Genomic DNA, 57,671 nt, shown 5'->3' with positions numbered 1-57,671 from the left:
TGTGATTGGTAACAAAAAAGCATTAGCCTTACCCACATCATGCTTTTCAGAAGAAGCAGATAAAAAATTTTTATATTTAGTAACTAGAAAAAAGGCGACTGAATATGAATTAAAAAAGATTGCAGTTAAAACTGGAATTGAAAATGACGGTTTCACAGAAGTTTTGACCAATTCTTTTATAAATCAAAATTCTGAAATACTTTCAAAAGGTCTTTTTTAAATTAATTAATGATTATGCTTTAAAATCTCTTAAATTTATATTAATATAATTAAAAGCAGTTTGTTATGAGTAAAGAAGAGGAATTAGAAAATTATTTAGAGAATCATTATATTCATAAAAGTAATTGGTTACGTGCAGCTGTGTTAGGAGCGAATGACGGAATTTTATCTACTTCCAGTATTGCTATTGGAGTAGCTGCAGCAAGCGAATTTAGAGAACCTGTAATTTTAGCAACTCTTGCAGGTTTAGTAGCCGGAGCTTTATCAATGGCTGCTGGAGAATATGTTTCCGTTAGTTCACAAACCGATGTAGAAAAAGCAGATATAGAAAGAGAAAAACAAGAATTAATCGAAATGCCAGAACTTGAATTGCAACGACTGGCAGAAATTTATGAAGCCAGAGGACTAAAGAAGGAGACAGCGCTTTTAGTAGCACAAGAATTAACCGTTCATGATGCTTTAGGGGCTCATGTTCGAGATGAACTTGGAATAAATGAAATTAGCCAAGCAAAACCTTTGCAAGCTGCTTTAGCTTCTGGGGCTTCTTTTACTGTGGGTGGAGCATTACCTTTTTTAGTAACTCTTTTTTTACCTGTCAAAAATATGGAATATTGGCTGTATGGTCTAGCGATACTTTTCTTGGCTTTTTTAGGTGCTTTAGCAGCAAAAACAGGAGGTTCGAGTATTATAAAAGCTATTTTAAGAGTTACTTTTTGGGGAACAATTGCTATGGTTTTAACGGCTTTAGTAGGGCATCTTTTTGGCGTAAATTTGGCGTAAATAAAAATTAAAAAAATATTTTTTTGTAAAATAGTTGTTTTTTAAAAAAGTTTGTTTTTATATTTGTACCGTTAAAAAAATAACACAAAAATATGTTTTTAAATCAATTACATCATCATCATCATTTTTTCCACGCTCGAGCGAGGCAATGATGATTTTGTAGTAATCCAAAATAATTATAAACCCGTTTGAGTAAATCAAACGGGTTTTTTCTTTTTTAAAAGCGCAATGATTTACTCAAACATTTTAAACAAACCAATGAGTATTTTAAAAATTGCCATTCAAAAATCGGGTCGTCTTTACGACGACAGTATTCAATTGTTGAAGGATTCAGGGATTTCCGTTTATAATGGAAATGACCAATTAAAAGTAACCGCTTCCAATTTTCCTTTAGAAGTTTATTTTTTGAGAAATTCTGACATTCCACAATATTTAATTGATGGAGTAGTGGACGTAGCCATTGTGGGAGATAACCTTTTGGTAGAAAAAGGAAGAAATATATCTGTTGCGGAAAAATTGGGTTTCTCAAAGTGTAAAGTTTCTGTAGCTGTTCCTAAAGCTTTTAATTATAATTCCATTTCCGATTTAAATGGTTTAAGAGTTGCCACTTCTTATCCCAACACAGTAATTGATTATTTTTCTTCAAAAGGCATGGAAGTAGACATTCATCAAATTTCAGGTTCGGTAGAAATTGCTCCAAATATAGGTCTTTCCGATGCTATAGTAGATATAGTTTCAAGTGGAAGTACTTTGTTTAAAAACGGTTTAAAAGAGGTGGAAGTCATTTTGAAAAGTGAAGCGGTTTTAGCTGTTTCTCCTCAAATTGCCCAAGAAGCCAAACAAATTCTAGACAAACTGCAATTCCGAATTCAAGCGGTATTACGTTCGAGAAAATCAAAGTATATTTTAATGAATGTGCCTAACGAAAAAATTCCATTAATAACTAAAATCCTTCCCGTTTTAAAAAGTCCCACAGTAATGCCACTAAGTGAAGCTGGTTGGAGTAGTTTACACTCTGTAATCGAAGAAGATACCTTTTGGGAGGTAATTGATCAACTCAAAGAGGCAGGAGCTGAAGGTATTTTGGTTTGCCCAATTGAAAAAATGGTTTTATAATTAAAATTAAGTAAATATGAATACAATATACAATCCAAATCCTAATGAATGGGCTACTATTTTAAAAAGACCTACTTCCTCTTTCGACGATGTTGAAGAAACCGTTAAAGGAATTTTTAAGGAAGTACAACAAAAAGGAGATCAAGCCTTATTTAAATATACATCTTTATTTGATGGAGTGAATCTAACATCATTAGAGGTTCCTTCTGAAGAAATTGAACAAGCTTCCAATCAAGTTTCTGAAGAATTGAAACAAGCCATTTATAGTGCCAAAAATAATATTGAAAAATTTCATAGTGCTCAAAAAACATCTAAAATTGAACTTGAAACCTCTAAAGGTGTTTTGTGTTGGCAAGAGAAAAGACCTATCCAAAAAGTGGGTCTATACATTCCTGGAGGATCAGCACCTCTTTTTTCAACAGTACTTATGTTAGCAGTTCCAGCTAAAATTGCTGGTTGTAAAGAAATTGTTTTATGCACACCACCAGATAAAAACGGTACGATTAATCCTGCTATTTTATTTACTGCGCAATTATGTGGTGTAAGTAAAATCTATAAAATAGGAGGTATTCAAGCAATTGCAGCTATGACATTAGGAACCGAATCTATTTCTAAAGTGTATAAAATTTTTGGACCTGGAAATCAATTTGTTACTATTGCAAAACAATATGCATCACAATTAGGCGTTGCTATAGACATGCCAGCTGGACCGAGTGAATTATTAATCTATGCAGATGAAACGGCTATTCCTAGTTTTGTTGCTTCAGATTTGTTAAGCCAAGCAGAACACGGTAAAGACAGTCAAGTTATTTTGGTTACAACTTCTAGAGAAATGCTTTTAGAGGTCGAAAAAGAAGTTGAAAGCCAATTAGAAATGTTGCCTAGAAAAGAAATAGCTGCTATAGCTATTCAGAATTCTAAGTTACTATTGGTAGAAACAGAGGAAGTAGCATTGGCACTTATTAACGAATATGGACCTGAGCATTTTATTATATGTGCTAAAAATGAAGCTTATTTTATAAATAATATAGAGAATGCAGGCTCAATTTTTATTGGTAATTATACACCAGAAAGTGCTGGTGATTATGCCTCTGGAACCAATCATACCTTACCAACAAATGGCTATTCTAAAAGTTACAGTGGTGTCAATTTAGATAGTTTTTTAAAAGCAATGACGTTTCAAAAAATTTCTGAAAAAGGAATCCAAAATATCGGTAAGGTTATTGAACAAATGGCTGAAGCTGAAGGTTTACAAGCGCATAAAAATGCAGTAACGCTTCGATTAAATCAACTGAAATAATAAATCCACATAAGTAAACATAGTATGGCAATTAAATTGAAAAATGTAAATCTAGAATCGTTGGTTAGAGAAAATGTGAAATCAATGAGACCCTATTCTTCTGCAAGAGATGAATTCAATGATGCTACTAGTGACGATATGATTTTCCTTGATGCCAATGAAAATCCATTTGAAAATGGAATAAATCGTTATCCTGATCCACACCAAACGGCTTTAAAAGAGGTATTGGCAAGTATTAAAAATGTCTCTCCCAAAAATATATTAGTGGGTAATGGTAGTGACGAAGTACTCGATTTATTGTTCAGAGCTTTTTGCGAACCCAATGTGGACAATGTAATTACTTTACCACCTACTTATGGAATGTATGGTGTTTTGGCCAATTTAAATGCCATAGAAAATAAAAAAATCATTCTAAATGAGGATTTCCAACCCAATGTGAATTCAATTTTAAATAGAGCTAATGAGAATACAAAATTATTGTTTCTATGTTCGCCTAATAATCCTACGGGAAATAGTTTTTCTGAAGAAAGTGTTTTACGAATTTTAAATGAATTCAATGGGTTAGTAGTTATAGATGAGGCATATATTGAATTTTCTGATCGTCCTACGTGGTTAAAACGCATTGCTGAATTTGATAATCTAATTATTGTACAAACCTTATCCAAAGCTTATGGAATGGCCGGTTTACGCTTAGGATTGTTATTTGCATCTCCTGAAATTATAGCAGTTTTAGAAAAAATTAAACCACCTTATAATGTAAACAGTGTTTCTCAAAGTTTAGCAATAGAAAAATTGGCCAGCCTAAAGTATATCTATGAAATAGAAGAGATAAAACAAGAAAGAGAAAAAGTAATGAAAGCATTAGTTTGCTGTAAAATTGTTACTGAAATTTTTCCATCTGAAACCAATTTTATCTTGTTTCGAGTAGATAACGCTACTTTTCAATACAATCAATTTTTAGAAAATGGCATTGTGGTTCGAAATCGCTCCAATGACTCTTTATGCAGAAGCTGTTTGCGCATTTCAATTGGTACACCTCAAGAAAATGAAAAAGTAATAGAACTACTTAAAAAATTAAAAAATGTCTAAAAAAGTATTATTCATCGATAGAGATGGAACTATAATTAAAGAAACAATAGATGAACAAATTGATTCATTTGAAAAAATGATTTTTTACCCCAAATGCATTCCTTTTCTTAGTAAAATTGCTCAAGAATTAGATTTTGAATTGGTTATGATAACCAATCAAGACGGACTTGGAACGGCTTCTTTTCCAGAAGAAACGTTTTGGCCAGTGCATAATTTTATCATAAACACTTATGCGAATGAAGGGGTTGTTTTTGATCAAGTATTTCTCGATAGAACTTTTCCTTATGAAAATGCACCTACTCGTAAACCAGGAACTGGTTTATTAACGCAATATTTTTCAGAGGAATATGATTTAGCAAATTCCTATGTTATTGGAGATCGATTAACTGATGTTGAATTGGCTAAAAATTTAGGTGCAAAAGCCATTTTTATTAATGATTTTACACATTTAGGTACCAATGAAATTTCGGTTAAAAAAGAAGAATTGAATAGTTGTATTAGTTTGGAAACTAACGATTGGCAACGAATTTATGAATTCTTAAAATTGGAAGAAAGGACCGCTTCTGTTTCTAGAAAAACCAATGAAACGGATATTCAAATTGAATTAAATTTAGATGGTACTGGAAAAAGCAATATTCAAACCGGTTTGGCTTTTTTTGATCATATGTTAGATCAAATTGCACGTCATGGACAAATGGACTTAACCATTCAAGTTAAAGGAGATTTAGAAGTAGATGAACACCACACCATTGAAGATACTGCTATCGCTTTAGGGGAAGTATTTGCCAAAGCTTTAGGAAATAAATTAGGAATTGAACGCTATGGTTTTTGTTTACCAATGGATGATTGTTTGGCGCAAGTGGCTATCGATTTTGGAGGCAGGAATTGGTTGGTATGGAATGCCGAATTCAAACGTGAAAAAATTGGTGAGATGCCTACAGAAATGTTTTATCATTTTTTTAAATCATTTACAGATGGCGCAAGAGCAAATTTAAATATAAAAGCGGAAGGAATTAATGAGCATCATAAAATTGAGGCTATTTTTAAAGCTTTTGCTAAAGCGATTAAAGTTGCTGTAAAAAGAGATGCGGATAAAATGATTTTACCGAGTACAAAAGGAATGCTTTAAAATAATAAGACTATACAAATGAAGATAGCCATTATAGATTATGGAGCGGGTAATATTCAAAGCATTCTATTTGCTTTGGAAAGAATTGGAATTCAAGCCCAAGTTACGGCCAATTGGAATGAGATTAAAAATGCTGATAAAATAATTTTCCCAGGTGTAGGTGAAGCCAGCAGTGCCATGGAAAAACTAAAAGAAAGTGGTTTGCATATCTTGATACCCACATTAAAACAACCTGTTTTAGGTATTTGTTTGGGTATGCAATTATTATGTAAAAGCTCAGAAGAAGGAGCTACTACTGGTTTAGGTGTTTTTGACATTGATATAATCAAATTTTCAAATGCGGTAAAAGTCCCACAAATGGGTTGGAATTCAATTTATCAACTCAAATCAGCTTTATTTGATGGGATATCTGAAAACGAATATATGTATTTGGTTCACAGTTATTACGCTCCAAAAAATTCATATGCAATTGCTTACACTAATTATGAAACAGAATACGCAACTGCATTGCGCAAAGATAATTTTTATGGCGTACAATTTCATCCTGAAAAAAGTGGAGTGTATGGAGAAAAAATTCTTAAAAACTTCATAGCGATAACCAATTAAAATTACTGTAAATATGAGAATTATACCAGCCATTGATATTATTGAAGGAAAATGTGTACGATTATCCAAAGGAGATTATTCAACAAAGAAAATATATAATGAAAATCCGCTTGAAGTAGCTAAGTCTTTTGAAAATCATGGTATTACACACCTACATTTGGTAGATTTAGATGGGGCTAAATCTAATCGTATTATTAATTATAAGGTATTGGAACAAATTGCATCTAATACGAGTTTAAAAATTGATTTTGGAGGAGGCTTAAAATCTAATGAAGATGTAAAAATAGCTTTTAATAGTGGAGCCCAACAAATTACAGGGGGAAGTATTGCAGTAAAAAATCCATCCTTATTTAAAAAGTGGATTAAGGAATTTGGTTCCAATCGTATCATTCTTGGAGCAGATGTTAATAATAAAAAAATTGCTGTTTCAGGTTGGTTAGAAGAAAGCAATGAAGCTGTCATCCCATTTATTCAAAAATATGAAAATGAAGGAATTTCATATGTGATTTGTACGGATATTGCTAAAGACGGAATGCTTCAAGGACCTAGTTTTGAATTGTATAAAGAAATTTTACAAACTGTTCCTTCAATCAAATTAATTGCATCTGGAGGCATTTCTACTTTTGAAGAATTACCAAAATTGGCAGCGTTAGGGTGTGAAGGAACTATTATTGGTAAAGCAATTTATGAAGGAAGAATTACATTAAAGCAATTAGAATCTTATATTATTAATTAAAAATGCTTACAAAAAGAATTATTCCTTGTTTGGATATTAAAAATGGACGTACCGTTAAAGGAGTCAATTTTTTAGACTTAAAAGACGCTGGTGATCCCGTAGAATTAGCTGAAAAATATTCTAAAACAGGAGCAGATGAGCTTGTTTTTTTAGACATTTCAGCTACTGAAGAACGCAGAAAAACCTTAGCTAACCTGGTAAGAGATGTTGCAAAAAAGATCAATATACCGTTCACGGTTGGTGGTGGTATTTCATCCATTCAAGATGTAGCTGTTTTATTACAAAATGGAGCAGATAAAGTTTCAATTAATTCTTCCGCAGTTAAAAGACCCGAATTAATAAATGAATTGGCTACAAAATTTGGAAGTCAATGTGTCGTAGTTGCTATAGATGCTAAAAAAGTTAATGATAAATGGGTGGTACATCTTGTGGGAGGCAAAGAACCTACTACTTTAGATTTGTTTGAATGGTCAAAAGAAGTGGAAGAAAGAGGAGCAGGTGAAATTTTATTTACTTCTATGGATCATGATGGAACTAAAAACGGATTTGCAAATGATGCTTTGTCGCAACTTTCGGAATGGGTTAACATTCCTATTATTGCTTCAGGAGGAGCAGGTAATAGTCAACATTTTGCAGATGTTTTTATTCAAGGAAAAGCGGATGCGGCTTTAGCGGCAAGTGTTTTTCACTTTCAAGAAATTGAAATTCCGAATTTGAAATATTTCTTAAATGATAAAGGTATCGCAATTCGAATTTAGAAAAAATAAAAAATATTTGATAAAAAAAGGGTCAATAAACTTTGAATATGAAAATAGATTTTACAAAAAATAATGACGGACTTATTCCTGCAATTATTCAAGATAATGTTACAAAAAATGTTCTAATGTTGGGTTACATGAACCAAGAAGCTTATGCTAAAACATTAGAAACAAAAAAAGTCACTTTTTACAGTCGCTCTAAAAAAAGATTATGGACAAAAGGAGAGGAGAGTGGGAACTATTTAGAGTTAATTTCCATAAAAAATGATTGTGATAATGATAGTTTGCTTGTTCAGGTCATGCCCAAAGGACCAACTTGTCATACAGGAACAGATACCTGTTGGCAAGAAAAAAATACTCAAGAATATGGTTTTTTAAGTGAGTTAGAGAGAACCATAACAAATAGGAAAGAGAAAGCAACAGTTGAAAAAAGCTACGTAGCTAGTTTATTTTCTAAAGGGATAAATAAAATTGCACAAAAAGTAGGTGAAGAAGCTGTTGAAGTTGTAATTGAAGCAAAAGATACAAATGATACGCTCTTTTTATCAGAAAGTGCAGATTTATTATTCCATTTTTTGATTTTATTACAAGCTAAAGATTTTCAGTTAGAAGATGTGGTTCAAGTTTTAAAGGAACGAGTGAAGTAAATTTGAATTTAAAAAAATAAAAAACGCTCTAAATTTCTGTTTTAGAGCGTTTTTTTTAATTCTGAGGTTATTTAATGAATTTAAAAACGGTAACTCGAATAGTTTTATTGAATTCATTTATAACAACAACATCACTTTTAATTTTTTATAAACGAATGTCTCATTTTATCTAAAGCCAAAATATATTTTCCTTTAGATAGGTTAGAAATGTTAATGCTATTATTGTTCATTACTTTATTTTCAATCAATTTTCCTTGTATATCATAAATCTGATAGGTATCAAAAGCATATAAACTTTCAATTTTTAAGATATCAGAACTTGGATTGGGATAAATGATAATTTTTGATTTTTGATTTGCAAAAGGAGTAGCATTTAATGTACTATTAATGGTCATTTTAGAAATTTTTCCAGCAATCGTTTGAACGAAAAAAAGTTCATTATTTATTATAATAGATCCATTAGGCCAAGAATTTGCAGGTAATTGAACCATACTTTCAAATTGAAAATCAGGATTAGTGTACCAAGAAATAGAACTAGCCGAACTTTCACAAATATAAAGTGATGCATCATTCATAACTATTCCAGAAGCATAATTTAAATTATTTAAAACAGTATCTAAATTTCCAGTTGATGCATCATATTTATACAAAGCATTGGTGTAATTAGAAGTAAAAAATAATTTATTATCATATGAAGTAAAAAAGTTAGGTTTATAACCCAATAAAACATCGGACTGTTGTAAAGTAACTAGATTAACTTTAATTATTTTTGATGCGGCATACTGACCAATGTATAGATCATCATTAATTTGTACCATAGGACCAGCAACATCAGCTAAAGGAGTAGTGAAAAAATTGTCACTAGATAGATTTATTTTGTATGTTCGGTATGGGTTTTCTACACCCACAAACAAAATGTCATTTTTGACAAATACAAAATTTGGATTTTCAGAGAATTGATGCACTAACTCAACGGTTGGATTGGGTTCTGTGTAATCAAATCGATAAATTTTCTTTTCTACATACGAATTAAAATAAATAAAATTATCTTTATACGTAAGATTAGATAACCCAGCGGAGTTGTAATTGGTTAATACATCCGTTACTTGACTGTAAACGAAGTTAGTTAGTAGCAGTAATAATAGTAACTTTGTTTTCATAATAGTAAGTATTAAATTAGACATTGGGGTATTTAAAGTTAAGAATTAAAATTTTAAACACAATCCTAAAAAATAATTCATTAACATTTTTTTAACAATTAAAATTTTTAAAAATTCAAAAAATGAGTCAAATTAATCAAGAATCCTTATCATTTTTATTAGATTTAAAAGAAAACAATAATCGTGAATGGTTTGCAGAAAATAAGAAGCGTTATGATAAACAAAGTAAATTCATGAAGCAATTTTTTACTGAAGTGGGAGAGGATTTAGGAAAAATAGATCATATAGAACATATGCAAATCTTTAGAATTTACAGAGATGTTCGATTTTCAAAGAACAAATTACCTTACAAAGTTAATTTTAGTGCTGCCTATAGAAGAACAAAACCCTTATTGAGAGGAGGATATTATTTGCATATTGAAAATGATAAAAGTTTTGTAGGAGGTGGTTTTTGGGAACCCAATGTAGAAGATTTGTTACGCATTCGAAAAGAATTGGAATTGGATGCGTCCGAATTTAGAGCAATTACTTCTGAAGCTACATTTAAAACCTATTTTGGTTCGTTAGAAGGTGAAGAATTGAAAACAGCTCCAAGAGACTTTGATAAAAATCATCCCAATATAGATTTAATTCGAAAAAAACAATTTTTAGTTACACGATCATTTACCAATGAAGAAGTATTGGCCTCTAATTTCAAGGAAGAAGTAATTGCTACTTTTCAAGCCATGCGCCCCTTCTTTAATTATATGAGTGATGTTTTAACTACAAATTTAAATGGAGAAAGTTTGTATTCATAAAAAATACTTATTCAAATAATTGAATTTGACTTTTTAATCTTTCAATGAGTAAATTCATCATTCTTTTATTAATATTAGAAGAATTTTGAATATACTCTTTGTATTCTGAAATGGTGAACATACCAATGACCATTCCCTTTAAGGCATTTCTAAATTTAATGTCCCTTTGAATTACATGTTCAATATAATTCATTTTTTTTTCAGGATTAAGTGTAAAAAAGACGCTTTTTTGTTTGACTGCATAATTACGAAAAACTTCTAAAAACAAATCATTTTGAAATTTTAAAATAGGTCTTAAAGTTAGATTCTGAAATTTTTCTTCGGCTGAAGAAGTTTCTGTAATAACACCTATGGATTCCCCTCTAATTTCTAATATAGCCTCATCTTTAGTTCTCATAACAGTGTGTTTTTATAGTATAACTAAAGTTAAAAAAAAAGAACCTTCAATTTTGAAGGCTCTTTTTAAGTTATTAAGATAGTATTGTTAATTACTTCAATTTGAAAGTTACTCTTCTTACCAATTTTCTTGCATAAGGAGAATTTACATCAACTGACGCGTCTTCCCCTTTAGCTACATCAACTAATCGAGAAGCATCTACACCAGCTTTAGTAATCACATCTTTAACAAAAGAAGCTCTTGCTGCAGATAATTTATCATTGTATTCAGAAGAACCAATTTCATCAGCATAACCGATTACTTCAACGCTTGTTCCTGGATTTGATTTTAAATATTGAACAACAAAGTTGATGGCAGCGTAAGAATCTGCTCTTGGTTTACTTGAAGCAGTATCAAAATAAACATTTACATAACCTCCGTTAATGATATCTTCAATAGATTGTCCTTCTTTAGCAGTTTCTTGATTTCCTTTCACTTTTTCGATATACGATTCAATTTCATCAGGAACACCATTGTTGTTCATGTCAACTGCACGTCCTTTTGTGTCTACCGCTACACCTGTAATAGAATTAGGCTCAACATCTAGATAATCTGGCACACCATCACGGTCTGTATCATTCATCATTGTTTCTAATTCAGCTACACGAGCTTCCAGTTCATCCAACTGTTTGTTTCTAGGAATAAACCAATCAGCATGCTTTTCATTTTTACCTAAGTAAAAAGAAAACCCTATACTTGCATTATATAATGTACTATTAAAACCTCTATCGGCAGCAACAGAAGGATCTTCATATCCATCAAATGTATACTTTTGATTTACATTATTAATCATGGTAAAATCTGCATTTAATGCAATTCTATTAGACAATCTGAATTGTGCAGTAAGACCTAAAATGAAGTTAGTCATGTCATCATTACCTTCAAATTTATCATTTGTCATAAAAGCAAAACCTAAACCTGTATGAGCTTGAAGATTAATAGTGTTTGTCCATTCTTCAAAGTTCAGTACTCTACCTAAGTTAAGTACACCTTGTAGGTTTGTTCTATAGTATTGTCCTTCAAATTCAAAACTTTCAGATTTGTTTTTGAATGAATCGTACCCCACATCTAATTTTAAACCGAATTTATTATTAAACATGTATCTTAAGCCTAAATCACCATGGATAAAATTAGTATTACTCGCATAGTAATTAGTTGAAAAAGGTGTAGTAGGTTTACTTAGACCAGCATTTAAATCAACAGACCATCTGTTAAAATCAATCTCTTCTTGTTTTTTAGCTTCTTCTTGGGCACAAATCAAAGACGTAAACATCATTGAAAGGGATAAAAAAACAATAACTTTCTTCATAATTTTTATATTGTTAAAAAATAATTGCGAAAGTAGGCATTTTTAAGTTTATAAAAAATAAAATTTGCGTTATTATATCAATAAATTTAGGGTTTATTCTATTTTTGTTACTTAATAAGTATAATTGAAAATAAAATAATGATGCGATTTAATACTAGAAAGTGGGTTAAACCTGAAGATTTAAACCCTAACGAAACTTTATTCGGTGGAAGATTATTAGCTTGGATAGATGAAGAAGCTGCATTATATACCATTATTCAATTGGAAAATACACGAGTAGTTACCAAGCATATGACAGAAATTAATTTTATGAGTTCTGCAAAGCAAGGGGATATAATAGAGTTAGGGATTGAAGTTATTAAATTTGGTAAAACTTCTTTAACTTTAAAATGCAAAGCTCGAAATAAGATGACTCAAGAAACCATATTAACTGTGGACTCAATTACTATGGTCAATTTAGATGAACATGGGAAACCAAAACCACATGGCAAAACAAAAGTTGAATTTGTAGATGAAAGATTAAAAAATAATTTTAAGGAGTAGTTACTAAGTTGTCTATCTCATATATTTCTAAATTAAAATAAGAGACAGAAGCTATAATATGGTCAAAAATATCGGCCATTATATGTTCGTAATTCTCCCAAGTCTTATCTTTTGAAAAGCAATAGATTTCTATAGGTATTCCTTTTTCAGTAGGTTGTAAATGTCTTACCATAAGCATCATACCCTTGTTTATTCCCGAATGATTTTTGAGATAAGTTTCTATATATTTTCTAAACAAGCCTAGATTAGTAAGATTTCTTCCATTAACAATTAAAGATTTATCTATATTGTTATTGCTATTGTATTTTTCAATATCGGCTTGACGATGTGTAATGTAGGAGGTTATATTTTGAATTTTATTGTAATATTCCAGTTGTTCTTTTTCTATAAAATGAACCGATTTTGCTTTAATTAAAAGGTAACGTTTAATTCTTCTACCATCAGAATTTTGCATGCCTCTCCAGTTTTTAAAACTATCTGAAATTAAACTATACGTAGGTATTGTAGTTGTAGTATTGTCAAAGTTTCTAACTTTTACTGTAGCCAAATTAATTTCTATAACATCACCATCGGCTCCAAATTTATCCATAGTTATCCAGTCGCCAATTCGAACCATATCATTTACAGAAACCGATATACTGGCCACAAAACCAAGAATTGTATCTCTAAAAATTAAGATTACTATCGCTGAAACCGAACCTAATGTAGTTACAAAGACAGTTTTGTTAACACTAAACAGTACTGAGATAAAAGAAATTATTCCAAATATCCAGAGCATAATCATTATTACCTGGATATAACTATCGATAGGTTTATCACTATATCTTGGCTTATGTTTGAGATAATCTTTTAAAGCGTTAAAAACACTTCGGATAATCCAAAGTGAAAGAATAATGATGTAGATTTTGACACTTTTTTCGAAAAAACCTTCCCAATAGCTAAAATCTTTTAATATAATAGGAACCGTTTTGTAAATAAAAATTAATGGAATTAAATGGGCAATGTATTTGGCGGTCTTATTAGCTACTAAAAAATCATCAAAAGTAGATTTAGTTCGAGCCGCAACAATAGCTAAAATAATAATTAAGATCTTTTTAAAAATATAATCTAATAAATAGGCTATTAGAATTAAAATAAAAATATTGATTAAAAGATTGGTATAAATCGCAATATTTTCACTAAAATCTAAGTCTTTGAGTAGTTTATAAGCCCAATTAAAAAGAATCATCTATTAAAATTTACAAGTATTTTTTTTCAATATAAAAAGTTCCAAAAGGAATTACTGAAGCCAAGCAAATAATAGCAAATTTTTTTGCTTCCCATTTTTGTTCAAATTTTAACAAAACGGCTAAAGCAATATATAATAAAAATAATATACCGTGTGCCATTCCTATATATTTTACATATATGGGCTGGTCAAATGTATATTTCATTGGCATAGCAAAAAATAAAAGCGCAAGCAAAGAAACCCCTTCTAAAGAAGCAATAATTTTAAAAAATTTAATCATGATAAAGCGGCATAAATAACATATCCATAAATTACAAAGCGAAATATTCTAAGGGAAGCAAAAATAAAAAAATGTTTTTGTGGAAATTTAATCATTCCTGCTGCCAAACAAGCAATAGCAAAAGGTAAAGGTAATAAGGCTCCTACAGCAATTAAAAAACCACCCCATTTTTGCATATTTCTAATATGCTTTGTCATTTTTCCTTCCAAATAATCATTTATTTTTGGAATAAGCAATAAAGTTCTTCCTTTATAATAGGATATAACACCACCTAAATAGGATAGCACCGCTAAAATAGATAAATAGAGTAGTGGAGAGGAAGTGTTTTTGGTCCAAGCAATAAAAATATCTGGAGGTAATAAACCTAAAATACTTTCAGATACAAGAAATAAAGAAAATATGGATACATCACTAAAATTTTGAGTAACATAAACTAACATTTCGTCAATACTCATTACATAATAATTAATGTACAGAAGAATACCAATTATAACAGCAAGCGGAACTAAAGCTTTTTTTGAGTTTTCCCAAATAAAGGAATAAAAGCCGGTATACTTGTAATATTGATGTAGAAGACGGACTCTAGATTTTTTTTGCTTGTACATAAAAATAGATTTAGGAATGCAAATTTACTAAGATTTTTAAGGTTTTTCTGTTAAAATATAGATAAAAAAAAAGAGCTCATCATGAACTCTTTTAGTAATTTTTTGAGTTTTATTAAAAGGCAATAAACGCTTTATTATATTCTCTTAAATCTAATAAATTATTCTTTTTAGATAAATCATGTAAAAGAGATAAGAAATATTCAAAACTTTCAATATCATTTTCTTCAGATACATTTTGTTCCGTTTGATTTTCTTCATGTATTGGTTCATCATCTGGAATTCCAATTAAAAATGCATTATTTGCTTCTAAATGTTCATAAGCTAAACGTAAAGCTTTAGTAACCACAGGGTTTTGTTCTTCTAGAGAATATTCCCTAATCTTTTTTAAATCGGTAATAATTGAGTCCAAATCAAATTTGTTTTGTAAAACTTCTTTTTGAATTTTCTCAATCAATTTTTGTGCATATTTATTTTCCATAGACGTAATAGTTAAAGGGACGCAAATCTAAGATTTTATTCAATGGTATACAATTTTTTATTTTGTAATTTTAAATGCATAGGTATTTTTTATCAGGTAAAAACACCTGTTTATGGGGGTTTTTTCTATAAAAGTATTGTTTTTTGAAACTTTTTTATAAATTTGTTAATAATTTTAATTATAAATTTATGAAGCAGCATTACTTTTTATTAATTTCACTGCTATTTTCCCATATTATTTATTCTCAAAACACCTATATACCAGATGATGGTTTTGAACAATTATTGATAGATTTATCTGTAGATTTTGGCCCATTGGATAATTATGTGCCTACAGATAATATTTCTGGATTAGAAGATTTGAATATTTTAAGTAATTATAATATTTCAGATTTAACAGGTTTACAAGATTTTACTTCAATAGAAGCACTTTACATAGATAATAATCCGATTACAACTATAGATTTAAGCGGAAATCCAATACTATATGATGTTAGTCTAACCAATATGAATCTAACAAGTATTACTTTTTCCGATGCATCAATTATTGCTTTTTTAGATGTATCTAATAATGCTTTAACGAGTTTAGATGTAAGTAGTTTACCAAATTTACAGTATTTAAATATTCTAGGAAATCAAATAACAGATTTAAATTTAAATTCAAATACACAATTAACCAGTTTAAATGTGGCTTATAATGCGTTGAACTCATTATTTGTTAAAAATGGTACAAACACTATTTTGAATACTTTTAATGCAACAAATAATCCATTATTAACTTGTATTGAAGTTGATAATGGTACAAATGCTACTGCTGGTGTTGGAAATTATGCAAGTTGGTTAAAAGATGCTACTGCAAATTATTCAGGAAATTGTAATTCGTTAGACATTGCAACTGTTGAATTAAATTTTAACGTACAAGTATACCCAAATCCAATCCGAGAAAATCAAATTTTAAACATCCATATAAATTCTAATACATTCGTATTTTCAGTATATGATTTTTCTGGTAAATTAATCGACAAAAAAAATATGTCCTCTAAAATATATACTACCAATCATCTTTCTAAAGGGATTTATTTCTTCCAAATACAAACTGAAACAGCCGTTTATTCTGATAAATTAATCATTCAATAGTTTTTTAGCAAATTGTATACTGTTTTAGGTATATATATAAATTGAATTATAATATACATTATGTAAAATAGAAAATAATTGAATGAGAAAGTTTCTCACTCTTTTACTTATTTTTCTTCAATAAACTTTAATGCAGCTGAATTGATGCAATATCTTAAACCTGTTGGTTCTGGCCCATCATTAAATACATGACCTAAATGTAAACCAGTAGCTTTTTCTACAACTTCATCACGTGTCATACCATAACTATTATCTTTTACCCAAACAACTGCATCTTTGTTTATAGGTTTTGTAAAGGATGGCCAACCGGTACCTGAATCGAATTTATCCTCAGAACTAAATAATGGTTTTCCAGTTGCAGCACTTACATAAATTCCTTTTTTATGATTGTTATAATATGCATTGTCAAATGCAGGTTCTGTTCCTTGTTCAACCATTATATAATAAGTGTTCGGACTTAATTTAGTTTTCCATTCGTTTTTACTTAAAGCTTCTGGGTATTTCTGTGCAGTTGTTTTTGCATTTGTTTTCTTCTCTTGGCACGATAATGATGAAATGGTCAAAACACTAACCAGTAAGATGTTAAAAAACTGATATTTAATAGTTTTCATAATATTTTTATTTTAAATAGTTTGGAAATTTATTTTTAAATTTTTTGATTCTAGGGATGGATACATTTTGTATATACGAATTATCTGGATGTAAAGATTCATAATTTTGATGATACGCTTCCGCAGGATAAAATTTGGTAAACTTTTTTACTTCTGTCGTAATGGGTTTATCAAAACGTTTTTCCTTTTTCAATAGATTGATGTAGTTCTGAATGATTTCTTTTTCAGCATCATTTTTATAAAATGCTATTGATCGATATTGAGTACCTGTATCTGGACCTTGTTGATTTAAAGTGGTTGGATCATGGGAACCAAAAAAGATGATTACTAAATCATTGAAGGAAATTACTTTTGGGTCATAATATATTTTTACCGCTTCCGCATAATCGGTGGTACCACTACTCACCTTTTCATAATTTGGATTGGGTTGATTACCACCACTATAACCAGAAACTACTTCTTGAACTCCTTTTACACTTTCAAAAATAGCTTCCACACACCAAAAACAACCCGATGCAAAATAAGCCGTTTCATATTGATCTAGATTTGGGTCTTCTTTTGTTATTTGAACTTTTGAGACATTTTGTAGTTCTTGAATGTCTTCTGTATTATTTTTTGAATTTTTAGATTCACAATTTAAGGTGATTAAACCGATGAGAATTAGACTTAAAATTTTTATATGTTTCATTTTCATTACTAATTTTATTGTTATTACAAAATTACTAATGATATAAAGGAACAAATGTTAACTATCTTACATTTGCTGTTAAAAATCTATTAATTTTTGAAAAAATTTGACTTAATTGTAGAGTTCAACTTTATAATCCTAGTTTTTTTGAAAAAGCAAACCCGATATTTTACTATCGGGCTTTTAGTTACTTATTCTTTGATAAATGGTTTGGTATAAGAACCAGTAGTACTATTAATTTTGAGAATATAGATTCCAGATTTTAAATGACTAATATCTACTCTATTTTGGTTGTTTTCAATAGATCCTTTGAGTATTTCTTTTCCCGTCAAATCTATTACTGTAATAGTTCCATTTGAATATTTATTTGGAAGTTTTATTTGTAAATCATCTTGTGCTGGATTTGGATAAATTACAATATCTGCTTCATTTATAATTTCTTTTTCTACTTCATTAGTCATTCGATTGGAGTTATAAGTTGTACTCATATAATATAAATTAGCTACATTATCTTTTGTTATAGTATGTGAACCACTTGCTATACTTATAGTTGCAATTCCTGAGCTAGCCGCATAAGAAACATTATCAACTTTTATATTTCCTGTAAAATTACTATCAAATACTAATGTTAAAGTAGCAGAAACCGTTGTACTAAAAACAATTGAAGTACTCGATTCAATTTTTAATCTTCGCGTTAAGTTGAGTCCGTTATAATTTACGAAACCATCAGTTGCATTCATATTTCCAGAAATGGTATAAAAAGAACTATTTTTTTCTGATACGGTAAAATTATGAATTTGATTACTTGTAGAACCGCCTCCATTAGAACCGGTTGGAGTTGCAGAAGCCACATTTGAATTGATACTTGCATTGGCTTTTATCCAATAATAATAGGTAGTTCCATTACTTACATTGCTATCGGTGTAATTTCTTGTTGTTGTTGCCACTTGCGCAATACGTACTCTTCCACTTGGATTGGAATCAGTGTCTCTATAGATCTCTAAACCTGTTATGGTAAGATTTGAAATGCTCCAATTTAAATTAATGGAACCATTACCTCCAGCTGCTGTTAATAAAATTTCGGCTGTTCCTCCTCCTCCACTTGTCGTTCCAGATTCGATAGCACCTAAATCGGGTTTAGAACCTGTATACGTAATTCCTGTTGAAGTTACACCTGCATCAATTAAATCGCTACTTACATTTAAATTAAGAAAACCATTTCCTGTAGGATTCGCATTGGAACCCATTGTTAAAGTCACAAAATCTGAACTAGTTACCACAAAGCCACCCGTTGCACCAATAAAAGAATTCGGTGCTGTACTATTTCCTCTAATTCGATCATTAGTGGCATTATCAAAAGATAGATTATTTTTAAAAACATGGCTTGCACCGTCTCTAGTATGCCAATTATAACCTTCATTATTGTAAGATGTATTATTGGTAAATTCTATGGCACCAATGTTACCATTGTCTGTAAAACCATGTTTTCCATTATTAAAAGCAATACATCTTCTTACAATATGATTGATTTGATGTGCCGATGATCCTAATTTATAGCCATTTTTATCACCACCTCCTGAAGTACCTCCAGTAGTAAGGGTACCGTTATGATGCGCAATACATCCTTCTAATACAATTACACCAATTGGTCCAGTATCACTTTTGGTATATAAATCCCAACCATCGTCAATATTATGATGAGCCACACAGTTTCTAAAGATATTTCCCGTTCCACAAGTTAGTTTCGCTGCAAATCCATCGGCATTTTCATTTCCACTGTCTTTATTATCATACGATTCACAGCCGAAAATTAAATTGTTTGTAGGCCATTGACTGATACTATTTGCACTAGTACTATATCTACTTAATTGTAGACCAGTATCTTTATTGTTTCTAAAAATACAATTTTCGATAGTATTATTATTACCCGATAAAAGCATACCATTATCACCAGCACCTTGAATAGTAATGCCTTTCCAATGCCAATAATCACCATCTAATACAATACCTCTATTGGAAGCACCTTCACTCATACTGAAATTTAATATGGGTATTTCATTATTGTATGCAAAAACATTAATTTTTGCACTTGACGAACCATTTTTAGTAATCACTATAGTGCTGCTGTAATTGTGATTGCCTCCTCTAACATAAATGGTATCGCCTCCTGTCGCTTGATTGATGGCTTTGGATAAAGTCTGGAATGGACTATTGGTTGAAGTACCTGAATTAGAATCGTTACCATTAGTTGCAACATAATAATTTGTTGCCCAGGAATTTGCCATACTTATATTGAATAATACAAGTATGAATAAGATGTTTTTTTTCATGATTTGTGTTTGTTTGAATTGTTAATTACTGTTTTTACCTTAAAATTGAAATAACTTAAAGGTATACTACTTCTTGCTTTGCAATTTTGAATTTGGTTCATAACCTTTCATTTAAAGTTTAAATTTATAAGGTTTAATAGGCAGTAATTTATTTTCGTAATCGATTACTTTTTTATTTAAAAAATATATAATCTTAAAAATCATAGGTATATAACTAATTTATGTTTGTAGTAAACCAATGGAAATTACTGCTTGTATTTCCAACTACAAAACCAAGAGTATTCTTCTGTATACAAAGAAAAAGTACTATTTTACAACCAATTCTCATTGGTTAAGTTTATTATATTTTTTTAATTCGGGTATTTTTCTTGAAATCTCTTTTACCGCTAAATTGGCTACTTCATTAGCTCCTAATTTTGACAAATGCGTATTATCTTCGATGCCATCAGGGAAATATTCATTTTCACCTTTTTTAAAATGTAGATGTAATTTTTTTGATGCTTCAACCCCATACGTTTCTTCTAATTGCTCTGTTGCATATTGTAAATCGATAAAAGGAACCTTCATTTCTTGAGCAACTAAACGCGTAATTAAGGTGTAATTACCATGAGAATCTAATAATACGCCTTCAGCATTAAATTTTCTTCGTGCAATAGATGAAAATAGAACAGGAATTGCTCCTTTTGCTCTTGCTTCTTCTACATAACGCATTAAATTATAACGATAGGAAGTTTGTGGATTGGTATATCGTTTTGGATCTGTATCTTTTGAATCGTTATGACCAAATTGTATGAATACATAATCTCCCTTCTGCAAGGAATCTAGAACTGGTTTCCAATTTTTTAAATCTCTAAAACTTTTAGAACTTCTTCCATTAACAGCATGATTTTTTATAATCACATTTTCAGTAAAAAAATTAGGTAAAACTTGTCCCCAACCGTGTTCTGGATTATTATTAGGATTTTTTTTATTGGCCATTGTAGAATCACCAATCAAGTAAATAGTTATGGATTGCGTATCATTCGTTTTTAAACTTGAACAACTCTCAAGAAATAGGATAATAATTATTATAAAATTACTTCGTTTCATACCAATTGGGTTGACTTTCATTACTTCCTAAAATATTTTGTAAACTATACTTTTTCATTTCTTTTTTTGTTAATTGATGCGACCATGAAACTCTTTTAGAAGAGAGTGCACCAGCTCCTTTATTTTCAAATTCGGCATAAAAAGTAGTTTTTTCGGCTTCTGGTTTAGACCAATTGTGCCATCCTTCCGGAAGAATGTGTTGCTCTAAAGTACATTGAATAAAAACTGTTTTAGCATAAATTCTCCAAGGCCTGCCTAAATATACTTTTGAAGTTGTGGTAGAGGCTGTGAGATGACAATTTTTAAAAACATAACCAAAATTAGCATCCTTGGGTGTGGAAGCAGCTGTTATAAAGGAATCTTTTTTTGAATGAATGGTACAATTTTCAAAATAAGCGGTTGCACTTCCAAAAATAAAATCAGTGGTACCTTCAATGTAACAATTTTTATAGTATTGTTTACCAATGCCAGAAGCATACAGCGTATCTTGATTTCCTAAAATAATGCAATTTTCAACCACTACTCTATTAGAAAAAACCGATAAGGCAACGGCTTGACCTACGTCTCCTGCCGTATTTTCGATAGTAAGATTTTTCAGAACAATGTCATTCGCTTCAACTAAAAGTGTATACGTATAAAAAGTGCTATTTCTTCCTAGGCTTACTTTGTTAAAGGCGTCATCGTACCGAATTATGGTTTTTTCTTTACTTTCACCAATTAAAAGGATATTCGTATTCCATTCGTGAATTTTTATTTTTTCGTTGTAAATCCCCTTTTTAATAAAAATGGTAATTTTTTCATAAGGAAAAGCTTTTGCATTATTTATGGCTTCTTGAATTTTTGTATAATCACCACTACCATCTTGGGAAACAACCATATAGTACTTATCTTCAGTTGGTGTTTTTATAGCAGTAATACCGTGCTTTTCTTTCCATTTAGGATATTTTTTCAGAACTTTTTCAGGTGTGGAAATATACCAAGCATATCCATTTCTTCTTTCGGGACCAATTTCTGCTAAACTGTATTTTTTAATCCCATCTCGATCACAAAAGAAAGGTTTGTTATCGTCTAACTCCATAAATCTAGCCCAAAGAGGTTTTGCTTTTTCATCATGAATCAGCTTTTTATCAATTACCTTACCTTCATCATTATAAATTCGTTCTTCTCTTAGGTTGTTTATTTGTACTTTTTCAAACCAAGCTACCGCAGCATGTATTGCTTGTATAATTTCTGGAGAAGGATTTTCTATAGCCATTAGTAATAATACAATATTAGCAGATTCATGACCACTTAGTGATGGTAATTCATATGCTCTAGCTTTAGCTGGTAAAAACGTATTTTCATCATGTTGGGCACACCAACTCGTTAAAACTCCGTTTTGTATATATTGCGTTTTTAAAATACAGTCGATTCCTTTATCAAAAGCAATTTGAGCCTTAGAAACGATTTCTTCATTTGGTTTTATAGAATAATAATTGGTTTTATCTTTAATTTCTTTTAAAAGAGAAAGTATGTTAACCATAGAATCATCATTAAAAGTAATATGCGTATAATATCCTTTTTTAAGTGGATAAAACTGAGGCCAACCCCCATTTTCATATTGTGCCTCTAAAAGATAATTTATGCCTTTAAGAAAGGCTTCTTTGTACCGATTATCGGGTACACTTTCATACATTTTAGACAAAAACTCCATTTCTTGAATGGTTGCTCCATTATCTGTAGTCACTTCTTTAGTACTAGATTTCAGGACTCGTAATGCTTCCTTTTCATCATTAGATAATTTCTGTTGCATTTGGATGTTTTTGGGCCAACCCCCAATATCTCTTTGGTACAAAAGCACATTTTCAGCTATTTCTTTTGCTTCAGTAGTACTAAACCATGCCGTTTCACTTTTGTGAATAATATCTTTCCAAGATTTATTTAAAACCTGACCTCTTGTTATAGAAACAAAAAGTAATACTATGAATGTTGCAAAATACGTTGGTTTATAATTCATTTTATCTGTTTAATTCAATTGCGGCTAAAATGAAAGGTCCCGTTGCTTTTGGGTCGTTATCTTTCTTTTTTTCATTAATATAATATTCGTAAGAACCATCTCGATAAGGATTTCCGCCTAAACCCGCTACAGCACAAGCTTGCGTAATACTAATTTCCCCTTTTTCAGAAACTTTTACTAATTTTTCAGTTAAACCATCAAAAGCTTTATTAGCCTTAGTTTTATATTCGATAGGTAAATAGCCTTTATTTGCTCCTTTAGCAAAAGCATACGCAAACATGGCCGAACCTGAGGCTTCTAAATAATTCCCTTCTTTATCTCCTAGATTAGTTACTTGATACCATAAACCAGAAGGATGTTGTTGTTTCGCTAAAGCTGTCGCTAATTGATTTAAGTAGGCGATTAATTCTTTTCGTTTCGGATTATTTTCAGGAAAATAATCCAAAGCATCGACTAATGCCATAGCATACCAACCTAGAGATCGCGACCAAAAATTGGGTGAAGTACCTGTTTCTTTATTTGCCCAGTCCATTTTTTTACTTTCATCCCAGCCGTGGTACAATAAGCCTGTTTTGGAGTCATATGCATGTTTTTGAATGAGTTCGAATTGTTTCGCAACATCCTCTAAATTTGCACCATTTTCAAACTTTGTAGTATAATGTGCATAAAAAGGTTCTGCCATATATAAACCATCTAACCACATTTGAGAAGGATATCTTTTTTTATGCCAAAAACCTCCTTCAGTTGTTCTAGGATGTTCCAATAATTGTTTTCTAAGTAGTTGCAGGGCTTTCAAATACTTTTCTTCTTGGGTCGTATCATATAAATTGAATAAAATATTTCCCGCTTCAATCATGTCGATATTGAAGTTTTCATATTTGTAAGATGCGATTACACCTGAACTATCGATTGTTGCATCCGCATAACCTTTAATGTAATCATAATACTTTTTATCTTTTGTTTTTTCATATAATTTTTCAAAAGAGCTTAATACTAAACCATGTACATAGTCCCATTTTGGTTCCTCTTTGTCGTCAATTTGATAGGCTTTAGGATGTTGCTCCATAAGGGTTAAAGCCATTCGTTCCGACCATTTTAACGTGTCTGAAATAGTATATGTTTTATTTTCAGAATGAGTTAAAACGGTTTCTTTATTTTCCGTTTTACATTGAATTAAAAGGCATCCAATTGAAAATAAACCTATGATTTTACTTATATAGTTGAAATTATCCTTCATTCTTATTTTAATTTATCTGTAGCATTTAATTCAGCTAATTTTTGATCAAGATAAGATAAAAATTCCTCTTGTGATTGAATCCCATTTATCTCTTGCTCCCAAGCGCCTAAAAAATAAAAAGTTATAGCTGTGGTTGTAGGTTTGAAAACAAGTACATGATCGTAATTGCCTTCTGTTATTTCGTTTATGCTTTCTTTTTTATAGAAAATAGCCATTCCTAAATTATCTGGGACTAATGATTGTTTTCCATAAGTGGCTACATATCCCCATTTTTCATTCTCACTTTCGTTTTGAAGTAAAGGTAAATCGCTTAATTTTACGATACCTGTACAAATGCCTTGTAGTGCTTCTGAACTTTGGATAGTATGTTTTGTGTATCTTTCGTTTGGTGAAATGCTTAAGTTAGAAGTTAAATTTGTTTTTTGATTATTGGTTTTCCAACCAAAATAATTTACAGTAACTACAGATTGATTTTCAAAATTTTCAGTTTTAGCAAATGTTGAATCTACTTCGTTGAAATGTACTACTTCCTTATTCACATAACGACCAATAGCACCGATGCCCAAGCCTTTACCCGCTTTTAAAATATCGGAACCCCAGTTTTGCATTTCGTGATAGGAATCGAAGCCATCTAATCCTACTTTTGAAAGTACCATAGTATCTGTTTTTTTACCAAAAATATCAATAGCATTTCTCCAATCTAAATAGAGTCGGTAACCAATTTTATTGCTTTCCCAACCAGGCCCTTCATAGCGAATATACCATGAATGATCGGTATGTTCAGTAGGAACTTTTACACTGTCCACATTTTTAAATGTACCTTCTAAGTATTTTCTTCCTTCCCAATGACCACCTTCTTTTATAGAAATTTCGGCATAGGTTTTTGCTACAGTTTCTTCTTTTTTGGGTTGCTCTTCAATTGTAGCTTTTGGTTCGATATTCTTTTTACAAGCGGATAAATTCAGTAGCAATAGCATACTTGTTAGGACAGTTATGTTTTTCATTTTATGGAGTTGATTTTAAAATTTTATCTAAAAATTGTGTGATACAAATGGTAGTTTCATTAAACCATGGATGAAACAACCAGAAGGTATGTGGACTATTTTCAATTGGCTTCAATTCGCTATAAATATGATATTGATTTAAAATTTGTATCATATCATCTCTTCCAGCATGAAAGCGTTCAAATTGACTGTTAACAAATAAAATGGGCGGTGTATTTTCATTAACATGAGAAAGTGCAGATGCTTCTTGCCAAATCTCAGGTTTTTCTTCATACGTTCCTCCTAACCACTCGGAGGCTAATTTCCCTTCTTTTGATTCGGGATGATGAAAAGCTAAAATACCGTCTAAATTGACAATGGCTTTAATATTTTTAGGATATTTTGTTCCAATTAGGCTTGCCATTTGACCTCCAGAAGAACAGCCTAAAATTCCTATTTTTAAAGTATCGATATTGAATTTTTCAGCTTCCATTTTTACGAATGTTATAGCCTCTAAAATATCACTAATAGATTGAGGATATTTTGCTTCATTAGAAAGGCTATATTCTATGGAGAAACATTGATATCCCTTTTTAGAAATAGACTGCGCTAAAGGTTGTAACATAGATTTATTACCAGATTTCCAGCCTCCTCCATGAATTAAAAATACAGCGGGTAATTTATCTTTACTTTTTAAGTAATACGCATCTAAATGTAAAGGTTTGTTATTCTTTTTATTGTAAATGATATTATGAGTTACAGAAATGGTATTCTTTGTTGTATCAGGTTTAACAATAGTTATTTGAGGATATTTTATTTTCTGTTTTATATATTCAGAATTAATGGTATACGAAGTATCTTTTTGAAACATTTGCTGTGCAAATAAAAACATCGCATTACTGTTTATCAAGATGAAAAAAAACAGGATAATGCTACTTTTTTGTATTTGCACAACAAATAATTTCATAGGTTCTTTTTAAATAATTAGTTTAAAAGACTTTTTATTTCCTTCAGAAGATACGACATTTACTATATAAAATCCTTTTAATAAAGTCATAGTTGTATCTTCAGTTGTAGTTAAAGATTTTACTAGCTGACCACTTAAATTATAAACCCAAATTGTATTCTCCGTTTCAATATTTGTTATATACAATTGATTTTCATTTGTGTAAACTTTTGTCGTAATTTCATTTATAAAAGAATCATTGCTTAAAGTTGCACTAACATTTGCTCCTGTAACTTCCATTTTATATAAATTGCAAGCTGAACTTCCATACACATACAACCTGCCTCCTGTAGGAGAAGTGTAATTAGCTGTAAAAATCACTAAATCAGCATTTGTCCCATCATTTGAAGACCCTTCTCCTATTAAGTTACTACCGTCGGTAACATAAACTGTTCTTTGTGTACCATTACTACCTGTTTTAAACCAAACTTTAACAGTACAAGGCCCATCCACATCAAAAAATAAATAACGTTGCGTAGGCATGTAAGTAGGAGGTGTTACACCACCACCGCCATTTAATTGAAATCTTCTTGGAGCAGTGAATCCATCATCAAATGTTGCATTACTACTAGTAACCGCTCCAAAATTTGAATTTGTCGGTATTGGATATAATCCTAGGTTATCTACAACCATTGGTGAAGTACCAATACCACCATTCAAAGGCCATGTCGTATCATCATTTCCAAAATCCCAAGTTTTTGTTTGACCAAAAACAATCAGGGTTTGCATTAGCATAATCATGCTACAGATAAGTAATTTTGTTTTCATAATTGAGTTTTTAATTTTTGTAATCGATTAAGTGAGTTTTTAAAAAAATAGTTATTTCATTTTCAAATTTTTAGTAGTAAATGAGAGAATTAGATATTTAGTTTTTGATAAATTTCCAAGATTCCATTTGATTATCAAACCTTACATTGCAGCAATAAATTCCTTTAGCTAAATTTTCAATATTAATTTTTATAACTTCGTTTGATACAAGGTTTTTGTATTTATATTTATTTGTTTCTTGTCCATTTAAAGAATAAATAGCAATTTCCAATTCATTTGCAATAGCTGATGGAAAATGAATTTCAATATTTTTATCAGCCATAGAAGTAAAAAAACGAATTGTTTGCTCATTTACTTTTGGGTTTGAAAGTGTAGCACAACTACTAGGAGTAATAACTCCCGATGCAGAAACTTGTAAAGTAGCACCAGCACCACAAGTTGGGTCTGTTAATAATGCTTCAACTTCATTTACTGGAATAGGTGTTGTACTGTAAGATGGTGCTGATACAGTACCAATGTTTGACGCTCCATTAATACAATTGTTAAAAGCTACTGCTACTGTTCCTCCATCTCCGCTGTAATACGTATACACATTCGCTACAGTAGCAAAATTAGTATTTTCTACATAACAAGTAGAATTATTGGTACCTCCACCTAATCCAATAGCTTTTGCACTTGGAACTGAAGTATTGTAGTAACAACTTATTAAATGCAATTCGGCATTTCTTGCTCTTGGCATTCTTTCTTTACAACCATTTGCCCAATAACAATTTTGAAAAGTAATGCTATAGTGACCGTCAGCTGTTGCATCGCTAGCGGAAGAGCCCACTAAGTTGGTAAAACGATGGTCGTTTGAACCTCCTGAACCACCAGCAATTGGCGCTTTTAAATACGTAAATTTGCACCATGAAATAGTAATGTTATCTGCTGCACCTTTATTATCAAAATTACCATCCATCCCGTCTTGAAATTCACAATGGTCTACCCAAATATTGGTTCCTTCGTTAGTCAGATTATCTCTTCCATCAACATCATATGCTCCAGGACCTTCAAAAATAAGATTTCTAATAATCACATTATTAGAATTTGGTTTGATATTTAATATACCCGAATTAGCTGCCGAAGTTGTGGAATTACCCACGGTAATTTGTAGGTTTCTTAATTTGGCACCTGGTAAACCAATGATTGATTTATTGTTTAATTGTACACTTGTATACTCGCAATCGATGGTTCCTGATACTAGAATTACTGCATTTGCTGGTGACGTTGATAATAAAGCATTTTTAAAAGCAGTATAAGTAGTCACAGTAACTGGTGTTGCATTACCTCCACCTGTTGCATTTGCTCCAAAACCTTGAGGTGTTGCCATATAATAATTCTGACCAAATAAACAGATGGAATACATAAGTGAACAGAAAATTAAAAGGTAAGTTTTCATATTATATTTTTAAAACGTTATAACTTTAAATGATTCTTGGTTTATTGAGTCCTTTACAACAACAATCCAAATCCCTGGACTCATTTCAATTTGTTGGTTTGAATTGATTTCAAAGGATTGAGTCAAGGCACCGTTAAGTGCATAAATTGTAACCGTTGTAAGTGACCTTACATTATTTATATAGATTTGGTTTTTAAATGAAAATGCATTTACCGTACGATTTTGTTCAAAAGGAGTGATTTCTAATAAGTCATCTGCAATTAATTGCGGAAAAGGATCCCAATTATCATTTCCTTTCGTAAAATTGAAAGTTGTAACTTCTGTACCATCATTAAGATAGGGTGTGTTTAAAGAGGTTGACCAATAAGCTCTGCTAGGTGTATTATTTTCATTGGATTGTTCAACAGTTCCATATTCATACATTCCGCTTGAATTTCCTCCAAGTGTATTTTGCCAACCTAAAGGCATAATCAATGAGTTTCCTACAAAACCTGGATAATTTGAAGTTTCAATAGTAGTATTGTAAAATACAACCTCACTGGTATTGGCTTGCCAAGGTCGCCCAAAATAACCTGGCTTTGCTCTGTATATAGAAGCTGTTTCTGAACCTGGTTGTGCGGTAGTAATGGTACATTCATACATTAAAAAGCCACGTCCAGTACTTTGTTGGGCTGCAGTAATATAGGCTGAATCATTTGAAGCATCACTTACATTCATGCTTAATTTAGATTGATAGAAGACAACATCCATGGCTCCAAAAATATAATCCACGGCTCCCATTATTTCTCCTTTATAAACCGCTACCCTAGCACCTGTTCCACCATAAAAAGAATCTTGTCTTCCAACAACTCTACATTTATTTAAAATTACTTTTTGCACATTGTTTTTAATAGCAATTGCAGCTGCTCTTTCAACATAACTTCTATTTTGTACCGTTGTGTTACCTGCATTTGTAGGTCTATTTCCCGGACTTCCATTTGTCCATGCTACAACAATATCTTGCGATTCTTTATTTGAAATATATTGATTAAATGAATTTTCAAAAATGATATTTTCCGCTTCAAAACCATCTGCGGCAATAACTACTGTTGCATTCCAATAGGAACCATTAGTTGTTCCTGCTCCTGTATTTTGATAGGAAGGATAACCATTTTGTGTGTTTACATCCAATACATTTTGATGCCATTTCTGATCGGATGACATACTATAATACGTATAGCCATGGCCATAATAAGAAGTTACTCGGACTGCGCTTGGATCTATGTCTACTCCTGAATTTAAAAGGCCAATAGTAGGACTTATAGCCGCATTTTTCAACGTTACCAAGGGCTGATCAATAACTAACATTTCTTCATAATTTCCTGGATCTATTAGAATTGTAACTCTTTCGGAAGGAGTTCGTACCATTTGTGAAACTGCCAATAAGGCTTCATTTATTGTAGTAAAATCTTTATTTGTTCCAACGGTAATTGTTGGGCTGTAAGGTATTGTTCCTCCTATTTTTATATTGGTGAAATACGTGGTTGCATTACTATTTATGGTAATATAACCCGAATTTGAACCTGTGTAAGTATATTCTACACTATCTGTTGTTGAAGTTGTTCCCGTTGAATTTATTGTACTAATTGCAGCTCCATTTTCAATTGAAAAATTAGCAGAGTAATAATAATCTATAGTTATTTTATCACCCACATTAACAGGAATTTGTATGGAAGAGCCTGCTTGTGCAATTAAATGTCCTTGACCTATAGAGTTTGAAATGTTTCCTGTGAAAAGTAAGCCTTTGTAAGCAGAATTTGAAGTTGTTATCACTTGGTCGTTAAATGGCCAATTGCTAACGGGTTCAAAATCAATATTTTTGGAATTAGCAGTTCCATTTATTATAAGATTAGACGTTAATGCCATTTGCACTGGATAGATATCTAAACCACTTGTAGTAATAGTATAAACACCATCTCTTAATCTAATTCCATTGATTGATGAAAAGAAATAAGTATAACTTGGTTCATTTAAATTTGTAAAAGTAAGTTGCAAATTACTTTCTTCAGTAGTTGTTAATCCTGTTGTCGTAATTGAAACAGGATACGTTGGTTTTGGAGAAAAAGTAATATTAGAATTTGTATTAGAATTTGCTATTGTGATTGTATTGGAGTCTAATTCATAATCATTTACTCCATTTGCTGTAATTGTATAAGCAATATTAGCTTCAAGTTGCACCGAATAAGTACTCGTATTAAAATTGATTACAGGCGTTGGTACAAATACAGTATTACTCGATGAATCAGCTGTATATAATAGTTGCAAATCATTTATATTCGTATTTAAACCAATGATTGAGCCTGTTACCTCATACAAAGAAACTTCTAAAATTCTGATATCATGAGTAAATGTTGGAGTAATTACTGTTGATAAATCTAAAGACTGACCATTCGTTATAATAAAACCATTCGCATCAATTAAACTTGCTGTATAACTATATCCTTGTGGTAAATTAATTTGATACGTATTATTTGCATTCATTTGTGCTGTCCAAGATTTTCCAGCTAGATTGGTAAAAACTACAGCATATGAATTAGGAATTGAACTAGCTTGAGTCACATCAATTGATCCAGAAACGGTTGTATATACAGCTGCTTTTCGGTAAATTCTATAAAAACTAGCTTTACCATTGGCTACATAAAGTTTAAAAGTGCCTGTGTTTTTTGCTACAAATTTAGCTTCTGTGGTGGCACCACTCGTTGAAGTTAAGCTAATTATATCAGTTTGCAAAGATGGATTAGTCTCATCCATGAATGTTAAATCTCCACCAGCATCAGTTCGAGAGAATATGCTTACTTCATCATCTTCATTTAAGGATAATTGCATAAATCTATTGGTAGGAATACCATTTGAAAGGTTTGGAGTTCCATTACAATAGATTCTTCCAGAAAAAGTTGTTACACTAGCGATATTGGCATCATATCGTGTTAAATTCGTATTTGTAGTTCGTAGTCTATCGCCACTATTACCAGTCCATGATATAGCTCCTGCAGTGAAACTTGTTGGCAAATTAATAGCAGAACTACCTGGAGTTATACTACCATCATACCAAGAATTGATGATAGTTTCATCTAAATGATTGGTATATAGGTTGGTATCTAATTGTGTTGCACCAAAATCCCAAACATCAATATTTTGTGATTGACTAAAAGAAATGGATAACACAAAGCAAAGCAACAAAAAGAGTCTTTTTTTTGTCATGATTTTGTATTTTTTTTGATTTTTAATCGTTTATAAAAAATAAGGTTTTGGATTTTGTTATTAATTTGCTTTACCGAATACCATAAGAAATTCTAAATCTTTGAAATGCAATTCTCAAGCATTCGGTAAAAACAAATTCTACAATTCTACTAACTCAAATTAAACGGGTCCAATTAATATCCGTAATCGTTAACCAATGTTCCGTTACTAGAATCTAAAAAGACCTGCCAGATAGGCCAAAATTGTCGATTATTTGGACTCGTTTCACTACTATATAAGGCATTTATTTTAGAATCTGTAAGATTATCCCATTGAAAAGCAGTATAGTCTGGACCTGGAACTGTATTTTCATTTCTATTCAATCCGTAGATGATTAACGTTTCGTTATCTGTTGCATATTTATAATACAATGTAGAAGGTACATCAAAATAATCTCCTGCTCTTTGTTGCAAATCAAACATTTTTGCTTTAGCTTCTACTAGTTTAGTTTCTAATAAGTTCCAACGAATTAAAGCTTGCTTACGTTCCATTTCACCTGTAAATTCATATTTATGTTCTTCTACGATAGCATCAAACATTTGTTGTTTACTACCCAAAGCATTCACATAAGCATCAACTTTTGTTGGATGTAAAGAAGGATCAAAAGCTCTCATACGCAATTCTTTTAAGTAAGGAGCAGCTGCACTAGGTCCTTGTAATTCATTAGCTGTTTCCGCAGCCATTAACAAGATTTCTGCGTAACGCATGTAAATTTTATTTACACCGTCATCATTTGTAGATGTTACAATTCGATTCATCCATTCATAACGGTATTTACCAAAATACCATTTATTCAATGCGCCTAGTTGTTGTTTTGCAAATCCGTTTGTAGCTGGTCCCCATAAATAAGGAACACAGGTTACATCTCTTCTTGCATCCGCTTCATCATAATCATAAAAGATAAAAGGCAGAGGACCAGCTTGTCCTCCTCTATTATTTCCATTAGAATGATATTGATCGTTATTCGTATGTCTTACAGCAAATGTAAATAGCATTCTACCTCTACCTGCAGAAAAAGGGATTTCCCATAACGATTCACCTCCCGCTTGTGTGTTTTCTTGATTGTATTTTTTCCATAGTCCTTCGAAAGTTGGTTCTAAATGAGCCGTTCCACTGTCGATAATAGCTTTACATTCGTTAAAAGCCAAAGTATACATATTTTGAACCGATAGTTCAGGATCATTACTTTTTCTAACTCCATCTGGATATTGTTGAAATCCTGAAGCAGCAAGGGCTAATCTTGCTCTTAATCCTTTTACGAAAGCTTTATTGACACGTTCTACACTTCCTGTAGCTGCATTTCCGTTTGGCCAAGGCACTAAATCAGCAGCTTCACCTAAATCTTGGATTAATTGCTTATAGATGATATCTCTATTTGATTTTGGCAAATACAATGTTTCCGAACTTATAGGTTCAAATCGTGCAGGTACATCACCCCATGCTTTTAATAAATCGGCATAATAAACCGCTCTTAAAGTTAAGGCTTCACCTAACAAATACCCTAATTCTGAACCAGCTGTTGGATTTCCGTAGGTACGTAAACCACGAATACAAATATTGGCTCTCTCAATACCTTGGTACATTTTATCCCAAGCATTGTTAGAAGTATTCATTTGAGTATTATTAGGTAAAGCATTATAGTTGCATAAAGTAGCATTATCATTGGAAGTTGATTCCGATGCATTGTACCATTCAATATCGGTATTCATTCCATACCATGGTAAGAATCGTCCTCTGTAGGAATTGGTTTCACCAAAAGGAACTTTAATACCATCTACAGCCCCTTGTGCTAGTCCTGGAGTTGAAAAAATTACAGATTCATCTAAGGTAGATAATGTTTTAGAATCGAGATAATCTTCTTCACAAGAACTTAAAATAGCGCTTATAATGATTGCAAAAACTAATATTCTATTTTTCATTTTATAATAGTTTTAGTTATTAAAAATTTAAATTTAATCCTAACAGTATTTGTCTGCTTTTTGGATACGGTGAATAGTCAACTCCTGGAGTGTATGGTGTTTGTCTTCTAGTTGAAACTTCTGGATCAAAACCAGAATATTTAGTCCATACAAATACATTGCTTACCGTACTATATAATCGTAATCTTGAAATTCCAATTTTTTGTATGAAGTCATTTGGTAAACTATATCCAAGTGTTAGGGTATTTAATCGTAAGAAAGATCCATCTTCAACAGCCCAATCAGAGAAAACATATCGATCCATAAAAGGAGACCACATCGATGTATTACTATTTAATGCAGTTAATTGGTTCGGATCGGTAACCAAACTTCCTGTCGTTGGATCTACATTGTTCCATCTAACTCCTTCAGCCATTGTTGTTAATAAATTTCTAAATTGGCCTGCATTAGAGGTTGCAGTCGAATGTTCAATTTTAGTAGCATTGTAAATGTCATTTCCATAGCTCCAGTTAAAACCAGCAGAAAAATCAAAGTTGGAATAATTGGCATTGATAATAAAACCACCTGTATGTTTTGGGTTCGCATTTCCAATAATAGTTCTATCCTCTAAATTAACTACACCGTCTCCATTGGTATCTTTTAATTTCATTGATCCTGGATTTACAGTACCTATAATAGATGAATTACTTGGTACATTTGGTTTCAAAGTATAGACACCACCCACATAATCAAAATCGGATACTTCATAGCGACCATCACTTTGGTAACCATACATTAGACCTAGAGGTTGTCCTACATTAACTAAGAAGTCAGTATCTATAGCTGTAGATGCCCATCTTGACGCTGCTCCAAAATCACTTAATTCACCTAATGAGTTAATGTTATTTTTATTTAAACTAATATTGAAAGCAAAACTTAAGTTGAATTTTTCTTTTTTAATGGCATCAACATTTAAAGAAGCTTCAATTCCTTTATTTTGAATTTCACCCATATTTCTATATTGGGTATTATAACCTGTGCCTGGAATTGGGAAATTGATTAATAAATCACTAGTTAAATTTTTATAGGTATCAAATGTTCCACTAATTCTTCCATTAAAAATTTCATAATCAATACCTAAGTTTTGTGTAGTAGTGGTTTCCCATTTTAAATCAGGGTTGGCCAGTACATTAGAAGCAGCCCAATAACTGTTTACATTATTAATCCATGAAGTTACTGAAGATTGAAATGGCTGAATAGTTTGACCTACAGGAATATTATTATTACCTGCCTTTCCATAACTAACTCTTACTTTTAACAGATTCAACCAATCGTATTTCTCTAAAAAGCTTTCTTCTGAAATTTTCCAAGCAGCTGCAACTGATGGAAAATAACCCCATTTGTTTTTTCCTAAAAATTTACTTGAGCCATCTGCACGATAGGTTGCCGTAAGTAAGTATTTGTTTTTAAAATCGTAATTAATTCTACCAAAAAAGGAGAGTAATTTGTCTTCTGGTAAATTATAATTTTCTGTAGAGAAAGGTGTTCCTTGTGTCGTTAAGTTAATGGCGTTATCAAAAGTAAAAAAACTTGGATAGGCATGTATAGTATTCGTTAAGGTATTGGATTTAAAATTAATAGTTTCCCCTCCTAATAAAACTTTTAAATGATGGTCATTTCCAAGTAATTTTTTAAAATCATAATTTAAGGTAGTTGCGTTTCTAAATCTTTTATCGTCTCTAGTACTAAAAATAAGAGCAGGCATCCCTTGATTTTCAACTGCTGGAGTATTATTTACATAATAAGTACTTTTTCCATAAAAACGATAATCTGAAAATTTATAATAATCCAAACCAAAATCAGTAGACAATTGTAGCGCATCAGTAATATTCCATGAAATACCTCCTAACATATTAAAATTTCTTCTAAATTGACGTCTGTTGTTATCAGCTACAGTTACATAAGGATTAGTTAAGTTACTTGCTAAATCTTCATCTGTACTGCTACTGGTAACGCCATCAATCTCGAATGGAGCAAAACCTATGAAATGTTTCATACGAGAATCAGCCGTTGATTTTTCATTTTGTTCATTGGCTCCTCCTCCATTAATTTCAGTATCAGAATATCTTACTGTGTAATTTAAACTGATATTATCATTCGGTTTACTTTTTAATCGTAAAGATAAATTGTCTCTTTTATAATCGGAACCAATCATAATTCCTTTCAAATCATAATGGGTATAATTAAAGTTATAATTGATTTTATCAGAACCTCCTCTTACACTTAAATCATGATTTTGTACGATTCCTGTTTGCCCGAAAATATTGTCTTGCCAATTAGTCGTAGGTGTAGAATCATATTGATTGATATTATCCCAAGTTCCTAAATAATCTTCGAATGAAGTTACATCATTTGTTAATAAAGCATATTCGTATTGCCAATTTACGTAGTCTTTAGAACCATTTATATCTAATGTTTTACGAATTTTATTGAACCCTGTAAAAGTGTTATAAGAAACTTCTATTTTATTTCCTTTGGTTCCCGATTTTGTAGTAATTAAAATAACACCATATGCACCTCTTGAACCATAAATTGCAGTAGAAGAAGCATCTTTTAATACCGTAATATTTTCAATATTGGATGGAGAAATATCACTAATGCTGGTTACAGGAAATCCATCTACAATATACAATGGTGAAGCATCTTGAGATAATGAGCCACCACCACGAACTCTTATGTTAATTTCTGCATCAGGTGAACCTTCTGTAGTGGTAATGTTTATTCCAGCAATTTGCCCCGTCAAAGCTTCTGCGACATTCGTAACGGGTCTTTTTAGAATTTCTTCACTTGATATGGCTGCAACTGATCCTGTCAAATCAGCTTTTTTTGAGGTTCCATATCCAATGACAATTACTTCATCTAATTTTTTTGTATCTTGAATAAGGTTTACAGTTAATTTAGTTTGACCATTTACTTGAACTTCATTTGTTATATAACCGATGTAACTAAATACTAGTGTGGCATTTGGATTGTTGGTTTCAATTTCAAAAAAACCATCAAAATTTGTAGATTGTCCATTTTTAGTACCTTTTTCATACACATTTACTCCTGGTATGGGTAATTTATCACTAGAATCTATTACCGTTCCAGAAATTTTAATTTTTCCATTTTGAGTAAATCCATTTTGAGATAAGAATAAAGATAGAAACAACGCAATTAAATAGAGTTGCCTATGGGTTAATAAAATTTTCATCTTCATAATAAAATTTAGTTTAATTAGGGTTGTTGGTTAGTTTTCTTTTATTTATGTAGGTATTAATAAATTGTACTTTACTGACATGTTTTAATGAAAAATCATTTTGAACTGTATCGACTGATACATTTTTAAATTGAATGTTTTCAATTATTGAGTTTTCTAAACCGTCTGCTAGAATTACATATTTTCCAGAATTTTTGACTGTTACATCCTGTAAAAAAATATTTTTTACTTTAGGAATAAAGTTTCCTTGCTGATTTTCATAAATACTATATTTTAAATTTATTTTTAGGAGTGCTTCTTTCACTTCTCCAACTTTTAAATTTTTAACATATACTCCATCAACGGTTCCTCCCCTTCTCGTATTGGTTTTAATGCGAATGGCTCTTTCTAAGTTTGGACTATCCATAATGCAGTTTTCAACAAAAACGTTTTGTACTCCAGCAGACATTTCACTACCAATTACAACACCTCCATGTCCATCAATCATTTTACAATTTTGAACTACAATATTTTCACTTTTAATACCTACTTTTCTCCCTTCAGCATCTCTTCCTGCTTTAATCGCGATACAATCATCACCTGTATTAAATGTGCAATTTTTGATGATTACATTCTTTGAGTATTCAGGATCACAACCGTCGTTATTGGGTCCGTGACTTGTTATTGAAACATTATCCACAATTACCGAGTTACATTTTATGGGATGGATGATCCAAAATGGAGCATTTATGATAGTAACATCTTTTATTAAAACATTAGTACACTCAAAAGGCTCAATAAAGTTTGGGCGTAAATAATGCCCTTTACCAAAAACTCTTTCATTTAGAGCTACTTCATTTTGTCCCATGTGCATTAATGTGGGTAAGTTTAAGCTGTCTTTTTGGGAGGGTTGCCCTTCAATAAAACCATATGAATGTCCTTCCGAAGTACTTCCTTTCCATGGCCACCAATTGGTTTCATTGGCTTGACCATTTAAAATACCTTTACCAGTGATTGCGATATTATTTTTTTGATAGGCATAAATTAATGGTGAATAATTAAGAAGTTCAATGCCTTCAAATGAAGTGTGCACTAAAGGATAATAATCATTAGGATTAGTAGAAAATAAGACTTCTGCTCCTTCCTCTAAATGTAAATTAACATTACTTTCTAAATGAATAGGACCCGTTAAGTATTTTCCAATAGGTATTATAACCACACCACCACCATTTTTTGCACATTTTTGTATTGCATTTTCAATAGCTTTTGTGTTTACCGTTTTTCCATCTCCAATAGCACCAAAATCGATTATATTAAATACATCACTTTTAAACTGAGGTTCTTTTACGTTAGTAATAATTTCCTCCAAAATTTCTGTTGCTGTTCTTTCTTTTTTAGCAGCTGTATTTTCTTTTTTATGTTTACATGAATCTATAGATGTTATTACAAGAATAACAATCAGTAGTTTTAGTATTTCAAAAGGAAACTTCATTTTAGATTTATTAATTAATAAATTATTTACCGTAATCGATTACGAAAATAAATAAAAGTGTCTTACTAAACAAGTAAATTTTAATAAAAAATAAAAAAAAAGTGAAATAATTACTCAATGCATAATAATTACTTAAAATAATTATGATATTCATAGATTAAAAAAATATTGATAAATCTAATATTATAGTTATTTTTGTATTTCTTAATCCATTACTTTCAAAGCCATTTTATTACTAATACGTCTTAAGTTGATCCTTATAAATGAAGAAGAAAACCACTATTTACGACATAGCTAAAAAATTGAATATTACTGCTGCAACAGTATCTAGAGCACTTAACAATCAAAGTGATGTTAGCGAAGCCACTAAGGAACTTGTTCTGAAAACGGCTCAAAAAATGAATTATGAACAAAATAAATTAGCTCTTGCTCTTAAAAGCGGAAAAAGTAATAACGTTGGTGTTATTGTGCCTCGAGTAGATACTAATTTTTTTGGTTCTGTAATTAGAGGAATTGAACAAGAATTAAATCCGCATGGTTATCATATTATCATCTGTCAAACCGATGGGAATGAAATAAAAGAAGGCGATAATATTGAAGCACTATTAAACGCACAAGTAGATGGTATTCTTATTTCTACTTCTAGTAGTAAAAATTCTATTTTTGAACGCATTTTGAAGAAAGATGTGCCTTTAATCTTTTTTGATAGAAAAAAATCATTGAATAATGTGAGTTCGGTTACTATTAACGACTTTAATGGTGGTTATAAAGCAACGCAACACTTAATTGATACGGGAAGAACAAAAATTGCACATTTTTCAGGGGATACCAATATTGAAATTTTTAAGGATCGTTTTCTAGGCTATAAACAAGCTTTATTAGATAACAATATCGATTACGAACCTGATTATGTCGTACGAACTGAGAGTAATTTGGATGATGGAAAAAAAGCGATTAAAAAGTTACTTTCTATGAAAAATCCCCCAGATGCTTTGTTTTCAGCGAGTGATTTTGCTGCCTTAGGAGCCATTCAACAATTAAAGGAAAAAGGTATTAAAATTCCAGAAGATTTTTCAGTAATTGGTTTTAGTAATGAACCTTTTACAAAATTTATGGAACTTTCGATTAGTACTATAGATCAGTTTCCTAGAGAAATGGGTAAAATGACAGCAAAAGTCTTTTTGGAACAAATCAATAATACTGAGAAAGTAAAAATTGAGAAAAAAGTTATCTTAGAACCGGAATTAATTATTAGAAAATCAACAAGCAATCCCTTATAAAAGAAAAGCCGTTTAAAAATAAACGGCTTTTCTTTTATAAGGAAACTCCTCTTTTCCAAGGAATAAAATCATTTTGATTTAAAAGTTTGGATTTTGTAATAGTTCTACCACTAGCTACATCAATAATAAAATGAAGCATCTCCTCTCCCATTTCTTCAATTGTCTTTTCTCCTCTAATGATTGCACCAGTATCAATATCAATAATATCTGGCATTTTTTGTGCTAATTCTGAGTTGGAAGACACTTTAATTATAGGTGCAATAGGATTACCTGTTGGTGTGCCCAAACCAGTAGTAAACAAAACTAAAGTAGCTCCAGAACCCACCATAGCTGTTGTACTTTCTACGTCATTTCCTGGTGTATTTAGCAAATTTAAACCTGTAGTGGATACATATTCTCCATAATCTAAAACATCACAAACAGGTGAAGTTCCTCCTTTTTTTGCTGCTCCAGCCGATTTCATAGCATCTGTAATTAAACCGTCTTTTATATTTCCAGGCGAAGGATTCATATCAAAACCAGAACCGGCATCTACAACCGATTTTTCAAAGGCTTTCATTAAAGCTAAAAATTTTTCTCCTTTTTCTTCGTTTACACAACGGTTTACTAATTCTTGTTCTACCCCACATAACTCGGGAAATTCAGATAAAATGGCAGTACCACCTAATGCTGTTAATAAATCGGAAACATGACCTAAAGTAGGATTGGCAGAAATACCTGAAAAGCCATCAGAACCACCACATTCTAAACCAACTCTCAGTTTAGATAAAGGAGCGGGTTTTCGTTCTATTTTATTGGCTTCCTTAATAGCTTCGAAGGAATCTTTAATTATAGCTGATAACATTTCATCAACGGTACCCATTTTTTGTTGTTCATAAATAATAATAGGTTTCTTAGAGTTAGGATTAATGGTTTGTAACGCTTGTTTAAAAATTTCAATTTGCAAATTTTGACAACCTAAGCTCAATACCGTTGCACCTGCAACATTTGGATTATTAACATATCCAGCCAATAATTTGGCTAATAATTCAGAGTCTTGTCTTATACCTCCACAACCCCCTTGATGTGTAATAAATTTAACATCAATATTTTCAAAAACATTCTCAGAAACCGTTTCTTCATCAGCAGATATATCACTATTTACTAAAGAACGCAATAACATTTGATGTTTATTAACCTTTTGTTTTAAAAGTTCTTTTTCGAATATTTCTTTTAGAACTTCAATGTTTCTATTTTCGCAAAAAACCAAAGGAAAAAACAGCCAAACATTTTCTGTTCCTACTTGTCCGTCTTCTCTATGATATCCTAGAAAGGTTTTGTCTTTCCATTTTTCAATATTGGGTGCCACCCAAGAAATGGTGTCCGTTTTCCCAAATACTTTTTCACTTTGATGCGTCACATTAATAGTCGTAACAACTTCTCCTTTTTGAATTGATGTACTTGCCTTTCCTACTAAAACGCCATACATGATAATTCGATCCCCTTTTTCAAAATCTTGAGCCGCAATTTTATGCTTTGCTTTGACCGATTTTGTAATTGTAATTATAGTATCTTCAAAAGTCACTTTTTCACCTTCATTTAAGTCAACAAGTGCTACAATAACATTGTCTGAGGGATGTACTTTTATTAATTGCTTTTGCATGATTACCTTCTTAAGAATTGAATTTCATTTTAAAATTTTCAAAGCCAATTTCAATTCCATTGGTTTCAATTTCAGTTAGAGCTGTTACAACAGCTTCAGCTAATCCTTTTACTTCTAGTAAATTACATTCCCAAAAATCTGTATTTTCTAAAGTTGAATTTACAATTTTTGGTAAGTCTTTGGTTTTCCAAAGTGTATTAAAAAATGATATTATTTCAGCGTTATCTTTAATAGGTAATGCTTTTCCGTTCCAATCTCCTTTGTAAAATTGAATTAAACAAGCTAATGAAAAACCAAGATGGACAGGTAGTTTTTGAGTATTGGTAACATATTTTAATAAACTAGGCAATACCCTTACTTTAAATTTTGAAACTGTATTTAAAGCAATGTCCGATAATTTATGAATGATAAATGGATTTCTAAACCGATCCATTACCTCTTCTGCGTAATTGGCAATTTCAACAGGATTCATGTCTAGCGTACTATTAATTTCGGAAATTACTTCTTTAACAAAGTTTCCTGTAAATGTACCGTCTACTGTTTCTCTTACTGTTTCATTTCCATATAAAATAGAAAAAGGTACCATGGCAGTATGGGCTCCATTTAAAATACGAACTTTTAAGGTTCTAAAATCTTGCATGTCATCCACAATTTTCACATTCAAATCGGTTTTATGAAAAGGTAACTTTTGCTTTAAAGCTTCATCTCCTTCAATAACCCAAAGAAAAAAAGGTTCGGCTGTAACAATTAAATTATCGGAATAATCAAGTTTATTATTGTATTCTTCAATTTCATTTTTTGGATAACCAGGAACAATTCTATCAACTAAAGTATTGTGATATGTACAAGCCTCTACTAACCATGTTTTAAATGTGTTATCTAACTTCCATAAATCACAATATTGTAATAATATATTCTTTAAAGTGGTTGCATTATAATTAATTAATTCACAAGGAATAATGGTTACTCCTTTGGTAAAATCGCCTTTAAAATGTTGAAATCTTTCGTGTAAAAGAATAGCTAATTTCGCAGGAAACGAAGCTGGTGGTTGCATGGTTGGCAGATCGGTTTCTACAAATTCGATACCTGCTTCTGTCGTATTTGAAATTATAAATTGTAACGCTTCTTCTTTTGCTAAATTTAAGAAGTTTTTAAATTCAGTATAGGGATTAACGCCTTTAACTACATTTTTAATTAAGGCTATATCTTGAATTTTTTCCCCTTTCTTTACACCATTCATGAATAAAGTATATAATCCATCTTGATCATTTAGCATATGCACTAAACCACCTGCAAGGGGCTGTACCACTGCAATACCAGCATTAAATTCGAGTTCCGTATTCAATCTTTGAAAAGCATAGTCTACAAAGGCTCTTAAGAAATTACCTTCACCAAATTGTACCACTTTGATAGGAAAAGAAACTGGTTCTTGTATGCTTGCTCTATTTAATTTTTGTTTTATTATATTTTCCATTTCTTTAAAATTTACTTTTTATTTATAAAGTAATTACGGGTTCATTTATAAATCAGTAATCGGACTGTATTTCGGTACCAAAGTTTTCATTACCATCCAACCAATTAGATAACATACGGCACATATTGAAAAAATAATGAAATATCCAGCTTCGATTCCTTTAAATCCAAGGAATACCATATTTGTATTTTCGCTAAAATCAAATAATACTCCTGATCCTTTATTGATTAATGTTGAACCTAAACCACCTGCTAGACCTCCAATTCCAGTTACCGTTGCGATAGCTTTTTTAGGGAACATATCGCCTACAGTTGTAAAAATATTGGCGGACCATGCTTGATGTGCTGCTCCAGCAATACCAATTATAATTACTGGAATCCAATACGTATAATGACCTAAAGGTTGTGCTACTAAGGCTAATAGTGGAAAAAAAGCAAAAATTAGCATGGCTTTCATTCTTCCTTCATAAGGATTCATTCCTTTCTTGTCTACAAAATATGTTGGTAACCAACCCCCTACAATTGAAACTAACGTAATCGTGTATAAAATAAATAGTGGAAATGCAGCTTCAGTGGAATCCATTTGATATACTGAACTTAAATAAGCTGGGGTCCAAAATAAGAAAAACCACCAAACACCATCGGTCATGAATTTGCCAAAAGCAAATGCCCAAGTTTGCTTGTATTTAAAACATTCGAGTAAAGATGGCTTTTTAGAAGATTCTGGAACATATCCTTCAATTGTACTATCCAAAATAGTATCTTGTTGTATGTATGCTAATTCAGCTGCACTAACTCTCGGATGTTTCTCAGGTTTCTCGTATATAAATATCCAAAATCCCATCCAAACAAACCCTAAAGCCCCAATAATTATAAAAGCCATTTCCCAGCCGTAAGCTTTTGCAATAAACGGAATAGTCGCTGGAGCTAATAAAGCGCCAACAGTTGCTCCAGCATTAAAAATACTTGTAGAGAAAGCTCTATCTTTCTTTGGAAAATATTCAGCCGTTGTTTTGATGGCAGCAGGAAAATTACCTGCTTCTCCTAGAGCAAGAACAAAACGTGCGAAAATGAATAAAGTGACACTTACTGAAATTATTAACCCAGTATCATTAATGGTTGCAATACTATCTTTTGCTTCTTGGAACCCTACAAACCAACTACCTGTTAGATAACCAGAAGTAGCAATACCAGCAAAAGCATGTAAACAAGCACCTACAGACCAAACGCCTATTGCCCATAAAAAACCTTTTTTGGTATCCATAAGGTCCACAAAACGACCAGCAAATAATAGTGAAACTGCATAAAATATAGAAAACAATGCAGTTATGTTTCCGTAATCGTTATTTGTCCAATGGAATTCTGGAGCGATATAATCTTTCCAAGTTAAGGAAAGTACTTGTCGATCCAAGTAATTTATCGTAGTTGCTAAAAATAGAAGTCCACAAATGGTCCATCTAAAATGACTGGTCTTTTTTGGAGTTATTTCACTCATAATATTTTGTATTTAGCTCTATTTTTTTAAAATTGATAGTATTATTTTCTTATTTTTTGAATGATTGCCAAAGTATTTTTTACTTGATTGGTAAGTACAATATACTCTTGATTCTTAATGATTTCGTGGGAAATTAATTGTGACCCCATTCCAACACATGTTACTCCTGCTTGAAACCAGCTGGTTAAACTTTCTTCATTTGGAGAGACTCCACCCGTTGGCATAATAGAAGTCCATGGTTGGGGTGCTAAGGCACTTTTTACAAAATTAGGACCGTATATATCACCCGGAAATAATTTTACAATTTCGCAGCCTAATTCTTCAGCTTTAGCGATTTCAGTTAATGAACCACAACCTGGTGACCATAACACTTTTCTTCGGTTACAAACGATTGCAATATCTTCTCTTAAGACAGGAGTTACTATAAAATTTGCTCCCAATAACATATATAAAGATGCTGCAGCTGCATCTGTTACTGAGCCTACACCCAAAATCATTTCTGGCAATTCTTTTGTAGTATATTGTATTAATTCTGTAAAAACGAGATGTGCAAAATCTCCTCTTGAAGTAAATTCAAATAAGCGCGCACCACCATCATAGCAAGCTTTTATAACTTTTTTACAAATTTCAATATCAGCGTTATAGTACAATGGTACTAAGCCCGTTTCTTTCATTTTTTGAAATACTTCAATACGAGTAAATTGAGCCATAACTATTTTATATTTTTTAATAAATTTTCGAAAATGGATAAACAATAGGTTTTAGACACGCTATTACTTTCTTCTTTTTGAATTTGAATACACGCTACTGGAATATTTTTATTGGGGGCATGTTTGTAACGGATAATTTTTTCGTCAAATGCTGAAAAAACGATTGCCGCATCCACACTCCCATCATTTACATCATACAAATATTCGGTCACTTTATTAATTTCTTCGAAAGATTGAAATAACATAATACGATATCCGAATTTTGTAGCACTTAATTCTAATTCACAAAGAATATCACTATAAATTGAGTCGTTTATTTTAGGTACAATAACCGCTACAATATAGGATTTACAACCTCGAAGTGCTAGAGCGTTTTTATTAGGTTTATAATTGATTTTACATGCATAATCTTGAATTATTTTTTTGGTATCATGATTAATATCATCTTTGTCATTCAAGGCTTTAGAAACCGTTGAAATAGAAAAACCTGTTAAATGCGATATTTTCTTTAATGTAATCATCTTTTTAAATTTGAAGCTATTTAACGAGACACTTTTGCAGAACCATCTCCTTCAATAATATGCTCTATTTCTTCTAAAGTAGCTAAATTATAATCCCCCACAATAGTATGTTTTAAACAGCAAGCAGCTACTGCAAATTCTAATGTTTTTTGATTTTCAAAAGATGGATTTAATAACCCATAAATTAACCCTCCCATAAAAGCATCACCTGTACCTACTCTATCGACAACTGGTGTAACTTCTTTAACTGCTGCTTTATAAATTTTTTTCCCATCATATAAAATACCTCCAATTTTTTGGTGTGATGCATTAATGGAATAGCGTAAGGTGGTAGCCGCTATTTTTAAATTCTTACAATGATCAAAAAGTTTTTCATATAAACTAGGCAATGCATTTTCATCTGCATAGTTTGGAGCTACTTTTTCTTTTCCTAACATAAAATAAGCTGTGTCTATATCTCCTAAAATAACATGACAATATTGAAGTAATTCAGGCATAATGTCTGCAGGAGTTCTACCATATTTCCATAGTTTAGAGCGATAATTTAAGTCACATGAAATGGTTAGACCTAATTTATGAGCCGTTTTAATAGCTAACAAACATTCGTCAGCAGCATTTTGTGAAATTGCGGGAGTAATGCCACTCCAATGAAACCATGTTTTTCCCTTTAGAATTTTTTCCCAATCAAAAGTACCTGGTTGAATCGTTGCAATTGCACTATTGGCTCTATCATAAACGACATTACTGCCTCTATTTCCTGCACCTGTTTCTAAAAAATAAATACCTAATCGATCGCCACCAAAAAGAACATTTTCGGAAATAACATTCATTTTACGCATTTCTTTTAAAGCACAATGACCGATTTCATTATCTGGTATGCGCGTTACAAATTCTGCCTCAATGCCATAATTTGCTAACGAAACAGCGACATTGAATTCGCCTCCACCATAAGATGCAGCAAAACTTTTTGATTGGCCGAATCGCAAATGTCTTTCAGTTGACAAACGCAACATGATTTCTCCAAAACTAACTACTGTATTCATTTCTATGTTTCATTAGTAATAAAATCGTTTCTCATTGGGTGAAAAACATCAATTAAAATTCCTGCTTTTTTACAAATCACGCCATGCCTAACATTGGAAGGAATAAAAAAAGAATCACCCCCTTGTAAGGTTTTGGTTTCATTATCGATAATTACTTCAAAAACACCTTCTGTAATGTAGGTTGTTTGTGTATGCTTATGAGAATGAATCGTGCCAATACCACCTGTTTCAAAATGAACTTTTACCATCATCATAGTTTCATCAAAACCCATTATTTTTCTTTGTATTTTATCGGTTACAAATTCCCAACTGATACTATCATCATTAAAAAATAGTGTTGTACTTGACATAATTTTAAAAATTAAAATATTCTTTAGCGTTATGATAACTAATATCGGCTACCATTTTACCAATCCATTCCATTTCATTTGGTAATTCCCCTCTTTGAATTTCATCTCCTAAAAGATTGCATAATATTCTTCTAAAATATTCGTGTCTAGGAAAAGATAAAAAACTTCTAGAATCGGTTAACATACCTATAAAACAGCTAATTAATCCCATATTGGATAAGGCATTTAATTGTTTGGTCATACCGTCTTTTTGATCTAAAAACCACCATCCAGAACCCAATTGCACTTTCCCTTTTATACTTCCATCATTAAAATTACCAATCATAGTTGCCATCACTTCATTATCAGATGGATTTAAATTATAAATTATCGTTTTAGTCAATTTATCATTGCTGTCTAAAGCATTTAAAAAAGCGGCTAGTTTTTGAGCCTGTGGATAATCTCCAATGGAATCCCAACCCGTATCTGGTCCTAAAATACGATGCATGCGTGCATTATTATTTCGTAAAGCACCTAAGTGAAATTGCTGTACCCAACCTAATTCATGATAAGATTCTGAGAGAAACAATAAAATGGCACTTTGAAATTTTAAAATTTCTTCCTGATTTAAAACTCCATTTTGACGCTTTCTTTTAAATATCGTATCAATTTCAGCAGCCGTAAAATTTTCATAATAAATATGCTCTAAACCATGATCTGAAAGTTTACATCCATTTTCATTAAAATAATGCATTCTTTTTAAAAGCGCTTCACATAAATTGGTATACGAATTAATTTCTATTCCTGAAACGGAAGCCAAAGTATCTAAGTAGTCATTATAACCCTCATTGGCTATTAAAATAGCTTTATCAGGCCTAAAAGCAGTACTGACTTTTATTTCAAAATTACTATTTGCTACTTGCTTATGATACTTTAAGTTATCAATTGGATCTTCAGTAGTACAAACTAACTCTGCATTTACTTTGCGCAATAAATTTTGAGTGCTAAAAGCATTTGTTTTTATTTTTTCAGTTGCAGCATCATAAATAGTATTAGCCGATTTTTCATTTAATAATTCGTGGATGTCAAAATAGCGTGCTAATTCTAAATGTGTCCAATGATACAAAGGATTTCTCATGGTATAAGGAACGGTTTTTCCCCATTGTTGAAATTTCTCTCTGTCAGAAGCATTTCCTGTTATAAATTGTTCGTTAACACCCAAAGTACGCATCGCTCTCCATTTATAATGATCGCCATTAATCCACACTTTAGTTATATTTTCAAAAACATGATCCTCTGCAATTAATTGAGGAGATAAATGATTGTGATAATCTATAATAGGTTGGTTTTTAGAATAGTTATGATATAACTCTTCCGCATATTTATTTTCAAGAAGAAAATTATCGTTTATAAAGTATTTGCTCATTTTAATAAAATTAGTCTTCGTTAGAAGGTTTACCAATAGTAGCCAATATGCCACCATCAACATATATAATTTGACCATTTACAAAGTCACTTGCTTTAGAGGCTAAAAAAATGACAGTTCCAGCTAAATCATCAGGGTTTCCCCATCGAGCTGCCGGCGTTCTATTAATTATAAAATCATTAAAAGGATGACCATCTACACGAATGGGTTCTGTTTGTGAGGTAGCAAAATATCCAGGTCCAATTCCATTAACTTGAATATTATATTTTGCCCATTCCGTGGCTAAATTCTTTGTTAGCATTTTCAAACCCCCTTTTGCCGCTGCATAAGCTGAAACCGTATTACGACCCAATTCACTCATCATAGAACAGATATTGATAATTTTTCCTTCTCTTCTTTCTATCATTTGTTTCGCTACTAATTGTGACATTATGAAAGGACCAACTAAATCCACATCAATTACTTTTCTAAAATCGGATACAGGCATACTAACCGCTAATTCTCTCTTGATTATTCCTGCATTATTAACTAATATATGTATGTCTCCTAATTCTTTCGTAATGATTGAAAAATATTTGGCAGCATCTAATTCATTGGTAACATCAAATAAATAACCGGAAGCGCCATATCCTTTACCTTTATAATAATTTAAAGCTTCTTCCATTTTTGCAGGTGTAGTACCTGTAATTACTAATTCAGCACCAGCAGTTGCTAATCCTTCTGCCATGGCCATACCTAGGCCATGTGTTCCACCTGTTATTAAAGCTCTTTTCCCTTTTAAATCAAATAAATTCATCTTATTTTAATTCATTTGGTGTCACAATATCCATATCTCCATAATCTAAATTTTCACCCGCCATTCCCCAAATAAAGGAATAATTTGATGTACCAGAACCAGAATGAATAGACCACTCTGGAGATAAAACCGCTTGGTTATTTTGTAAAAATAGATGCCTTGTATGTTCGGGTTCGCCCATAAAATGAGCTATTGTTTGTCCGTCTTCCAAATCAAAATAGAAATAGGCTTCCATTCTTCTATTATGAGTATGTGCTGGCATGGTGTTCCAAACATTTCCAGGCAAAAGTTCTGTTAATCCCATTTGTAACTGACAGGTTTCAACTACACTATTTACTAAAAGCTTATTAATGATTCTTTTATTAGAATACTTTTCTTCTCCTAAATGCACAATTTCAGCATTTTCTTTCGTTACTTTCTTAGTTGGAAAATGTTTATGAGCAGGAGCAGAATTAATATAAAATAAAGCTGGATTTTGTTCACTGCTTGAAAACAAAACAGATACTGCTCCAGACCCTATATATAAAGCTTCTTTTTTATGCAATTCAAATACTTCACCATCAACCGTAACTTTACCTTTTCCACCCACATTAATAATTCCTAATTCTCTTCTATCCAAAAAGTTTTCAGATTTTAAATAAGCAATACTTTGCAATTGTAAATTTTCAGTTACAGGCATAATTCCTCCTACAATATATCTATCATACATGGAGTACGTTAACTGTATTTTATCGGGTTGAAATAGATTTTCAATAAGGAATTGTTTTCTTATTTCATCAGTATCATATTTTCTTGCATCATTTGGATGAGACGCATATCTAAATTCTGTTGTAATCATTCTTTTAAAAAATTTTTCGTAATCGATTACGTAAAAATACTATTTTTTTTTAATAAAAATAATATTTTGAAAAAATAATCACTTTTTTTAACAAATGTCATAAAATAAAAGATGTTTTTTTGCTATATAATTCAATAGATTAAGGATACAACAAGATTTTTTTTATAAAAGAAAAATATCAGTTTTAAATCCCAATATATATAAAAATCTAGTATATTTAAATGTTCAATTGAGAGTCTTAAGTATATGAAAAATGCAATTGCAGAAAGAATTCATGATTTTTTAAAAAAGTTTCACCCTTTTAAAAGTATAGATGATGATAATTTATTTACAATAGCACAAAGTGTAAGTGTTTTATATCTTGAAAAAAATGATTATTTATTCAAAGTAAATGATGAAACACATGATGCCTTTTATGTAGTAGCCTCTGGAGCTATTGGATTAAGTATAACATCAGATTCAGATGATGTTTTAATTGATAAATGTGATGAAGGTGATATATTAGGATTACGCCCTTTTTTTGCAAAAGATAATTATTTAATGAATGCAAAAGCTCGTGAAGAATCTATCATATATGCTATACCTATTGCAATTTTTAAACCTATAGTTATAAAAAATGCAAGTGTTTTAGAGTTTTTATTACAAAGCTTTGCTTCAAATACCAGAAACCCTTTAGATAAAAAAAATAAAGGAAAATTGCTTTCTGAAAATGTAATTTATGATGATACTTCTAACGAGATTCAATATTACCAACCCATTCATTATACCAAAAATCCGGTTACAGCTTCTACTTTAGATATAGTAAGACATGTGGCACAAACAATGACAAACAAAAAGATTGGTAGTATTATTATCCATGAAAATAAGTTACCTGTAGGGATTTTAACCGATAAAGATTTGCGTTCTAAAATTGCCACAGGTTTACATCCTATAGATATTACAATTGATAAAATAATGTCTTCACCAGTAATTACAGTAGCGGAAAATATTTCTGTGGTTGAAGCCCAAATGATGATGTTAAAACATAATGTAGCGCATTTGTGTGTAACTAAAGATGGCACCAATCTTTCCGAAATAAAAGGTATTATTTCAGAACATGATATTGTAGTAGCTCAAGCTAATAATCCTGGTGTTTTATTACGTCAAACGAGAAGAGCGCAAAATACCAATGATTTAAAAAGTATTCGTGAGAAAGTAACCGATTTGATTCAAAATTCAATTGACAAAGACATACCTATTTATCATATCTGTTCGATTGTAGGAGAAATTAATATTGCGATTACCAAAAGAGCCATTGAACAAGCGATTGAAAAATTAGGTACACCTCCTCCTACTCGTTTTGCTTGGTTGAATGTGGGAAGTCAAGGAAGGAAAGAGCAATTATTACTAACCGATCAAGATAATGCATTGGTTTTTGAAGATGTAAGTGAAGCCCAATACGATGAAGTAAAAAATTATTTTATTGCCTTAGCGGATATTGTAACTAAAAAATTAAATACAATTGGTTACGAATTTTGTCCTGCTAACATGATGGCAAGTAACCCCATGTGGTGTAAATCAGTAAGTGAATGGCAAAATCAATTTTATAGTTGGATACATCATCCTGGTGAAAAAGGAATATTAATGTGTACCATCTTTTTTGATTATGATTTCGTGTATGGTGATGAAAATTTAATGCATGAAATTACCAATACCATTTTAAAAGAAACACATGACAACCAATTATTTTATGCCTATTTAGGTGCCAATGCATTAGAAAATCCAGCACCTTTAGGCTTTTTTAGACAATTTTTAGTTGAAAATGATGGAGAACACAAAGATACCTTCGATATTAAATCAAGAGCATTACTTCCATTAGTAGATGCAGCACGTATTTTAATTTTAAGTGTAGGTATTCGAAATATAAATAATACGGCCTTGCGTTTTGCTAAATTAGCAGAAATTGAACCTCAAAATGCGGTAATTTATAAATCATGTGAAGAAGCATTTTTGGAATTATTAAAATTTAGAACTGAAGAAGGTTTAGAACACAATTCTGACGGTAGGTATTTAAATTTGAACGAGTTAACAAAATTAGATAAAGTAAAACTTAAAAATGATTTTCAACCAATTAACGATATTCAGGAAGTAATCAAAAATCGCTTTAAGTTGACTTATTTTACGTAATATGAAATGGCCTTTTAAAAATATAATTAAAGAGTATCCTCCTTTTTGGAAAACGTATCTCTCCTATTTTGAGGAAAAAAATAACGAGAGGAGATATGTCGTTTTCGACAGTGAAACCACCGGATTAGATACCCTTAATGATCGTATTTTATCGATTGGAGCTGTTGCTATTATTGGAAATCAAATTGTGGTGAACGATTATTTCCAAGTTCTCATTTCACAAGAAATCTTTAATGCAGCAACAGTGCCCATTCATGGTATTTTAAAAGAAGGAAATCTGCCTAAAATTAGCGAACAAGAAGCTGTCATTCATTTTTTAAATTTTATAAAAAATGCAACGCTTGTAGGACATCATATTGCCTTTGATATTGAAATGATTAATGAAGCCTTGGATCGAATGGATGCAGGCAGATTAAAAAATCAATATATGGATACGGATATTATGTACCAAAAATGGAAACATTTTCCAGAAGAACAACATACTTCTCTAGACGAACTTTGCTCTGTTTTTAATATACGAAAAACCGATAGACATACCGCAACTGGTGATGCCTATATCACAGCACTCCTATTTTTAAAACTAAAAAGAAAATTAGGAATTTAAGATTTACATTATCAATCGGACACCACCTAATTCCTCAATTTTATAGGGAAACTTATCACTTGGTGAGGCTATAAACATAAAATTTACTGGGATTTTCCATTTTTTAGACAATTCATTGATTAATTTAGGACCAAATTCTCCTTCAATTTCAATAAAGTCAATTTTTATTTCAGGATATTCTCTATCTAAAAAAGCAATATCATTTCGTAAGCGTTCAGAAGCCGTTTCATTTGGTTTTACTACAGTAACAATTTTTATCTTTTTAGTTTGTTCGTTTTCTTTAATGTATAACATCACAATATTCAAATGTTCTAAGTCATCATTTTTAGTAAAGAAAACAAATTCTTGAATAATGATACTATTAATTAAATTGATAATCTTTGTATTGAAATATTTAAAAATACTTAAAATGGCTTTTAAAACAACTATACGTTTCAACATCATCACAATAAAACCAATTGTAATGATAAAATAAGGTAAAAACACCTGAACATTGCTTGGTAAATTATCTTTAGGTTCCATCAAAATATTTCCAGTTAAAGCAATTAAAACAGCAGTTATTGCAATAATTACAGCAATCCAACTTGCTTTTTCAGGCCGTGGTAATTTGGCTCTTTTTAATTTTAATAAGATGTTACCAAAACCAAACAAAGCCATTACCGATAAAAAGGATATGGTATAAACTCCAGCTAATAGTTTTACATTTCCTTTCGTAATTAATAGAACCGAAACACTTAAAATAAAAAATAAGGCAATAATTCGGTAAGAACTTCCCCTTTTGTTTTTCTTTAAAAGCATATTGGGTAAAATGCGATCCAATGTCATTCGTTCTAATAATCCTGAAACACCAACATAGCTGGTTAAAACGGCTCCACTTAATACCAAAACTGCATCGATAGCAATTAGCATAGCTACCCATTTTCCACCAACAAAAAGGCCCATTTCAATTAATAAAGTATTTTGAAAAGCGTCACTTTGCAACATGTCCATATTAAATATACTTAGGGCAAAAAATGCCATTAATGGATTAATGATACTTACCACAATCCACATGTTTCGCAAGGTTTTAGGAAAAACACCTTTTTTTTGCTCTTCTACAAAATTGGCCGAACTTTCAAATCCTGAAACACCTAACATGGAGGCTGAAAAACCAAAGAAAATAGCCATAGTTATACTACCATGAGTGGGTAAATGCCAATTTTCAATAAATTGGTCAAAACCATTATAAAAGAAGTAGTATACAATAAATAAAGTGAGTATAAACAAGGAAGTTAAATGAAAAAGGAAAATACCTATTGCAACTTTAGCTGATTCTGAAATTCCCCCTATAACTAATGCTGCAAATAGAGCTAATAATACTATGGTAGCTAATAATATAGGCATTTGAGGTACTAAATGATGTAAATAGTGCATGGCTTCATTAGCAGAAATTACTGCTGTGGCCATATAAGACAATAAAGTTAATGTGGCAGCAACAGAAGCTAATTGTTTGCTGGTTGTATTTAATAAGGCATTATAAGCACCTCCATTTAGAGGTAAAGCACCTACAACTTCTCCATATATTTTACGAAATAAAAATAAAACAAATGCAACAATTAAAAGTGTTATCCAAGCATACTGACCCGCATAAAAAATGGACAATGCAGAAACATAGAGTACGGAAGAGCTAATATCATTTCCACATATGGCCGTTGAAGCTAATTCTCCTAATTTTTTAATTTTTGATTGTGACATCTTATTTATTTTATGATTTGAATTGTATTATTTTTTGATAAGCACCATGATGACTAATCGAAATGCTTTGATTAGTTAAGGCACAGTAAGGTAAGAAATTTTTGTCTTTCTTAATACATTGAGGAGTAACTTCAATGATTTGATTTAAATGAGAAAATTTTGTTGTTACGATTGAATGAATCCAGTCAGTTGTAATTATTGTTTTACCAAAAAAATCCATTCCAAATAATTCGAGCGTAGAAAGAGCTATAGAATCTTTAATTTCTAAACTTTTAATCTTAATTTTTTCGGGATAAAAACCTCTATTAATTTGTATTCTTTGATAAGCTTTATACGTACTTTCTTTCAAAGACCAAAGTATCCAAACCATTATATCTTGATTTTTAGCAGTACGTATATAGTTTTGTTCCAAATCAGTAAAAAGCTTATTCAAATAGCCTTTTCTTTTCCAGTTACTTTCTCTTTTCGCCAATGCTAAATCAACAATATCATTGCCCATTATTGTGCTGCTAATTTTTTTTGAATTATCGCTACTGTATTTTCCACAGTAAGCATCTTTTCCATGGATTCATTATCAATTTCAATATGGAATGCTTCTTCAATATCTAGAACAATATCTACTAAATTTGCAGAATTGATATTTAAATCGGTTATAAAATCGGTAGTATCATTAAGATTTTTAAATGCCTCTTCATTTTTTACAAAGGGTTGCACGATAGGCTTTAATTTTTCTATAATTGCTTCTTTTGTCATGTTTTTTTTAGATTTTTAATATTTTTTAAAGATAAGACAACCATTTACATCTCCAAAACCAAAACTGGCTTTTGCAACCACATTTAAGGATTTCTTAATCATTTGTTGCGGAATGGAATTTTCTCCAATTAATTCTAATATATTAGGATGTATATCATCACAATTTATATTTGGGAAAATAAATCCTTCATAAATTTGAAGTACTGTAGCTACTGATTCCATACTTCCAGAAGCAGATAAACCATGACCTATCATGGATTTAAGCGAATTAATGTACGGAAAATTAGTCCCTTTTCGCTGCAAAGCTTGGGTCCAATTTTCAATTTCTAAGGTATCTTTTGTTGTGGCAGTTAAATGACCATTTATGGCATCAATTTCATTGGGATGAATTGCTGCATCTTCTAAAGCTGCCCTAATGCATTTTTGAACTGCAATTGGGTTGGGCGCAGTCATCGTTCCTTCACCACGTTGGCCACCTGAATTTACATGGCCACCTGTAATTTCTGCATAAATTTTGGCTCCCCTTTCTAAAGCACTTTCTAATTCTTCTATTACCAAAGCTCCTGCTCCACTACTTGGAACAAATCCAGAAGCACTTGCACTCATTGGTCTTGAGCCTTTTTCTGGGGTATCATTATGCTTGAACGTACATACTCGCATGGCATCGAAACCGCCCCAAATATAGGGTCCAGAATCACTCGTACTACCTACCAACATTCTTTTAGCTTTTCCATTTTGAATGCGTTCCAATCCTAATAGTATGCTTTCAGTTCCAGTTGTACAAGCGGAAGAATTAGTAGAGACTTGATTTCCTAATCCTAATTTTCCTCCAATATAAGCGGAAATACCACTAGCCATGGTTTGTGCAACAACGGTGCTTCCTAATCTTCTCGTTTGAAAGTCATCAATTTTATAAATGGCTTCTCTAAAGGTTTCAATTCCTGATGTTCCTGTACCAAAAATAGTTCCACTATTCCAATCGGGTTGATTGTTATTTTCCAAAGTTAAACCAGCATCTTTCCAAGCGTCTATAGCAGCAATAACCCCATATAAAATACCACTCGAATTAAAACTACGCAATTCTAATTCGTTGAAATAATTTCGTTTCATTTTTTCTGATATTTCAGGTGTACCTGCTATTTGACAAGAAAATTTCAAGCGTTCTAATTCAGGTTGAAATTTGATGCCCGAAATTCCATTTTTAATAGCATGGGTAAAAGCATCCAAATCGATACCATTTGGAGCAACAATGCCTAGACCTGTTATGACGACTCTTTTTTTCAAATTCAATTAAAATTTTAATTATAACTTTAAAAATTAACTTAAAACAACTTTAAACATCTTTAAACCAATTAAATAGGTATACTTCCTAAGTTACCATCCCTGCTAAAGTTCCTGTACAAATTACTTCATTATTTTCATTTATCATTTTTACTTTACATTTCAGTTTTCCAAAACGATAATAAATTTTTTCAGAAATGACCATTACTTTTTCATTTGGATATACGGGTTTTAAAAACTCAATTTCAGAGGATGTAAAAGCAATACTTTCTTTTTTTTCAGAATCACTTAAATAGATTCCTAAACATACTAATCCAATTTGTGCCATGGTTTCTATTAGTATAACACCAGGTGTAATCGGATTATTTTTAAAATGTCCTTTATAGAAATCCAAGTTTTCATTAAAAATGAAGGTACCTACTACTCCATTTTCAGTAATTGAAATAATTTCATCCACAAACAAAAAAGGTTTGGAATAAGGTAGCTTATTAATAATATCTTGATTATTCATTTTGATTTCCGATTATAGACATTACTTTTCTTACCATTCTAATAATATCCGTTGGGCAGTAAAACCAGGTCCAAAACTAAGCATAATCCCTTTTTCTCCTTTATTTGGTTGCTTTAATACTATGCGCTCAAGGACATACAATACAGTGGCACTTGACATATTTCCATACAATCGCAAAACTTCTTTCGTATCATCGATATTTTTACCTAATTCTGAAAACAAACCTTCTACTAAGGTAATTATTTTTTTTCCACCAGGATGAAATATTAAATGATCAATATTGGCAATAGTCAATTGATTTTTTTTCAAAAAAGGATGAATAATCTTTGGAAAATGCGCTTCAATTGTATTGGGAACTTCTATATCTAAAATCATTTTTAAACCCGAATTGGTTAGTTCAAAGCCCATCATATGTTCGTTATCATAAAAATGATACATGGATTCATCTAAAATTTTAGGACCTTCCTCGTTTTCGTAAGAAGAAAGTAAGACACAAGCTGCTCCATCACCAAAAATAGCTGCACTTACAATATTTGCCATTGAAAAATCATCTAGTTGAAAAGTGGCGGTTGGACTTTCAACTGTAATTACTGCAGCCCGTTTATTAGGATTGGCTTTTAGAAAATTTTTAGCATAAATAATACCCGAAACCCCACCTACACAT

The 57,671-nt window shown here is 31.2% G+C and carries 53 protein-coding genes (2 of these 53 cut by a window edge); 16 read left to right on the top strand and 37 right to left on the bottom strand.

The features are described from left to right. From NHF47_RS11420 to hisIE, 10 genes are all read left to right on the top strand, one after another. On the top strand, positions 1-220 hold the 3' end of the coding sequence (locus tag NHF47_RS11420; RefSeq protein ID WP_252765048.1) for an efflux RND transporter periplasmic adaptor subunit. It extends 887 nt beyond the left edge of the window; 220 of the gene's 1,107 nt are visible here — the last part of the coding sequence; its start codon lies beyond the left edge, outside the window; its stop codon occupies positions 218-220. A gap of 65 nt (positions 221-285) precedes the next feature. Continuing rightward, entirely contained in the window at positions 286-999 is a 714-nt protein-coding gene (locus NHF47_RS11415) for a VIT family protein (RefSeq protein ID WP_252765047.1), read from the top strand. 258 nt (positions 1,000-1,257) lie between these two features. Next, positions 1,258-2,115, top strand: coding sequence for an ATP phosphoribosyltransferase (gene hisG, locus NHF47_RS11410; protein ID WP_252765046.1), 858 nt, complete (start codon positions 1,258-1,260; stop codon positions 2,113-2,115). Between the two features lie 16 nt (positions 2,116-2,131). Further along, complete coding sequence (gene hisD / locus NHF47_RS11405) at positions 2,132-3,415, top strand: histidinol dehydrogenase (RefSeq protein WP_252765045.1); 1,284 nt, start codon at positions 2,132-2,134, stop codon at positions 3,413-3,415. A 24-nt stretch (positions 3,416-3,439) separates the two neighbouring features. After that, positions 3,440-4,504: a histidinol-phosphate transaminase gene (gene hisC, locus NHF47_RS11400; RefSeq protein WP_252765044.1), complete on the top strand. Its 1,065-nt coding sequence runs from the start codon at positions 3,440-3,442 to the stop codon at positions 4,502-4,504. Then, the gene (hisB, locus tag NHF47_RS11395; protein ID WP_252765043.1) at positions 4,497-5,633 is read left to right on the top strand and encodes a bifunctional histidinol-phosphatase/imidazoleglycerol-phosphate dehydratase HisB; all 1,137 of its coding nucleotides are present in this window, start codon (positions 4,497-4,499) and stop codon (positions 5,631-5,633) included. The genes hisC and hisB overlap by 8 nt, the downstream gene beginning before the upstream one ends. An 18-nt stretch (positions 5,634-5,651) precedes the next feature. After that, entirely contained in the window at positions 5,652-6,239 is a 588-nt protein-coding gene (hisH, locus tag NHF47_RS11390; protein WP_252765042.1) for an imidazole glycerol phosphate synthase subunit HisH, read from the top strand. Between the two features lie 13 nt (positions 6,240-6,252). Further along, positions 6,253-6,975, top strand: a complete 723-nt coding sequence (gene hisA / locus NHF47_RS11385; RefSeq protein WP_252765041.1) for a 1-(5-phosphoribosyl)-5-[(5-phosphoribosylamino)methylideneamino]imidazole-4-carboxamide isomerase — start codon at positions 6,253-6,255, stop codon at positions 6,973-6,975. 2 nt (positions 6,976-6,977) lie between these two features. Beyond that, on the top strand, positions 6,978-7,733 hold the full coding sequence (gene hisF, locus NHF47_RS11380) for an imidazole glycerol phosphate synthase subunit HisF (RefSeq protein ID WP_252765040.1): 756 nt from the start codon (positions 6,978-6,980) through the stop codon (positions 7,731-7,733). 47 nt (positions 7,734-7,780) lie between these two features. Beyond that, positions 7,781-8,380: a bifunctional phosphoribosyl-AMP cyclohydrolase/phosphoribosyl-ATP diphosphatase HisIE gene (gene hisIE, locus NHF47_RS11375; protein WP_252765039.1), complete on the top strand. Its 600-nt coding sequence runs from the start codon at positions 7,781-7,783 to the stop codon at positions 8,378-8,380. Positions 8,381-8,517: 137 nt separating this feature from the next. Here hisIE and NHF47_RS11370 read toward each other — a convergent pair whose 3' ends face one another. Next, entirely contained in the window at positions 8,518-9,540 is a 1,023-nt protein-coding gene (locus NHF47_RS11370; protein WP_252765038.1) for a T9SS type A sorting domain-containing protein, read from the bottom strand. Between the two features lie 122 nt (positions 9,541-9,662). Here NHF47_RS11370 and NHF47_RS11365 point away from each other — a divergent pair, with 122 nt between their 5' ends. After that, positions 9,663-10,337: a DUF2461 domain-containing protein gene (locus tag NHF47_RS11365; RefSeq protein ID WP_252765037.1), complete on the top strand. Its 675-nt coding sequence runs from the start codon at positions 9,663-9,665 to the stop codon at positions 10,335-10,337. Between the two features lie 7 nt (positions 10,338-10,344). Here NHF47_RS11365 and NHF47_RS11360 read toward each other — a convergent pair whose 3' ends face one another. Both NHF47_RS11360 and NHF47_RS11355 read right to left on the bottom strand, forming a co-directional pair. Continuing rightward, positions 10,345-10,734 (bottom strand): glyoxalase, encoded by a 390-nt coding sequence (locus NHF47_RS11360; protein ID WP_252765036.1) that lies wholly within the window; start codon positions 10,732-10,734, stop codon positions 10,345-10,347. A gap of 91 nt (positions 10,735-10,825) precedes the next feature. Further along, the gene (locus tag NHF47_RS11355) at positions 10,826-12,082 is read right to left on the bottom strand and encodes an OmpA family protein (RefSeq protein ID WP_252765035.1); all 1,257 of its coding nucleotides are present in this window, start codon (positions 12,080-12,082) and stop codon (positions 10,826-10,828) included. A gap of 141 nt (positions 12,083-12,223) precedes the next feature. Between NHF47_RS11355 and NHF47_RS11350 the strand changes: the two genes are divergently transcribed. After that, positions 12,224-12,625: an acyl-CoA thioesterase gene (locus tag NHF47_RS11350; RefSeq protein WP_252766092.1), complete on the top strand. Its 402-nt coding sequence runs from the start codon at positions 12,224-12,226 to the stop codon at positions 12,623-12,625. On the opposite strand, the gene NHF47_RS11345 is transcribed toward NHF47_RS11350, so the two are convergent. From NHF47_RS11345 to NHF47_RS11330, 4 genes are all read right to left on the bottom strand, one after another. Next, positions 12,615-13,853, bottom strand: a complete 1,239-nt coding sequence (locus tag NHF47_RS11345) for a mechanosensitive ion channel family protein (RefSeq protein WP_252765034.1) — start codon at positions 13,851-13,853, stop codon at positions 12,615-12,617. The two genes, NHF47_RS11350 and NHF47_RS11345, sit on opposite strands and share 11 nt — an antisense overlap. A 10-nt stretch (positions 13,854-13,863) precedes the next feature. Beyond that, entirely contained in the window at positions 13,864-14,133 is a 270-nt protein-coding gene (locus NHF47_RS11340; protein WP_252765033.1) for a DUF3817 domain-containing protein, read from the bottom strand. After that, positions 14,130-14,588, bottom strand: a complete 459-nt coding sequence (locus NHF47_RS11335; RefSeq protein ID WP_308219267.1) for a VTT domain-containing protein — start codon at positions 14,586-14,588, stop codon at positions 14,130-14,132. The genes NHF47_RS11340 and NHF47_RS11335 overlap by 4 nt, the downstream gene beginning before the upstream one ends. A 262-nt stretch (positions 14,589-14,850) precedes the next feature. Further along, positions 14,851-15,216 carry a hypothetical protein gene (locus NHF47_RS11330; protein WP_252765031.1) on the bottom strand — a complete coding sequence of 122 codons (366 nt, stop codon included), beginning with the start codon at positions 15,214-15,216 and terminating at the stop codon, positions 14,851-14,853. Positions 15,217-15,404: 188 nt separating this feature from the next. On the opposite strand from NHF47_RS11330, the gene NHF47_RS11325 reads away from it, so the two are divergent. After that, positions 15,405-16,352, top strand: a complete 948-nt coding sequence (locus tag NHF47_RS11325) for a T9SS type A sorting domain-containing protein (protein WP_252765030.1) — start codon at positions 15,405-15,407, stop codon at positions 16,350-16,352. A gap of 107 nt (positions 16,353-16,459) precedes the next feature. Here the strand turns inward: NHF47_RS11325 and msrB are convergent, their stop codons facing one another. The 14 genes from msrB to NHF47_RS11255 form a co-directional block, all read right to left on the bottom strand. Then, the gene (gene msrB, locus NHF47_RS11320; protein WP_252765029.1) at positions 16,460-16,963 is read right to left on the bottom strand and encodes a peptide-methionine (R)-S-oxide reductase MsrB; all 504 of its coding nucleotides are present in this window, start codon (positions 16,961-16,963) and stop codon (positions 16,460-16,462) included. Positions 16,964-16,970: 7 nt separating this feature from the next. After that, positions 16,971-17,651, bottom strand: coding sequence for a peptide-methionine (S)-S-oxide reductase MsrA (gene msrA, locus NHF47_RS11315; RefSeq protein WP_252765028.1), 681 nt, complete (start codon positions 17,649-17,651; stop codon positions 16,971-16,973). Positions 17,652-17,842: 191 nt separating this feature from the next. Then, positions 17,843-19,981 (bottom strand): T9SS type A sorting domain-containing protein, encoded by a 2,139-nt coding sequence (locus NHF47_RS11310; RefSeq protein WP_252765027.1) that lies wholly within the window; start codon positions 19,979-19,981, stop codon positions 17,843-17,845. A 324-nt stretch (positions 19,982-20,305) separates the two neighbouring features. Beyond that, a complete protein-coding gene (locus NHF47_RS11305) occupies positions 20,306-21,070 on the bottom strand; it encodes a rhamnogalacturonan acetylesterase (protein ID WP_252765026.1) in 765 nt (254 codons plus the stop codon). Then, positions 21,057-23,066: a pectate lyase gene (gene pelA, locus NHF47_RS11300; protein ID WP_252765025.1), complete on the bottom strand. Its 2,010-nt coding sequence runs from the start codon at positions 23,064-23,066 to the stop codon at positions 21,057-21,059. Before pelA ends, NHF47_RS11305 begins: the two co-directional genes overlap by 14 nt. 1 nt (position 23,067) lies before the next feature. Then, positions 23,068-24,303: a glycoside hydrolase family 105 protein gene (locus tag NHF47_RS11295; protein WP_252765024.1), complete on the bottom strand. Its 1,236-nt coding sequence runs from the start codon at positions 24,301-24,303 to the stop codon at positions 23,068-23,070. Between the two features lie 2 nt (positions 24,304-24,305). Beyond that, the gene (locus NHF47_RS11290; RefSeq protein ID WP_252765023.1) at positions 24,306-25,307 is read right to left on the bottom strand and encodes a DUF4861 family protein; all 1,002 of its coding nucleotides are present in this window, start codon (positions 25,305-25,307) and stop codon (positions 24,306-24,308) included. A 1-nt stretch (position 25,308) separates the two neighbouring features. Further along, complete coding sequence (locus NHF47_RS11285; RefSeq protein ID WP_252765022.1) at positions 25,309-26,178, bottom strand: alpha/beta hydrolase; 870 nt, start codon at positions 26,176-26,178, stop codon at positions 25,309-25,311. 84 nt (positions 26,179-26,262) lie between these two features. Further along, positions 26,263-27,060 carry a T9SS type A sorting domain-containing protein gene (locus NHF47_RS11280; protein ID WP_252765021.1) on the bottom strand — a complete coding sequence of 266 codons (798 nt, stop codon included), beginning with the start codon at positions 27,058-27,060 and terminating at the stop codon, positions 26,263-26,265. A 97-nt stretch (positions 27,061-27,157) separates the two neighbouring features. Next, the gene (locus NHF47_RS11275; protein WP_252765020.1) at positions 27,158-28,498 is read right to left on the bottom strand and encodes a T9SS type A sorting domain-containing protein; all 1,341 of its coding nucleotides are present in this window, start codon (positions 28,496-28,498) and stop codon (positions 27,158-27,160) included. A 9-nt stretch (positions 28,499-28,507) separates the two neighbouring features. Continuing rightward, positions 28,508-31,738, bottom strand: a complete 3,231-nt coding sequence (locus NHF47_RS11270; RefSeq protein WP_252765019.1) for a pectinesterase family protein — start codon at positions 31,736-31,738, stop codon at positions 28,508-28,510. A gap of 173 nt (positions 31,739-31,911) precedes the next feature. Then, a complete protein-coding gene (locus NHF47_RS11265) occupies positions 31,912-33,696 on the bottom strand; it encodes a RagB/SusD family nutrient uptake outer membrane protein (RefSeq protein ID WP_252765018.1) in 1,785 nt (594 codons plus the stop codon). 19 nt (positions 33,697-33,715) lie between these two features. Continuing rightward, entirely contained in the window at positions 33,716-36,934 is a 3,219-nt protein-coding gene (locus NHF47_RS11260) for a TonB-dependent receptor (RefSeq protein WP_252765017.1), read from the bottom strand. Between the two features lie 13 nt (positions 36,935-36,947). Beyond that, positions 36,948-38,405, bottom strand: a complete 1,458-nt coding sequence (locus tag NHF47_RS11255) for a glycoside hydrolase family 28 protein (protein WP_252765016.1) — start codon at positions 38,403-38,405, stop codon at positions 36,948-36,950. 263 nt (positions 38,406-38,668) lie between these two features. Here NHF47_RS11255 and NHF47_RS11250 point away from each other — a divergent pair, with 263 nt between their 5' ends. Next, positions 38,669-39,685, top strand: coding sequence for a LacI family DNA-binding transcriptional regulator (locus NHF47_RS11250; RefSeq protein ID WP_252765015.1), 1,017 nt, complete (start codon positions 38,669-38,671; stop codon positions 39,683-39,685). Between the two features lie 34 nt (positions 39,686-39,719). Here NHF47_RS11250 and NHF47_RS11245 read toward each other — a convergent pair whose 3' ends face one another. The 10 genes from NHF47_RS11245 to kduI are packed head-to-tail and all read right to left on the bottom strand — an operon-like array spanning position 39,720 to position 49,958. Continuing rightward, a complete protein-coding gene (locus NHF47_RS11245) occupies positions 39,720-41,327 on the bottom strand; it encodes a UxaA family hydrolase (RefSeq protein ID WP_252765014.1) in 1,608 nt (535 codons plus the stop codon). Between the two features lie 10 nt (positions 41,328-41,337). Then, positions 41,338-42,801, bottom strand: a complete 1,464-nt coding sequence (locus NHF47_RS11240; RefSeq protein WP_252765013.1) for a tagaturonate reductase — start codon at positions 42,799-42,801, stop codon at positions 41,338-41,340. Positions 42,802-42,846: 45 nt separating this feature from the next. Beyond that, a complete protein-coding gene (locus NHF47_RS11235) occupies positions 42,847-44,295 on the bottom strand; it encodes an MFS transporter (protein WP_252765012.1) in 1,449 nt (482 codons plus the stop codon). A gap of 41 nt (positions 44,296-44,336) precedes the next feature. Beyond that, positions 44,337-45,005, bottom strand: a complete 669-nt coding sequence (locus tag NHF47_RS11230; protein WP_252765011.1) for a bifunctional 4-hydroxy-2-oxoglutarate aldolase/2-dehydro-3-deoxy-phosphogluconate aldolase — start codon at positions 45,003-45,005, stop codon at positions 44,337-44,339. A 2-nt stretch (positions 45,006-45,007) separates the two neighbouring features. Continuing rightward, positions 45,008-45,526, bottom strand: coding sequence for a LacI family DNA-binding transcriptional regulator (locus NHF47_RS11225; protein WP_252765010.1), 519 nt, complete (start codon positions 45,524-45,526; stop codon positions 45,008-45,010). 20 nt (positions 45,527-45,546) lie between these two features. After that, positions 45,547-46,569 carry a sugar kinase gene (locus NHF47_RS11220; RefSeq protein WP_252765009.1) on the bottom strand — a complete coding sequence of 341 codons (1,023 nt, stop codon included), beginning with the start codon at positions 46,567-46,569 and terminating at the stop codon, positions 45,547-45,549. A gap of 2 nt (positions 46,570-46,571) precedes the next feature. After that, positions 46,572-46,919, bottom strand: a complete 348-nt coding sequence (locus tag NHF47_RS11215) for a cupin domain-containing protein (protein ID WP_252765008.1) — start codon at positions 46,917-46,919, stop codon at positions 46,572-46,574. A 4-nt stretch (positions 46,920-46,923) separates the two neighbouring features. Continuing rightward, positions 46,924-48,324, bottom strand: coding sequence for a glucuronate isomerase (gene uxaC / locus NHF47_RS11210; protein WP_252765007.1), 1,401 nt, complete (start codon positions 48,322-48,324; stop codon positions 46,924-46,926). Positions 48,325-48,334: 10 nt separating this feature from the next. Further along, the gene (locus tag NHF47_RS11205) at positions 48,335-49,120 is read right to left on the bottom strand and encodes a gluconate 5-dehydrogenase (RefSeq protein ID WP_252765006.1); all 786 of its coding nucleotides are present in this window, start codon (positions 49,118-49,120) and stop codon (positions 48,335-48,337) included. Position 49,121: 1 nt separating this feature from the next. After that, the gene (gene kduI, locus NHF47_RS11200; RefSeq protein ID WP_252765005.1) at positions 49,122-49,958 is read right to left on the bottom strand and encodes a 5-dehydro-4-deoxy-D-glucuronate isomerase; all 837 of its coding nucleotides are present in this window, start codon (positions 49,956-49,958) and stop codon (positions 49,122-49,124) included. A 246-nt stretch (positions 49,959-50,204) separates the two neighbouring features. Between kduI and NHF47_RS11195 the strand changes: the two genes are divergently transcribed. Next, entirely contained in the window at positions 50,205-52,124 is a 1,920-nt protein-coding gene (locus NHF47_RS11195; protein ID WP_252765004.1) for a DUF294 nucleotidyltransferase-like domain-containing protein, read from the top strand. A 1-nt stretch (position 52,125) separates the two neighbouring features. Next, positions 52,126-52,728: a PolC-type DNA polymerase III gene (locus tag NHF47_RS11190; RefSeq protein WP_252765003.1), complete on the top strand. Its 603-nt coding sequence runs from the start codon at positions 52,126-52,128 to the stop codon at positions 52,726-52,728. A 3-nt stretch (positions 52,729-52,731) separates the two neighbouring features. Here NHF47_RS11190 and NHF47_RS11185 read toward each other — a convergent pair whose 3' ends face one another. From NHF47_RS11185 to NHF47_RS11160, 6 genes are all read right to left on the bottom strand, one after another. Continuing rightward, entirely contained in the window at positions 52,732-54,462 is a 1,731-nt protein-coding gene (locus NHF47_RS11185; RefSeq protein WP_252765002.1) for an APC family permease, read from the bottom strand. A 10-nt stretch (positions 54,463-54,472) separates the two neighbouring features. Beyond that, a complete protein-coding gene (locus NHF47_RS11180; protein WP_252765001.1) occupies positions 54,473-54,961 on the bottom strand; it encodes a 4'-phosphopantetheinyl transferase superfamily protein in 489 nt (162 codons plus the stop codon). After that, entirely contained in the window at positions 54,961-55,215 is a 255-nt protein-coding gene (locus NHF47_RS11175; protein ID WP_252765000.1) for an acyl carrier protein, read from the bottom strand. The genes NHF47_RS11180 and NHF47_RS11175 overlap by 1 nt, the downstream gene beginning before the upstream one ends. 15 nt (positions 55,216-55,230) lie before the next feature. After that, on the bottom strand, positions 55,231-56,499 hold the full coding sequence (locus NHF47_RS11170) for a beta-ketoacyl synthase (protein WP_252764999.1): 1,269 nt from the start codon (positions 56,497-56,499) through the stop codon (positions 55,231-55,233). A gap of 85 nt (positions 56,500-56,584) precedes the next feature. Continuing rightward, positions 56,585-57,007, bottom strand: coding sequence for a 3-hydroxyacyl-ACP dehydratase FabZ family protein (locus NHF47_RS11165; RefSeq protein WP_252764998.1), 423 nt, complete (start codon positions 57,005-57,007; stop codon positions 56,585-56,587). A gap of 30 nt (positions 57,008-57,037) precedes the next feature. Beyond that, positions 57,038-57,671, bottom strand: partial view of a type III polyketide synthase gene (locus NHF47_RS11160; protein WP_252764997.1) — the 3' portion only. 419 nt of this gene lie beyond the right edge of the window; the window shows 634 of its 1,053 coding nt (coding positions 420-1,053); the start codon falls outside the window, past its right edge — the gene reads right to left on this strand; the stop codon is at positions 57,038-57,040.

The sequence above is a fragment of the Flavobacterium sp. NRK F7 genome (assembly GCF_024054195.1).
Taxonomy (GTDB): Bacteria; Bacteroidota; Bacteroidia; order Flavobacteriales; family Flavobacteriaceae; genus Flavobacterium.
The sequence above is the reverse complement of the archived record's forward strand: the minus strand, read 5'-3'. Positions and strand labels throughout refer to the sequence as shown.

Excerpts from the sequence above, each read along its gene's own strand:
- NHF47_RS11415 (WP_252765047.1), top strand. The coding sequence starts at position 286 with ATGAGTAAAGAAGAGGAATTAGAAAATTATTTAGAGAATCATTATATT.
- hisG (WP_252765046.1), top strand. The coding sequence starts at position 1,258 with ATGAGTATTTTAAAAATTGCCATTCAAAAATCGGGTCGTCTTTACGAC.
- hisD (WP_252765045.1), top strand. The coding sequence starts at position 2,132 with ATGAATACAATATACAATCCAAATCCTAATGAATGGGCTACTATTTTA.
- hisC (WP_252765044.1), top strand. The coding sequence starts at position 3,440 with ATGGCAATTAAATTGAAAAATGTAAATCTAGAATCGTTGGTTAGAGAA.
- hisB (WP_252765043.1), top strand. The coding sequence starts at position 4,497 with ATGTCTAAAAAAGTATTATTCATCGATAGAGATGGAACTATAATTAAA.
- hisH (WP_252765042.1), top strand. The coding sequence starts at position 5,652 with ATGAAGATAGCCATTATAGATTATGGAGCGGGTAATATTCAAAGCATT.
- hisA (WP_252765041.1), top strand. The coding sequence starts at position 6,253 with ATGAGAATTATACCAGCCATTGATATTATTGAAGGAAAATGTGTACGA.
- hisF (WP_252765040.1), top strand. The coding sequence starts at position 6,978 with ATGCTTACAAAAAGAATTATTCCTTGTTTGGATATTAAAAATGGACGT.
- hisIE (WP_252765039.1), top strand. The coding sequence starts at position 7,781 with ATGAAAATAGATTTTACAAAAAATAATGACGGACTTATTCCTGCAATT.
- NHF47_RS11370 (WP_252765038.1), bottom strand. The coding sequence starts at position 9,540 with ATGAAAACAAAGTTACTATTATTACTGCTACTAACTAACTTCGTTTAC.
- NHF47_RS11365 (WP_252765037.1), top strand. The coding sequence starts at position 9,663 with ATGAGTCAAATTAATCAAGAATCCTTATCATTTTTATTAGATTTAAAA.
- NHF47_RS11360 (WP_252765036.1), bottom strand. The coding sequence starts at position 10,734 with ATGAGAACTAAAGATGAGGCTATATTAGAAATTAGAGGGGAATCCATA.
- NHF47_RS11355 (WP_252765035.1), bottom strand. The coding sequence starts at position 12,082 with ATGAAGAAAGTTATTGTTTTTTTATCCCTTTCAATGATGTTTACGTCT.
- NHF47_RS11350 (WP_252766092.1), top strand. The coding sequence starts at position 12,224 with ATGCGATTTAATACTAGAAAGTGGGTTAAACCTGAAGATTTAAACCCT.
- NHF47_RS11345 (WP_252765034.1), bottom strand. The coding sequence starts at position 13,853 with ATGATTCTTTTTAATTGGGCTTATAAACTACTCAAAGACTTAGATTTT.
- NHF47_RS11340 (WP_252765033.1), bottom strand. The coding sequence starts at position 14,133 with ATGATTAAATTTTTTAAAATTATTGCTTCTTTAGAAGGGGTTTCTTTG.
- NHF47_RS11335 (WP_308219267.1), bottom strand. The coding sequence starts at position 14,588 with ATGAGTATTGACGAAATGTTAGTTTATGTTACTCAAAATTTTAGTGAT.
- NHF47_RS11330 (WP_252765031.1), bottom strand. The coding sequence starts at position 15,216 with ATGGAAAATAAATATGCACAAAAATTGATTGAGAAAATTCAAAAAGAA.
- NHF47_RS11325 (WP_252765030.1), top strand. The coding sequence starts at position 15,405 with ATGAAGCAGCATTACTTTTTATTAATTTCACTGCTATTTTCCCATATT.
- msrB (WP_252765029.1), bottom strand. The coding sequence starts at position 16,963 with ATGAAAACTATTAAATATCAGTTTTTTAACATCTTACTGGTTAGTGTT.
- msrA (WP_252765028.1), bottom strand. The coding sequence starts at position 17,651 with ATGAAACATATAAAAATTTTAAGTCTAATTCTCATCGGTTTAATCACC.
- NHF47_RS11310 (WP_252765027.1), bottom strand. The coding sequence starts at position 19,981 with ATGAAAAAAAACATCTTATTCATACTTGTATTATTCAATATAAGTATG.
- NHF47_RS11305 (WP_252765026.1), bottom strand. The coding sequence starts at position 21,070 with ATGAAACGAAGTAATTTTATAATAATTATTATCCTATTTCTTGAGAGT.
- pelA (WP_252765025.1), bottom strand. The coding sequence starts at position 23,066 with ATGAATTATAAACCAACGTATTTTGCAACATTCATAGTATTACTTTTT.
- NHF47_RS11295 (WP_252765024.1), bottom strand. The coding sequence starts at position 24,303 with ATGAAGGATAATTTCAACTATATAAGTAAAATCATAGGTTTATTTTCA.
- NHF47_RS11290 (WP_252765023.1), bottom strand. The coding sequence starts at position 25,307 with ATGAAAAACATAACTGTCCTAACAAGTATGCTATTGCTACTGAATTTA.
- NHF47_RS11285 (WP_252765022.1), bottom strand. The coding sequence starts at position 26,178 with ATGTTTTTATTTGCACAGCAAATGTTTCAAAAAGATACTTCGTATACC.
- NHF47_RS11280 (WP_252765021.1), bottom strand. The coding sequence starts at position 27,060 with ATGAAAACAAAATTACTTATCTGTAGCATGATTATGCTAATGCAAACC.
- NHF47_RS11275 (WP_252765020.1), bottom strand. The coding sequence starts at position 28,498 with ATGAAAACTTACCTTTTAATTTTCTGTTCACTTATGTATTCCATCTGT.
- NHF47_RS11270 (WP_252765019.1), bottom strand. The coding sequence starts at position 31,738 with ATGACAAAAAAAAGACTCTTTTTGTTGCTTTGCTTTGTGTTATCCATT.
- NHF47_RS11265 (WP_252765018.1), bottom strand. The coding sequence starts at position 33,696 with ATGAAAAATAGAATATTAGTTTTTGCAATCATTATAAGCGCTATTTTA.
- NHF47_RS11260 (WP_252765017.1), bottom strand. The coding sequence starts at position 36,934 with ATGAAGATGAAAATTTTATTAACCCATAGGCAACTCTATTTAATTGCG.
- NHF47_RS11255 (WP_252765016.1), bottom strand. The coding sequence starts at position 38,405 with ATGAAGTTTCCTTTTGAAATACTAAAACTACTGATTGTTATTCTTGTA.
- NHF47_RS11250 (WP_252765015.1), top strand. The coding sequence starts at position 38,669 with ATGAAGAAGAAAACCACTATTTACGACATAGCTAAAAAATTGAATATT.
- NHF47_RS11245 (WP_252765014.1), bottom strand. The coding sequence starts at position 41,327 with ATGCAAAAGCAATTAATAAAAGTACATCCCTCAGACAATGTTATTGTA.
- NHF47_RS11240 (WP_252765013.1), bottom strand. The coding sequence starts at position 42,801 with ATGGAAAATATAATAAAACAAAAATTAAATAGAGCAAGCATACAAGAA.
- NHF47_RS11235 (WP_252765012.1), bottom strand. The coding sequence starts at position 44,295 with ATGAGTGAAATAACTCCAAAAAAGACCAGTCATTTTAGATGGACCATT.
- NHF47_RS11230 (WP_252765011.1), bottom strand. The coding sequence starts at position 45,005 with ATGGCTCAATTTACTCGTATTGAAGTATTTCAAAAAATGAAAGAAACG.
- NHF47_RS11225 (WP_252765010.1), bottom strand. The coding sequence starts at position 45,526 with ATGATTACATTAAAGAAAATATCGCATTTAACAGGTTTTTCTATTTCA.
- NHF47_RS11220 (WP_252765009.1), bottom strand. The coding sequence starts at position 46,569 with ATGAATACAGTAGTTAGTTTTGGAGAAATCATGTTGCGTTTGTCAACT.
- NHF47_RS11215 (WP_252765008.1), bottom strand. The coding sequence starts at position 46,919 with ATGTCAAGTACAACACTATTTTTTAATGATGATAGTATCAGTTGGGAA.
- uxaC (WP_252765007.1), bottom strand. The coding sequence starts at position 48,324 with ATGAGCAAATACTTTATAAACGATAATTTTCTTCTTGAAAATAAATAT.
- NHF47_RS11205 (WP_252765006.1), bottom strand. The coding sequence starts at position 49,120 with ATGAATTTATTTGATTTAAAAGGGAAAAGAGCTTTAATAACAGGTGGA.
- kduI (WP_252765005.1), bottom strand. The coding sequence starts at position 49,958 with ATGATTACAACAGAATTTAGATATGCGTCTCATCCAAATGATGCAAGA.
- NHF47_RS11195 (WP_252765004.1), top strand. The coding sequence starts at position 50,205 with ATGAAAAATGCAATTGCAGAAAGAATTCATGATTTTTTAAAAAAGTTT.
- NHF47_RS11190 (WP_252765003.1), top strand. The coding sequence starts at position 52,126 with ATGAAATGGCCTTTTAAAAATATAATTAAAGAGTATCCTCCTTTTTGG.
- NHF47_RS11185 (WP_252765002.1), bottom strand. The coding sequence starts at position 54,462 with ATGTCACAATCAAAAATTAAAAAATTAGGAGAATTAGCTTCAACGGCC.
- NHF47_RS11180 (WP_252765001.1), bottom strand. The coding sequence starts at position 54,961 with ATGGGCAATGATATTGTTGATTTAGCATTGGCGAAAAGAGAAAGTAAC.
- NHF47_RS11175 (WP_252765000.1), bottom strand. The coding sequence starts at position 55,215 with ATGACAAAAGAAGCAATTATAGAAAAATTAAAGCCTATCGTGCAACCC.
- NHF47_RS11165 (WP_252764998.1), bottom strand. The coding sequence starts at position 57,007 with ATGAATAATCAAGATATTATTAATAAGCTACCTTATTCCAAACCTTTT.